General features: G+C 65.0%; 59 protein-coding genes, 1 tRNA gene and 1 riboswitch (1 of these 61 running past the window's edge). Of the genes, 43 read left to right on the top strand and 17 right to left on the bottom strand.

Features of this window, described 5'->3' with window-relative positions; all coding sequences use genetic code 11:
• Window positions 1-77: 77 nt before the first annotated feature.
• Window positions 78-2,861, bottom strand: a complete 2,784-nt coding sequence (gene fdhF / locus KVX96_RS17990; RefSeq protein WP_261196180.1) for a formate dehydrogenase subunit alpha — start codon at window positions 2,859-2,861, stop codon at window positions 78-80.
• Between the two features lie 225 nt (window positions 2,862-3,086).
• Between fdhF and KVX96_RS17985 the strand changes: the two genes are divergently transcribed.
• From KVX96_RS17985 to rpmE, 15 genes are all read left to right on the top strand, one after another.
• The gene (locus KVX96_RS17985; protein WP_261196179.1) at window positions 3,087-3,737 is read left to right on the top strand and encodes a histidine phosphatase family protein; all 651 of its coding nucleotides are present in this window, start codon (window positions 3,087-3,089) and stop codon (window positions 3,735-3,737) included.
• 12 nt (window positions 3,738-3,749) lie between these two features.
• Window positions 3,750-4,370, top strand: a complete 621-nt coding sequence (locus KVX96_RS17980; RefSeq protein ID WP_261196295.1) for a glutathione S-transferase family protein — start codon at window positions 3,750-3,752, stop codon at window positions 4,368-4,370.
• The gene (locus KVX96_RS17975) at window positions 4,367-5,422 is read left to right on the top strand and encodes a saccharopine dehydrogenase (RefSeq protein ID WP_261196177.1); all 1,056 of its coding nucleotides are present in this window, start codon (window positions 4,367-4,369) and stop codon (window positions 5,420-5,422) included. Before KVX96_RS17980 ends, KVX96_RS17975 begins: the two co-directional genes overlap by 4 nt.
• An 11-nt stretch (window positions 5,423-5,433) precedes the next feature.
• Window positions 5,434-6,573, top strand: a complete 1,140-nt coding sequence (locus KVX96_RS17970; protein WP_261196176.1) for a saccharopine dehydrogenase family protein — start codon at window positions 5,434-5,436, stop codon at window positions 6,571-6,573.
• Between the two features lie 231 nt (window positions 6,574-6,804).
• A complete protein-coding gene (ffh, locus tag KVX96_RS17965) occupies window positions 6,805-8,325 on the top strand; it encodes a signal recognition particle protein (RefSeq protein WP_261196175.1) in 1,521 nt (506 codons plus the stop codon).
• Entirely contained in the window at window positions 8,326-8,844 is a 519-nt protein-coding gene (locus KVX96_RS17960; RefSeq protein ID WP_261196174.1) for a GNAT family N-acetyltransferase, read from the top strand.
• Window positions 8,841-9,359, top strand: a complete 519-nt coding sequence (locus KVX96_RS17955; protein WP_261196173.1) for a GNAT family N-acetyltransferase — start codon at window positions 8,841-8,843, stop codon at window positions 9,357-9,359. Before KVX96_RS17960 ends, KVX96_RS17955 begins: the two co-directional genes overlap by 4 nt.
• Window positions 9,359-9,937, top strand: a complete 579-nt coding sequence (locus KVX96_RS17950; RefSeq protein ID WP_261196172.1) for a GNAT family N-acetyltransferase — start codon at window positions 9,359-9,361, stop codon at window positions 9,935-9,937. The genes KVX96_RS17955 and KVX96_RS17950 overlap by 1 nt, the downstream gene beginning before the upstream one ends.
• Before the next feature lie 26 nt (window positions 9,938-9,963).
• The gene (locus tag KVX96_RS17945) at window positions 9,964-10,260 is read left to right on the top strand and encodes a chorismate mutase (protein ID WP_261196294.1); all 297 of its coding nucleotides are present in this window, start codon (window positions 9,964-9,966) and stop codon (window positions 10,258-10,260) included.
• A gap of 48 nt (window positions 10,261-10,308) precedes the next feature.
• Window positions 10,309-10,683: a 30S ribosomal protein S16 gene (gene rpsP, locus KVX96_RS17940; RefSeq protein ID WP_261196171.1), complete on the top strand. Its 375-nt coding sequence runs from the start codon at window positions 10,309-10,311 to the stop codon at window positions 10,681-10,683.
• A 23-nt stretch (window positions 10,684-10,706) separates the two neighbouring features.
• Window positions 10,707-11,336 carry a 5,6-dimethylbenzimidazole synthase gene (gene bluB / locus KVX96_RS17935; protein WP_261196170.1) on the top strand — a complete coding sequence of 210 codons (630 nt, stop codon included), beginning with the start codon at window positions 10,707-10,709 and terminating at the stop codon, window positions 11,334-11,336.
• A gap of 24 nt (window positions 11,337-11,360) precedes the next feature.
• On the top strand, window positions 11,361-11,876 hold the full coding sequence (gene rimM / locus KVX96_RS17930) for a ribosome maturation factor RimM (RefSeq protein ID WP_261196169.1): 516 nt from the start codon (window positions 11,361-11,363) through the stop codon (window positions 11,874-11,876).
• On the top strand, window positions 11,869-12,681 hold the full coding sequence (trmD, locus tag KVX96_RS17925) for a tRNA (guanosine(37)-N1)-methyltransferase TrmD (protein WP_261196168.1): 813 nt from the start codon (window positions 11,869-11,871) through the stop codon (window positions 12,679-12,681). Before rimM ends, trmD begins: the two co-directional genes overlap by 8 nt.
• 270 nt (window positions 12,682-12,951) lie before the next feature.
• Window positions 12,952-13,344, top strand: a complete 393-nt coding sequence (rplS, locus tag KVX96_RS17920) for a 50S ribosomal protein L19 (RefSeq protein WP_261196166.1) — start codon at window positions 12,952-12,954, stop codon at window positions 13,342-13,344.
• Window positions 13,345-13,355: 11 nt separating this feature from the next.
• Window positions 13,356-13,577, top strand: coding sequence for a 50S ribosomal protein L31 (gene rpmE, locus KVX96_RS17915; protein ID WP_261196165.1), 222 nt, complete (start codon window positions 13,356-13,358; stop codon window positions 13,575-13,577).
• Between the two features lie 238 nt (window positions 13,578-13,815).
• Here rpmE and KVX96_RS17910 read toward each other — a convergent pair whose 3' ends face one another.
• The 3 genes from KVX96_RS17910 to KVX96_RS17900 form a co-directional block, all read right to left on the bottom strand.
• Window positions 13,816-14,220, bottom strand: coding sequence for a Rid family hydrolase (locus tag KVX96_RS17910; protein WP_261196164.1), 405 nt, complete (start codon window positions 14,218-14,220; stop codon window positions 13,816-13,818).
• A gap of 148 nt (window positions 14,221-14,368) precedes the next feature.
• Window positions 14,369-15,913, bottom strand: coding sequence for an alanine/glycine:cation symporter family protein (locus tag KVX96_RS17905; protein WP_409977139.1), 1,545 nt, complete (start codon window positions 15,911-15,913; stop codon window positions 14,369-14,371).
• An 8-nt stretch (window positions 15,914-15,921) separates the two neighbouring features.
• On the bottom strand, window positions 15,922-16,356 hold the full coding sequence (locus tag KVX96_RS17900) for a universal stress protein (protein WP_261196163.1): 435 nt from the start codon (window positions 16,354-16,356) through the stop codon (window positions 15,922-15,924).
• Between the two features lie 196 nt (window positions 16,357-16,552).
• Here KVX96_RS17900 and KVX96_RS17895 point away from each other — a divergent pair, with 196 nt between their 5' ends.
• Window positions 16,553-17,026 carry an Lrp/AsnC family transcriptional regulator gene (locus tag KVX96_RS17895; RefSeq protein WP_261196162.1) on the top strand — a complete coding sequence of 158 codons (474 nt, stop codon included), beginning with the start codon at window positions 16,553-16,555 and terminating at the stop codon, window positions 17,024-17,026.
• Here KVX96_RS17895 and KVX96_RS17890 read toward each other — a convergent pair.
• Window positions 17,023-17,334 (bottom strand): hypothetical protein, encoded by a 312-nt coding sequence (locus tag KVX96_RS17890; protein WP_261196161.1) that lies wholly within the window; start codon window positions 17,332-17,334, stop codon window positions 17,023-17,025. The two genes, KVX96_RS17895 and KVX96_RS17890, sit on opposite strands and share 4 nt — an antisense overlap.
• A 64-nt stretch (window positions 17,335-17,398) precedes the next feature.
• Between KVX96_RS17890 and KVX96_RS17885 the strand changes: the two genes are divergently transcribed.
• Window positions 17,399-17,890, top strand: a complete 492-nt coding sequence (locus KVX96_RS17885) for a GNAT family N-acetyltransferase (RefSeq protein WP_261196160.1) — start codon at window positions 17,399-17,401, stop codon at window positions 17,888-17,890.
• A 191-nt stretch (window positions 17,891-18,081) separates the two neighbouring features.
• Window positions 18,082-18,891: a division plane positioning ATPase MipZ gene (locus KVX96_RS17880; RefSeq protein WP_261196159.1), complete on the top strand. Its 810-nt coding sequence runs from the start codon at window positions 18,082-18,084 to the stop codon at window positions 18,889-18,891.
• A gap of 76 nt (window positions 18,892-18,967) precedes the next feature.
• Here KVX96_RS17880 and KVX96_RS17875 read toward each other — a convergent pair whose 3' ends face one another.
• On the bottom strand, window positions 18,968-19,867 hold the full coding sequence (locus tag KVX96_RS17875) for a DUF2950 domain-containing protein (protein WP_261196158.1): 900 nt from the start codon (window positions 19,865-19,867) through the stop codon (window positions 18,968-18,970).
• A gap of 2 nt (window positions 19,868-19,869) precedes the next feature.
• Window positions 19,870-21,135, bottom strand: a complete 1,266-nt coding sequence (locus tag KVX96_RS17870; protein ID WP_261196157.1) for a DUF3300 domain-containing protein — start codon at window positions 21,133-21,135, stop codon at window positions 19,870-19,872.
• 137 nt (window positions 21,136-21,272) lie between these two features.
• Window positions 21,273-21,378, top strand: a riboswitch (TPP riboswitch).
• Between the two features lie 56 nt (window positions 21,379-21,434).
• On the opposite strand from KVX96_RS17870, the gene thiD reads away from it, so the two are divergent.
• From thiD to KVX96_RS17785, 17 genes are all read left to right on the top strand, one after another.
• Window positions 21,435-22,244 (top strand): bifunctional hydroxymethylpyrimidine kinase/phosphomethylpyrimidine kinase, encoded by an 810-nt coding sequence (thiD, locus tag KVX96_RS17865; RefSeq protein WP_261196156.1) that lies wholly within the window; start codon window positions 21,435-21,437, stop codon window positions 22,242-22,244.
• Window positions 22,237-23,211: a glycine oxidase ThiO gene (gene thiO / locus KVX96_RS17860; protein ID WP_261196155.1), complete on the top strand. Its 975-nt coding sequence runs from the start codon at window positions 22,237-22,239 to the stop codon at window positions 23,209-23,211. Before thiD ends, thiO begins: the two co-directional genes overlap by 8 nt.
• On the top strand, window positions 23,195-23,392 hold the full coding sequence (gene thiS, locus KVX96_RS17855) for a sulfur carrier protein ThiS (protein ID WP_261196154.1): 198 nt from the start codon (window positions 23,195-23,197) through the stop codon (window positions 23,390-23,392). Before thiO ends, thiS begins: the two co-directional genes overlap by 17 nt.
• Window positions 23,393-23,395: 3 nt before the next feature.
• Entirely contained in the window at window positions 23,396-24,169 is a 774-nt protein-coding gene (locus tag KVX96_RS17850) for a thiazole synthase (protein WP_261196291.1), read from the top strand.
• Window positions 24,166-24,762: a thiamine phosphate synthase gene (locus tag KVX96_RS17845; RefSeq protein ID WP_261196153.1), complete on the top strand. Its 597-nt coding sequence runs from the start codon at window positions 24,166-24,168 to the stop codon at window positions 24,760-24,762. Before KVX96_RS17850 ends, KVX96_RS17845 begins: the two co-directional genes overlap by 4 nt.
• A complete protein-coding gene (locus KVX96_RS17840) occupies window positions 24,759-25,733 on the top strand; it encodes a HesA/MoeB/ThiF family protein (protein WP_261196152.1) in 975 nt (324 codons plus the stop codon). The genes KVX96_RS17845 and KVX96_RS17840 overlap by 4 nt, the downstream gene beginning before the upstream one ends.
• A gap of 11 nt (window positions 25,734-25,744) precedes the next feature.
• Window positions 25,745-26,680: an ABC transporter substrate-binding protein gene (locus KVX96_RS17835; protein ID WP_261196289.1), complete on the top strand. Its 936-nt coding sequence runs from the start codon at window positions 25,745-25,747 to the stop codon at window positions 26,678-26,680.
• Window positions 26,677-27,354: a thiaminase II gene (tenA, locus tag KVX96_RS17830; RefSeq protein ID WP_261196151.1), complete on the top strand. Its 678-nt coding sequence runs from the start codon at window positions 26,677-26,679 to the stop codon at window positions 27,352-27,354. The genes KVX96_RS17835 and tenA overlap by 4 nt, the downstream gene beginning before the upstream one ends.
• Complete coding sequence (locus KVX96_RS17825; RefSeq protein ID WP_261196149.1) at window positions 27,351-28,082, top strand: ABC transporter ATP-binding protein; 732 nt, start codon at window positions 27,351-27,353, stop codon at window positions 28,080-28,082. Before tenA ends, KVX96_RS17825 begins: the two co-directional genes overlap by 4 nt.
• On the top strand, window positions 28,079-28,819 hold the full coding sequence (locus tag KVX96_RS17820) for an ABC transporter permease (protein WP_261196147.1): 741 nt from the start codon (window positions 28,079-28,081) through the stop codon (window positions 28,817-28,819). Before KVX96_RS17825 ends, KVX96_RS17820 begins: the two co-directional genes overlap by 4 nt.
• Before the next feature lie 121 nt (window positions 28,820-28,940).
• Complete coding sequence (locus KVX96_RS17815) at window positions 28,941-29,972, top strand: LacI family DNA-binding transcriptional regulator (protein WP_261196146.1); 1,032 nt, start codon at window positions 28,941-28,943, stop codon at window positions 29,970-29,972.
• Window positions 29,973-30,067: 95 nt separating this feature from the next.
• Window positions 30,068-31,366 carry an ABC transporter substrate-binding protein gene (locus KVX96_RS17810; protein WP_261196144.1) on the top strand — a complete coding sequence of 433 codons (1,299 nt, stop codon included), beginning with the start codon at window positions 30,068-30,070 and terminating at the stop codon, window positions 31,364-31,366.
• Window positions 31,367-31,491: 125 nt separating this feature from the next.
• A complete protein-coding gene (locus KVX96_RS17805) occupies window positions 31,492-32,358 on the top strand; it encodes a carbohydrate ABC transporter permease (protein WP_261196142.1) in 867 nt (288 codons plus the stop codon).
• A 13-nt stretch (window positions 32,359-32,371) separates the two neighbouring features.
• On the top strand, window positions 32,372-33,202 hold the full coding sequence (locus KVX96_RS17800; RefSeq protein WP_261196140.1) for a carbohydrate ABC transporter permease: 831 nt from the start codon (window positions 32,372-32,374) through the stop codon (window positions 33,200-33,202).
• 12 nt (window positions 33,203-33,214) lie between these two features.
• The gene (locus KVX96_RS17795) at window positions 33,215-34,219 is read left to right on the top strand and encodes an ABC transporter ATP-binding protein (RefSeq protein ID WP_261196139.1); all 1,005 of its coding nucleotides are present in this window, start codon (window positions 33,215-33,217) and stop codon (window positions 34,217-34,219) included.
• Window positions 34,216-34,989, top strand: a complete 774-nt coding sequence (locus KVX96_RS17790) for an L-iditol 2-dehydrogenase (protein WP_261196138.1) — start codon at window positions 34,216-34,218, stop codon at window positions 34,987-34,989. Before KVX96_RS17795 ends, KVX96_RS17790 begins: the two co-directional genes overlap by 4 nt.
• Window positions 34,990-34,991: 2 nt before the next feature.
• Window positions 34,992-36,497, top strand: coding sequence for a mannitol dehydrogenase family protein (locus KVX96_RS17785; protein WP_261196137.1), 1,506 nt, complete (start codon window positions 34,992-34,994; stop codon window positions 36,495-36,497).
• A 156-nt stretch (window positions 36,498-36,653) separates the two neighbouring features.
• On the opposite strand, the gene rlmH is transcribed toward KVX96_RS17785, so the two are convergent.
• The 4 genes from rlmH to KVX96_RS17765 all read right to left on the bottom strand — a co-directional run bounded on the left by rlmH (window position 36,654) and on the right by KVX96_RS17765 (window position 39,706).
• Window positions 36,654-37,124 (bottom strand): 23S rRNA (pseudouridine(1915)-N(3))-methyltransferase RlmH, encoded by a 471-nt coding sequence (gene rlmH, locus KVX96_RS17780; RefSeq protein ID WP_261196136.1) that lies wholly within the window; start codon window positions 37,122-37,124, stop codon window positions 36,654-36,656.
• Window positions 37,125-37,490 carry a ribosome silencing factor gene (rsfS, locus tag KVX96_RS17775; protein ID WP_409977140.1) on the bottom strand — a complete coding sequence of 122 codons (366 nt, stop codon included), beginning with the start codon at window positions 37,488-37,490 and terminating at the stop codon, window positions 37,125-37,127.
• A 181-nt stretch (window positions 37,491-37,671) separates the two neighbouring features.
• The gene (locus tag KVX96_RS17770; protein ID WP_261196134.1) at window positions 37,672-38,232 is read right to left on the bottom strand and encodes a hypothetical protein; all 561 of its coding nucleotides are present in this window, start codon (window positions 38,230-38,232) and stop codon (window positions 37,672-37,674) included.
• Window positions 38,233-38,344: 112 nt separating this feature from the next.
• Complete coding sequence (locus KVX96_RS17765) at window positions 38,345-39,706, bottom strand: mechanosensitive ion channel family protein (protein ID WP_261196133.1); 1,362 nt, start codon at window positions 39,704-39,706, stop codon at window positions 38,345-38,347.
• A gap of 239 nt (window positions 39,707-39,945) precedes the next feature.
• On the opposite strand from KVX96_RS17765, the gene leuC reads away from it, so the two are divergent.
• From leuC to KVX96_RS17745, 4 genes are all read left to right on the top strand, one after another.
• Window positions 39,946-41,349 carry a 3-isopropylmalate dehydratase large subunit gene (leuC, locus tag KVX96_RS17760; RefSeq protein WP_261196132.1) on the top strand — a complete coding sequence of 468 codons (1,404 nt, stop codon included), beginning with the start codon at window positions 39,946-39,948 and terminating at the stop codon, window positions 41,347-41,349.
• Window positions 41,350-41,360: 11 nt separating this feature from the next.
• Entirely contained in the window at window positions 41,361-41,966 is a 606-nt protein-coding gene (leuD, locus tag KVX96_RS17755; RefSeq protein WP_261196131.1) for a 3-isopropylmalate dehydratase small subunit, read from the top strand.
• 301 nt (window positions 41,967-42,267) lie between these two features.
• Window positions 42,268-43,098, top strand: coding sequence for a hypothetical protein (locus KVX96_RS17750; protein WP_261196130.1), 831 nt, complete (start codon window positions 42,268-42,270; stop codon window positions 43,096-43,098).
• A 56-nt stretch (window positions 43,099-43,154) separates the two neighbouring features.
• Entirely contained in the window at window positions 43,155-44,162 is a 1,008-nt protein-coding gene (locus tag KVX96_RS17745) for an endonuclease/exonuclease/phosphatase family protein (RefSeq protein WP_261196287.1), read from the top strand.
• Here KVX96_RS17745 and KVX96_RS17740 read toward each other — a convergent pair.
• Entirely contained in the window at window positions 44,126-45,055 is a 930-nt protein-coding gene (locus KVX96_RS17740; protein ID WP_261196129.1) for an NAD-dependent epimerase/dehydratase family protein, read from the bottom strand. The genes KVX96_RS17745 and KVX96_RS17740 overlap by 37 nt on opposite strands.
• 96 nt (window positions 45,056-45,151) lie before the next feature.
• Between KVX96_RS17740 and KVX96_RS17735 the strand changes: the two genes are divergently transcribed.
• The 4 genes from KVX96_RS17735 to KVX96_RS17720 all read left to right on the top strand — a co-directional run bounded on the left by KVX96_RS17735 (window position 45,152) and on the right by KVX96_RS17720 (window position 48,716).
• Window positions 45,152-46,051, top strand: coding sequence for a LysR family transcriptional regulator (locus tag KVX96_RS17735; protein ID WP_261196128.1), 900 nt, complete (start codon window positions 45,152-45,154; stop codon window positions 46,049-46,051).
• 212 nt (window positions 46,052-46,263) lie between these two features.
• Window positions 46,264-47,370: a 3-isopropylmalate dehydrogenase gene (leuB, locus tag KVX96_RS17730; protein WP_261196127.1), complete on the top strand. Its 1,107-nt coding sequence runs from the start codon at window positions 46,264-46,266 to the stop codon at window positions 47,368-47,370.
• Window positions 47,371-47,498: 128 nt separating this feature from the next.
• Entirely contained in the window at window positions 47,499-48,557 is a 1,059-nt protein-coding gene (locus tag KVX96_RS17725) for a DMT family transporter (RefSeq protein WP_261196126.1), read from the top strand.
• Between the two features lie 82 nt (window positions 48,558-48,639).
• A tRNA-Pro gene (locus KVX96_RS17720) sits at window positions 48,640-48,716 on the top strand.
• Window positions 48,717-48,829: 113 nt separating this feature from the next.
• Here the strand turns inward: KVX96_RS17720 and KVX96_RS17715 are convergent.
• The 5 genes from KVX96_RS17715 to KVX96_RS17695 all read right to left on the bottom strand — a co-directional run.
• Window positions 48,830-50,644 carry a beta-N-acetylhexosaminidase gene (locus tag KVX96_RS17715; protein ID WP_261196125.1) on the bottom strand — a complete coding sequence of 605 codons (1,815 nt, stop codon included), beginning with the start codon at window positions 50,642-50,644 and terminating at the stop codon, window positions 48,830-48,832.
• A gap of 191 nt (window positions 50,645-50,835) precedes the next feature.
• Window positions 50,836-51,834: an ABC transporter ATP-binding protein gene (locus KVX96_RS17710; protein ID WP_261196124.1), complete on the bottom strand. Its 999-nt coding sequence runs from the start codon at window positions 51,832-51,834 to the stop codon at window positions 50,836-50,838.
• Between the two features lie 4 nt (window positions 51,835-51,838).
• Window positions 51,839-52,681 (bottom strand): carbohydrate ABC transporter permease, encoded by an 843-nt coding sequence (locus KVX96_RS17705; RefSeq protein WP_261196122.1) that lies wholly within the window; start codon window positions 52,679-52,681, stop codon window positions 51,839-51,841.
• Between the two features lie 3 nt (window positions 52,682-52,684).
• Entirely contained in the window at window positions 52,685-53,602 is a 918-nt protein-coding gene (locus tag KVX96_RS17700) for a carbohydrate ABC transporter permease (RefSeq protein WP_261196121.1), read from the bottom strand.
• Between the two features lie 71 nt (window positions 53,603-53,673).
• Window positions 53,674-54,635: the 3' portion of an extracellular solute-binding protein gene (locus KVX96_RS17695; protein WP_261196120.1), read on the bottom strand. The gene runs 289 nt beyond the window's last position; the window shows 962 of its 1,251 coding nt (coding positions 290-1,251); the start codon falls outside the window, past its right edge; its stop codon occupies window positions 53,674-53,676.

Genomic DNA, 54,635 nt, shown 5'->3' with positions numbered 1-54,635 from the left:
TGGGCCAAGCTGAAGGGGCCCCACTTTGTTCTGAAAATATCTCGGGGGGCCGCCGCAGGCGGCGGGGGCAGAGCCCCCTATTCCGCCGCCACGGTTTCCTGCCCTGCCGGTTCCACGCGAACGGCAGAAAACTTGAACTCCGGGATCTTGCCGTAAGGGTCGAGCGCCGGGTTGGTGAGGATATTGGCCGCGGCCTCCACATAGGCAAAGGGCAGGAAAACCATATCCTCGGCAACCGCGCGGTCGGCGCGGGCCATGACTTCGACGCTGCCACGCCGGGTGGTGAGCCGCACCATGGCGCCGGGCGCAAGCCCCATGCGGCGCAGGGTTTTCGGGTGCAGCGAACAGTTGGCCTCGGGCTCCACCGCATCGAGCACCTTGGAGCGGCGCGTCATGGAACCCGTGTGCCAATGCTCGAGCTGGCGGCCTGTTGTGAGGATCATCGGATACTCCGCGTCCGGCGCTTCATCGGGCGCGATGACAGCGGCCGGGGTGAAGCGGGCACGGCCTTCCGCGCGGGGGAAGCCGTCCCCAAAAACGATCGCCTGCCCCGGGTCTTCGGGCGAAAGCGAGGGATAGGTCACCGCGTTCTGGGCTTCCAGCCGCTCCCATGTGATATTGGCCAGCGAGCGCATGTTCTGTTTCATTTCGGCAAAGATCTCGCGCGGGTGGCTATAGGCCCATTGCAGGCCCAGCCGCTTGGCCAGTTCCACCTCGATCCACCAATCCTCGCGCGCCTGCCCCGGCGGCGTGACGGCGGGGCGGCCCATCTGCACCTGCCGGTTGGTGTTCGTCACCGTGCCGGTTTTCTCGGCAAAGGCGGAGGCGGGCAGGATCACGTCGGCGTAATTGGCGGTTTCGGTGAGGAAGATGTCCTGCACCACGAGATGTTCGAGCTTCGCAAGCGCATCCCGCGCGTGATCCACATCCGGATCGCTCATCGCCGGGTTCTCGCCAAGGATATACATCCCGCGCGTGTTGCCGGCGTGGATGTCGTCCATGATCTCGGTGACGGTGAGCCCTTTCTCGGAAGAGAAATCGCCGGACTGCCAGACCTCGGTGAAGGCGGCGCGCACGCCGTCGTCTGCTACCGTCTGGTAGTCGGGCAGGAACATCGGGATCAGCCCTGCATCCGAGGCCCCCTGCACGTTGTTCTGGCCGCGCAACGGGTGCAGCCCGGTGCCGGGGCGGCCCACATGGCCGCACATCAGCGCCAGCGAAATCAGGCAGCGCGAATTATCCGTGCCGTGGATATGCTGGCTCACCCCCATGCCCCAGAAGATCATCCCGGCCTTGGCGCCTGCAAAGGTGCGGGCCACGTCGCGCAGCACGTCTGCCTCGATCCCGCAGACCTCGGCCATCTTCTCGGGCGCGAAATCGGCCAGATGGGCCTTCTCGGCCTCCCAGTTCTCGGTGAAGGCCGCGATATATTGCTGATCGTAAAGTCCCTCTTCCACGATCACATGCATGATCGCGTTCAGCATCGCCACATCGGCTCCGGGGCGGAACTGCAGCATGTGGCTGGCGTGCCGCCGCAGGCCGACACCGCGCGGATCCATCACGATCAGCTTTCCGCCACGCTTGGCGAATTGCTTGAAATAGGTCGCCGCGACGGGGTGGTTTTCCACCGGGTTGCAGCCGATGGCGATGGCCACATCGGCGTGTTCGATCTCGTTGAAGGTGGCCGTCACCGCGCCTGAGCCGACATTTTCCAGCAGCGCCGCCACGGAAGACGCATGGCAAAGCCGGGTGCAGTGATCGACGTTGTTGTGGCCAAAGCCCTGCCGGATCAGCTTTTGGAAGAGATAGGCTTCCTCGTTGGTGCATTTGGCCGAACCGAAGCCAGCCACGGATTTGCCACCGTGATCGGCCTTCAGGCGCGCAAGCCCTCCGGCGGCGGCGTCCAGCGCCTCCTCCCAGCTGGCTTCGCGGAAATGGGTGAGCGGGTTGGCGGGATCGACGTTCAGCCCCTTGGCGGGCGCATCTTCACGCCGGATCAGCGGTTTGGTGAGCCTGTGCGGGTGGTGGATGTAGTCAAACCCGAAGCGCCCCTTCACGCAGAGGCGGCCTTCGTTGGCGGGGCCGTTGATGCCCTCCACGTATTTGATCGCGCCATCTTTCACCTTGAGCGAGACCTGACACCCGACCCCGCAGAAGGGGCAGACGCTTTCGACCTCGGCATCATAATCGGCGGAATCGCCCACCTGGTCGGCGTCCAGCACCGTTTTGGGCATCAGCGCGCCGGTGGGGCAGGCCTGCACGCATTCGCCGCAGGCCACGCAGGTCGAGGCGCCCATGTCGTCGCCCATGTCAAACACCGGGTAGGCATCATGGCCGCGCCCGGCCATGCCGATCACGTCGTTCACCTGAACCTCGCGACAGGCGCGCACGCAGAGGCCGCACTGGATGCAGGCATCAAGGTTCACGCTCATCGCCACATGGCTGTCGTCCAGAAGAGGGATGCGCTCGGCCTCCAGCGTCGGAAGGCGGCTTTCGGCGACGCCCTGTGCGGCGGCCATGTCCCAGAGGTGGGAGGATTTGTCATGCGCCACAGCCTGCTCGGGCTGATCGGCCAGCAGCATCTCCATCACCATCTTGCGGGCGCTATCCGCGCGCGCCGTGGCCGTGTGCACCACCATGCCATCAGAGGGCGCGCGGATGCAGGAGGCCGCCAGTGTGCGCTCGCCGTCGATTTCCACCATGCAGGCGCGGCAGTTGCCATCAGACCGGTAGCCCGGCGCATCCTTGTGGCAGAGATGCGGGATCAGCGTGCCCTCGCGCTTGGCCACCTCCCAGATGCTCTCGCCTTCCGAGGCCTGCACTTCGCGGCCATCGAGCGTGAAACGGATGGTATCGGACATGGCGTGCTTTCCTGTATCGGCGCGGCTGTTTGCCCCAAACTAGAGCATTTCGCCCCGCCGCGCAGCGCATCAACAGCGACGGCAATTGCGCTTTTTGCGCCACCGGCGTTTCCGATCGCCTCCCGCGTGGCGCGCATCGGGGCCCTTTGCGCGGCGGATCGGGGTTTACCTCCGCGCCCAAGCCACTATCACTGGCGGGCGCGCAAGACAGGCAGGGAGGGCAGTGTGGCAGAGTTGATTCTGGTCCGGCATGGGCAGGCCAACAGCACCGCACAGGATGCGGAAAGCTACGACAACCTCTCACCCCTTGGCATCGAGCAGGGCCGCTGGCTGGGCGAAGCGCTGCAGCAGGGGGCGCTACCGTTTTCCCATACCGTCTGCGGCACCCTGCGCCGCCACCACCAGACGGCGGCGGCGATGGGGCAGGATCTGCGCGCCACCGATCCGCGGCTGGATGAATTTGATTACTTCGGCCTCGCCCAGCAGATGCAGGCCGAGCACGGCATCGCCATGCCGCAGGATGGCGCGGGCTTTGCCGCCCATGTGCCGGTGCTGCTGGATCACTGGCAGCGCCGTGCGCTTTCCGATGTGGCCGAGAGCTTTAACGCGTTCGAGACCCGCGTGGCCGAGGCGCTCAACGCCCATACGGCGGACGGCGGGCGCGTGCTGCTTGTCACCTCGGGCGGTGTCATCTCCATGGCGCTGCGCCTCGTACTGGGGCTTGATCTGGCGGCGACGGGCAAGATCATGCTTCAGGTGATGAACTCGTCCCTGCACCGGATCGAGCGCATTCACGGCCAGATGATGCTGGCACAGTTCAACGCCACGCCGCATCTCGATGCGCCCGAGCGCGCCCATGCGCGCACTTTCGTATAAGGAGCAGCCATGATGCAGCTTTACTACGCCCCCGGAACCGTCGCCGTGGCCTCGGCCATCGCGATGGAGGAAGCCGGGATCGCCTACGAGCCGGTGCTGGTGGATTTCACCACCGGTGCACAGATGAAACCGGCCTACCACGCGGTGAACCCGAAAGGCCGGGTGCCGACGCTGGCCACGGATCAGGGGCTGCTCACCGAGACGGGGGCCATTCTTGAGTATATCGCCGCGCTTGCGCCCGAGGCCGGGTTGATGCCCACCGATCCGTGGCACGCCGCCCAAACACGCGCGCTGATGCATTACCTCGGCAACACGATGCATGTGGCCCATGCCCACAAGATGCGCGGCCACCGCTGGGCCGATCAGGACAGCTCCTTCGCGGACATGACGGCCAAGGTGCCGCAGACCATGGCCGAATGCTGCGCCTATCTGGAAGGCCATGTGCTGACCGGCGGCCCCTTCGCCCTGGGCGAGAGCTTCACGCTGGCCGATACCTGGCTCTACACCATCTGCCGCTGGCTTGCGGGGGACAGCGTGGACATCACCGCCTACCCCAAGCTCGCCCGCCATTTCGAAACCATCGCCGCGCGCCCCTCGGTGGCGCGGATCCGGGAACGGGGGATCATCACATGACGCATCTTTGGGTCCGGGCCGAGCAACGCCCGAATGAGGAACGCGTGGGCCTGACAGCAGACGGTGCAAAGGCGCTGATCGCGGCGGGTATTCGCGTGACGGTCGAGGAAAGCTCCGTGCGCGCGCTGCCGCTGCAGCCCTATATCGATGCGGGCTGCGAGATTGCGCCGGAAAACAGCTGGCCCGAGGCCCCGCGCGACGCGATCATCTTCGGCCTGAAGGAACTGCCCGAGGACGGCACCCCCCTGCCCCACCGCCACATCATGTTCGGCCATGCCTTCAAGGGCCAGCATTCCGGCAAGGCGCTACTGGAGCGCTTCAAGGCCGGAGGCGGCACGCTCTATGATCTGGAATACCTTGTGGACGAAGCCGGGCGGCGCGTGGCGGCCTTTGGCTACTGGGCAGGCTATGCGGGCGCGGCTGTGACCCTGAAATGCTGGGCCGCCCAGCAGCGCGGCGAGATCTGCGGCCCCGTGGGCGTCTACGCCAGCAAGGATGCCCTGCTCGCCGATCTGGGCGCGGAGCTTGCCGCCACCGGCGCAGACAAACCCACTGCCATCGTCATCGGCGCGCTGGGGCGCGTGGGCACCGGCGCGAGCGATCTGCTGGAGGCCATGGGCGTTTCCGTAACCCGCTGGGACATGGCCGAGACGGCCTCGGGTGGGCCCTTCCCGGAAATCCTTGCTCATGATCTGTTCCTGAACTGCATCTTCGCCCGCCCCGGCACGCCGGTGTTTGTCCCACGTGAGGCATTGCTGGCCGAACGCCGCCTCACCGCCGTGGGCGATGTGGCCTGCGATCCGGACAGCGATTACAACCCGATCCCCGTCTATGACCGCGCCACCAGCTGGGCCGCGCCCGCGCTGCGCGTGGCCGAGAACCCGGTGCTCGACGTGATGGCGATCGACAACCTGCCCTCGCTGCTCCCAGCCGAATCCAGCGAAGATTACGCCGCCCAGCTTCTGCCCTCCCTCCTCACGCTCGATGCGCTGGATGCAGGCGTCTGGCACCGCGCGGCGGCGGAATTTGAAACCCACATCAAAGCACTCTGAAGGAGGCAGCCATGACAATCCATTGGTGCGGCACCGGCCTTTCCGCCATCCCCGGCCTGCGCAGGCTTCTGGAAGCCGGGCAGGACGTAACCGTCTGGAACCGCACGACGGAAAAAGCGCAGGCGGCTGTGGGCGATCTGGCGCAAGACATCCGCGCCTACACGCCGGAAGCCATCGCCGATGCGGTGCAGCCGGGCGACGTCGTTGTCTCCATGCTGCCGGGCGATCAGCACGTGCCGCTCGCCACGCTCTGCCTTGAGAAAGGCGCGCATTTCGTGTCCTCAAGCTACATCGCCCCGGAGATGCGCGCGCTGGACGATGCCGCCCGCGAGAAGGGCCTGCGCTTCGTCAATGAGGTCGGCCTTGATCCCGGCATCGATCACCTCATGGCCCATTGGCTGGTGGCCGACTACCGGGCCAGCGCTGCCTTTGACGCGGGCAACACGCTCTCCTTCATCTCCTACTGCGGCGGTGTGCCGAAGGAAGCCAACGCCTTTCGCTACAAGTTCAGCTGGTCGCCCCTTGGCGTGCTGAAGGCGCTGCGCTCGCCCTCGCGCTCCATCCGCGATTTCGCGCCGCTGGACGTGGCCCGCCCGTGGGATGCGATCAGCAGCTACACCGCGCCACTGCCCACACCCGAAGTCTTCGAAGTCTACCCCAACCGCGATTCCCTGCCCTTCATGGCCGATTACGGTTTCGAGCCCGACTGGCAGGTGAAGGAATTCGTGCGCGGCACCCTGCGGCTGAACGGCTGGGCCGAGGCCTGGGGCGGCGTGTTTTCCGAGATCGAAACGCTGCAAGGCCCCGAAGGCGACGCCCGCCTGAAAGAGATGAGCGATCAGTTCTGGGCCGAGAACGCCTATGACGCAGGCGAGCCCGACCGCGTCGTGCTTTGCGTGGCGCTGAAGGCCGAGAAGGACGGCGTGCCCGTCTACCACAAGAGCTACGTGATGGACGCCTGGGGCGATGCGCGCGGCACCGCCATGGCGCGGCTTGTGAGTGTGCCCGTGGCGCTGGCCATCGAGGCCGTGCTGGCCCGCGAGATCCCCGCCGGTGTCAGCGCCGCGCCCGCCGATCCCCGGCTCGTGGCGCGCTGGATGGGGGAAATCGGCGCCCTCGCCCAGCACCTGCAGATCGTCGATCATAGCTGATATGCACCGGGAAGGGGCCACGCACCGGCCCCTTCCCTTGACTCCCCCGCCCCAAGCCCGTAAGCGAACCCGCAAACCCCGGAAGTCGGTCAAGCTTCCGGTCCCTTGAGTCGTTTCAGGGATCGCCCCCCGTCAGCGCGTCGCGCCCACGGGGGCCATTGGCATATGGAGCGTCGCACCTTAACTGGTGGGGCAAAGATCAGCGCGAAGGGCTTTTAGGAGGGCCGAGGCATGTTTGAAAATCTGAGCGAACGCCTTTCCGGCGTCTTTGACCGCCTGACCAAACAGGGCGCCCTCTCCGACGAGGACGTGAAAACCGCCCTGCGCGAAGTGCGCGTGGCGCTGCTCGAGGCCGACGTCTCCCTCCCCGTGGCGCGCGATTTCGTCAAGGCGGTGCAGGAGAAGGCCACCGGCCAGTCCGTCACCAAATCGGTGACGCCGGGCCAGCAGGTGGTGAAGATCGTCCATGACGAGCTGCGCCATGTTCTGGCCGGTGACAACGCCGAGCCGGGCGAGTTGAAGATCGACAACGCCCCCGCCCCGATCCTCATGGTCGGCTTGCAGGGCTCCGGTAAGACAACCACGACGGGCAAGCTCGCCAAGCGGCTGAAAGAGAAGAACGGCAAGCGGGTGCTGATGGCCTCGCTCGACATCTACCGCCCCGCCGCCATGGATCAGCTCGCCGTGCTCGGCACCCAGATCGGCGTGGACACGCTGCCGATCGTGAAGGGCCAGAGCGCCGTGGACATCGCCAAGCGCGCCAAGCAGCAAGCGACGATGGGCGGTTATGACGTCTACCTGCTCGACACCGCCGGCCGCCTGCACATCGACGACACGCTGATGGGCGAAGTGGAGGCCGTGCGCAACGTTGTCTCCCCGCGCGAAACGCTGCTGGTGGTCGATGGCCTGACCGGTCAGGACGCCGTGAACGTGGCCGAGAACTTCGATGAGAAGATCGGCATCTCCGGCGTTGTGCTGACCCGGATGGACGGCGACGGCCGTGGCGGTGCCGCGCTTTCGATGCGCGCCGTCACCGGCAAGCCGATCAAATTCGTCGGCCTCGGCGAGAAGATGGACGCGCTCGAAACCTTCGAGCCGGACCGGATCGCGGGCCGTATCCTCGGCATGGGCGACATCGTCGCGCTCGTTGAGAAGGCACAGGAAGTCGTGGAGGCCGAACAGGCCGAGCGCATGATGAAGCGGTTCCAGAAGGGGCGTTTCAACATGAACGACATGAAGACCCAGCTGGAGCAGATGCAGCAGATGGGCGGCATGGAAGGCGTGATGTCCATGCTTCCCGGCATGGGCAAGATGGCCAAGCAGGTGCAGGACGCGGGCTTTGACGACAAGACGATCACCCGCCAGATCGCCATGATCCAGTCCATGACGAAGGTGGAACGCGCCAACCCGCAGATCCTGCAGGCGAGCCGCAAGAAGCGCATCGCCGCCGGTTCGGGCATGGATGTCTCCGATCTGAACAAGCTTCTGAAGATGCAGCGCCAGATGGCGGACATGATGAAGAAGATGGGCAAGATGGGCAAAGGCGGCATGCTCAAACAGGCCATGAAAGGCATGATGGGCAAGGGCGGCATGCCCGATGTGGACCCCTCGCAGATGGACCCGAAGGCGCTGGAAGCGGCGGCGAAAGCCATGGGCAAAGGCGGCCTTCCTGGTGGCATGCCCGGCGGGCTTCCCGGCCTAGGTGGCGGCAGCCTGCCCCCCGGCCTCTCCGGCTTCGGGAAGAAGAAATAAGTGACCGTCGCGCCCACCATAACCTCCGAGCGGCTGACCCTGCGCCCGTTTCGGCTGTCGGATTTCTCCGACTACGCCGCGTTTCTGGCGTCGGACCGCGCGCGGCATATGGGTGGGCCCCACGGGCAGGAGAAAGCCTGGAGCTGGTTCTGCAACGACATCGCCCATTGGCCGCTTTTCGGCTTCGGCGGGCTGATCATCGAGGACAGTGTGGGCCGCCGCCTTGGGCAGGTCGCCGTGACCAAAGGCCTTGAGTTCCCCGACGCACAGCTCGGCTGGTTCCTGTTTGACGGCCATGAAGGCAAGGGCTTTGCCGGCGAGGCCGCACTGGCCCTGCGCCGCTGGATCTATGCCAACACCGGGCTGAAATCGCTCGTCTCCTATATCGACCGCGCCAACCGCGCCTCGATCGCGCTGGCCGAGCGCATGGGCGCGGAGCTGGATGAAACAGCCGCCACGCCCAAGGGCGCGCCCTGTTTCGTCTTCCGCCATCCCTGCGCGCAGGAGGTGCTCGTATGACCTCCGCCCCGATCATCGAAACAGGCTCCATCCGCCTGCGCCCCTATCGCATGAGCGATCTGGAGCCGCTGTGGGAGTTCTTCCAATCCCCCCGCGCCGCCTATGTGGATGGCCCCGCCAACCGCACGCATCTCTGGTATGGTTTCGCATCCGAGGCCGGAAGCTGGGGACTTCTGGGTCAGGGCGGCTGGTCCATCGAAACCGCCGACGGCGCGCTGGCCGGGCAGGTTGCAGTCACGCAGCCGCCGCGCTTCCCCGAACGCGAGATTGGCTGGATCCTGTTTGACGGCTTTGAAGGGCGTGGCATCGCCTATGCCGCCGCCAAGGCCGCGCGCGACTGGGCCTTTGACACCCTCGAAGGCTGCGACACGCTCGTCAGCTATATCGACCCGAAAAACACCCGCTCCATCGCGCTCGCCAATCGGCTGGGCGCGACCCATGATCCGCAGGCCGTGCTGCCCGAGGGCGAGACGGCCGCGGAGACCGTTGTCTACCGGCACCGGAGGGCTGCGTGATGGCCGCAACAATCGCCCCCGCCACGCTGCCGACGCCGGGCAAAGCTTTCGCGCAGGCCGCACAAGCCGCCCTGCCTGTGCTGCAGACGCCGCGCCTTGCGCTGCGCGCGCCGAGCCTGCCCGATTTCGCGCTGTTCGCCGAGCTTGTGGCCAGCCAGCGCTCTGTCTATTTCGGCGGCCCGATGAGCGAGGCCGAGGCCTGGGAAGATTTCGCCAACTACTGCGCCGGTTGGCTGCTGCGCGGCGATGGCGTGTTCACGATCACCCGCACGGGCGAGACCATCGGCTTCATCTTCGCTGGCTGCGAGCCGGGCGATGAGGCGCTGGAACTGGGCTTCCTGCTTTCTGCGCAAGCCGAGGGCAAGGGCTACGCCTTTGAAGCCGCACGAGCCGCTCTCGAACACCTCTTCACGCTCGGCGCCGATCCGGTGGTGAGCTACATCGAAGCCGCCAACACGCGCGCCCGCGCGCTGGCCGAACGGCTGGGCGGCGTACTGGTTGAGCAGCGCGAAAGCGGCACCTGCACCTATCGCTACAACCCCGATGATGCCGACGGCAGCCCGGAGGCCTACGCATGAGCCAGTCCCTAGAAAACGAGGCCGAAATGTCTGATCCCGTCGCCCGCGCCGCCACCCTGCTGAAAGGGCACCGCGAAAGCATCGACCGGCTCGATGCCATCCTCGTCTACACGCTGGGCGAGCGCTTCAAACACACGCAGGCCGTGGGAAAACTCAAGGCCGAACACGATCTTCCGCCCTCCGATCCGGCCCGCGAGGCCAAGCAGATCGAGCGGCTCGAAGCCCTGGCAACCGAGGCCGACCTCGACCCGGAATTCGCCAAAGCCTTCCTGAACTTCATCATCGCTGAGGTAATTCAGCACCACATGAAGCACCAGGATTAACCCTACCTGAGGCCCCCGCCTCACCCGCCATTCAAAGGAGATTGAACAATGGCAATGAAGATCCGTCTGGCCCGTGGTGGCTCCAAGAAACGCCCCTTCTACCGCGTTGTGGCTGCTGACAGCCGCATGCCGCGCGATGGCCGTTTCATCGAGAAACTCGGCGTCTACAACCCGCTGCTGCCGAAAGACAGCGAAGAGCGCGTGAAACTGGACATCGAGAAAATCCAGGCCTGGCTCGACAAAGGCGCCCAGCCGACCGACCGTGTGGCCCGCATGCTGGAAGCTGCCGGTGTTGTCGCCAAGACAGAGCGCTCCAACCCGAAGAAAGCCAAGCCGGGCAAGAAAGCCGTTGAGCGCGCTGAAGAGAAAGCCGCCAAGGCCGCTGCTGCTGCCGAAGCTTCCGAAGAAGCTGCTTCCGAGTAATCGGATCACACCGGTTGCCCCGGATGGCGCAGTTCTCTGAACGCTTCCGCGCGGAGTTCGACCAGCTCATGCGGTGGCGGCGGGATGTCCGCCGCTTCCGCACTGATCCCGTGGAGGGCGCTTTGCTCGATCGTTGCCTGGCAACCTTCGCGCTGGCGCCCTCTGTCGGTTTGAGCGAGCCGTGGCGGATCATCCGGGTGCAATCGGCCACCGCGCGCGCCGCCACGCTGGCCAATTTCGAGGCCGCCAACAGCGAAGCGCTCGCGGGATACGGGGGCGAGAAAGCGCAGCTTTACGCGGGCCTCAAGCTTTCGGGCATGCGCGATGCGCCGGTGCAGATCGCGGTCTTTTGCGACGAGGCCACCGAGAAGGGCGCAGGGCTCGGCGCGGGCACCATGCCCGAGATGCGCCGCTATTCGGTTGTGAGCGCGATCACCCAGTTCTGGCTCGCTGCGCGGGCCGAGGGGTTGGGCGTGGGCTGGGTCTCGATCCTTGACCCGGCGCAGCTGGCCCGCGATCTCGCGGTGCCTGACAGCTGGGCGCTGGTCGGCTATCTTTGCATCGGCTGGCCGGAAGACGAGGGCGAGCAGCCCGAGCTGGAGGCCGCAGGCTGGGAAAGCCGCGCGGCCACGCTGGCGATTGAAACACGATAGATCTGCAGGCAGGAAACACAGGCCATGAGCGATCAGAAAATCTGCGTAGGCGCGATTGCGGGCGCCTTTGGCGTGCAGGGCGAGGTGCGGCTAAAAAGCTTCTGCGCCGAGCCTTCGGACATCGCCGAATACGGCCCCTTGAGCACCGAGGACGGCAGCCAGCGCTTCACCGTCACCATCACCCGCCCCGTGAAGAACGGCTTTGCCGCGCGGCTGGGCGGCGTTGCCACCAAGGAAGAGGCCGATGCGCTGAAGGGCGTGCAGCTCTACGCCGATCGTGACGCCCTGCCCGATCTGCCGGACGACGAATACTACCACACCGATCTGATCGGCCTCACCGTGCTTGATACCGGCGGCACGGAGCTTGGCAAGGTGATCAACGTGCTCAACCACGGCGCGTCCGATCTGCTGGAACTCAAACCGGCGGGCGTGGCCGAGAGCGTGCTGCTGCCCTTCACGCTGGCCGTGGTGCCCACCGTGGATCTGGAAAGGGGGCGCATCATCGCCGATCCGCCCGAGGGGCTGTTTGACGATGAGTGATGCCCCCAACCGCTCCCACGGGCGGCTGTCGATCAAGGCCTCGCTCGCCACGGTGCGCAAGCCGCGCGACCTGATGGAAGAGCACCTGAACCTCAACGCCGCCTTTCGGGCCAAGATCGTGACGCTGTTTCCTGAAGCCTTCCCCGGCGTGCTCGGCCAATCACTGACGGGTCGCGCGCTGAAAGAGGGCAAATGGGCGCTCGACACGATTGCCCTGCGCGATTTCGGCACCGGCAAGCACAAGAACGTCGATGACACCCCCGCCGGCGGCGGCGCGGGCATGGTGCTGCGCCCCGATGTGGTGGGCAATGCGCTCGCCGTAGCCGCGCGCGGCACGCCGCAGGATCGCGCGCTCTGGCCGGTGGTTTACCTCAGCCCGCGCGGGCGGCGCTTTGATCAGGCAATGGCCCGCCGCTTTGCCGCCGGGGCCGGGATCACCCTGCTCTGCGGCCGCTTTGAAGGCGTGGACGAGCGCGTGCTGGAGCATTTCGAGGTGGAAGAGGTCTCGCTCGGGGATTTCGTACTCACCGGTGGTGAAATCGCCGCGCAGGCGCTGCTCGATGCCACCGTGCGCCTGCTGCCCGGCGTGCTGGGCAACGAGGAAAGCACCGAGGAAGAGAGCCATTCCAACGGCTTGCTCGAACACCCGCAATACACCCGCCCCGCCGAATGGCAGGGCCGTGCCATCCCCGAGGTGCTGATGAGCGGCCATCACGGCAAGATCGCAGACTGGCGGCGCGCCATGAGCGAGGCGCTCACCAAGGAGCGCCGCCCCGATCTCTGGGAAAAGCACAGCAAGGGCTGAGGCCGCAGCAGCCCCAGCTTTGCCCGCAAACCCCTTGCACCCAAGGCCAACCTGCCCTAAACACCGCCCGTCCGGGGCTCGCATGAGTCGTCCGGGCTCGTTGTGCATAGCACACCCGCTTTCTTCAGCCGGGCGAGGCAGCCACAGCGAGGCACCAAAGAAACGCAGACTTACCTCTGGCGGGCGCGAAAGCGGACCCGGTGAAGATACAGAGCTCTGAGGCGGCACCAACTTCGTGGAAAAACCACGAGCAGATATGGAGAAGGTCAGATGGATCTGATCGCACAGCTCGAGGCGGAACAAATCGCCTCCCTCGGGAAATCCATTCCCGATTTCAAAGCCGGTGACACCGTGCGCGTCGGCTTCAAGGTGACGGAAGGTTCCCGCACCCGTGTGCAGATGTACGAAGGCGTCTGCATTTCCCGCAAGAACGGCTCCGGCATCGCCGGTTCCTTCACCGTCCGCAAGATTTCCTTCGGCGAAGGCGTGGAACGTGTGTTCCCGCTCTACTCCACCAACATCGACAGCATCGAAGTTGTGCGTCGTGGTAAAGTGCGCCGCGCCAAGCTGTACTACCTGCGCTCCCGTCGCGGCAAATCCGCCCGTATCGCAGAAGTCACCAACTACAAGCCGAAGGCTGCGGCCACCGGCGCAGACGCGTAAGGACACAGGTCATGAAAAAAGATCTGCACCCCGATTACCACTTCATCGACGTCAAGCTGACCGACGGCTCCGTCATCCAGATGCGCTCCACCTGGGGCAAGGAAGGCGACCAGATCGCGCTGGACATCGATCCTTCCGTGCACCCGGCCTGGACCGGCGGCACCTCCAAACTGATGGACACCGGCGGCCGCGTGTCCAAGTTCAAGAAGAAATACGAAGGCCTCGGCTTCTAAGCCCTGCCCCTTCGGATTTACGGAAAACGCCGCCCTCACCGGGGCGGCGTTTTTCTTTGGTGGATACAAAGCCTCAAGGCCCCTGCACTTTTTCCGCCGCCGCGTAAGCGGTGGCGACGCGTCCGCCCGCCCCATGGCGGGCGCGTTCCGCGCCCACCCGTGCGGACGCTTGCACTCCACCACTGGCGTGGCGCCGGGCAAAAACCTCGGGGTTCGTTTCTGGTTTTCCCTGAGGCGCTCAGCCCTCCCAGCCACCAATCACAGCATCCACCTCGATCTCCACCAGCCATTCCGGGTTCACGAAGCGGGTGATTGCCATGATCGTATCCACGGGCCGCGCCTCCCGGCAGTAGGCCTTGCGCGCCTCGATGGCGGGCTTCCAGTTGTCGATGTCGGTGAGGATCACCCGCGTGCGCACGATGTCCCCCAGCCCGGCCCCGGCCTGCGCGAGCGCGGCCTCGATGATCTCGAAACAGCGCGTTGTCTGGGCGAAAACGTCTCCCACCCCTACTGTTTTGCCCTCCGCATCCACCGGCGCGGTGCCGCCCACCGCAATGTAAGGGCCCACTTTCACCGCGCGGCTGAAGCCGACGATTTCCTCCATCGGATTCCCGTTGGACACGAGTTGCCTGTCATAGCCCATGGCGCTTCTCCCTGTTGGCTGCCGTGGGGTATGGTGCCACCGGGAAAGGCGTTCGTCTCGCAAAAAAGGCGCACCCGGCCATATGACCCGGTGCGCCCCCTTTTTAGCCCTGCCGCGCGCTACGCGGCAGGGGTTTTCATTGGCGATACTACTTAGCGAACTTGCGGATTTCCCCGCTCTTCAGCCGCGCCGTATAAGAACCAAGCTCGGCCCGCACCACCTTCATCAGGAAGTAGAGCGCGATGATGTTGACCACCGCCATGGCGAAGATCGCCGCGTCGGAGAAGTCGATCACCGGGCCAAGGCTTGCGGCTGCGCCGATCACCACGAAGACGCAGAAGATCAACTTGAAGATCAGCTCCGTCGTCTTGCCTTCGCCGAAAAGGTAGGTCCAGGCCTTGAGGCCGTAGTAGGACCAGGAGATCATCGTCGAGAAGGCAAAGAGCACCACGGCCACGGCCAGCACATAGGGGAACCAGCCGATGGAGGCCCCGAAGGCTGCCGAGGTGAGCGCGACGCCGGTGTTGCCGTCCACGGTGGCGATATGCCCCCCGTCGAGCAGGAAGCGCCCGGTTTCCGCATCCATCATCAACTGCCCCGAGATCGTGATCACGAGGGCTGTCATGGTGCAGATGATCACGGTGTCGATCAGCGGCTCCAGCAGGGAAACGAAGCCTTCGGTGATCGGCTCGTTGGTACGCACCGCTGAGTGGGCGATGGCGGCAGAGCCCACGCCGGCCTCGTTGGAGAAGGCCGCCCGCTTGAAGCCCTGGATCAGCGCACCGACCATGCCGCCGGCCACGCCGAGTCCGGTGAAGGCCCCTGCAAAGATCTGGCCGAAGGCCCAGCCGATCTTGTCGTAGTTCACGATCAGGATGATCAGCGCCGCACCGACATAGAGGATGCCCATGAAGGGCACGACCTTTTCCGTCACCTTGGCGATGGATTTGATCCCGCCCACGATCACCGCAAAGACGATGGCCGCGAAGACAAGCCCCGTGATCCAGCCCGGATAATCGCCGACAATGCCGGAGATCTGCGCGTGGGCCTGGTTGGCCTGGAACATGTTGCCGCCGCCAAGCGCGCCGAGGATACAGAAAATCGAGAACAGCACCGCAAGGATCTTGCCGCCCGGCAGGCCCTGCTCCTTGAAGCCCTTGGAGATGTAGTACATCGGGCCACCGGAGACGGAACCGTCGGGGTATTCATTGCGGTATTTCACGCCGAGCGTACATTCGGTGAATTTCGACGCCATGCCCAGAAGGCCCGCGAGGATCATCCAGAAGGTCGCGCCCGGGCCGCCGATGCCCACGGCCACGGCCACGCCGGCGATGTTGCCAAGGCCGACAGTGCCCGAAAGTGCGGTGGCGAGCGCCTGGAAGTGGCTCACTTCACCGGCATCGTTCGGGTCGGCATAATCGCCCTTCACCAGTTGCACCGAGTGGCGGAAGTAGCGGAACTGCACGAAGCCGAAGTAGAGCGTGAACACGGAAGCCGCAATCACCAGCCACATCACGATCCACGGAAAGCTCGTGCCCGGAATGGGGGCGAAGATCAGGCTCACGAAGGGCCCGGTGGCGGCGGCGAAGGCCGCGTTGACCTTGGCATCGAGGCTCATTGCCTCCTGCGCGGCCAGCGGGGCCGCAAACAGGCTGCCCGCCGCGGCGGGGATCAGGTATTTCTGCATGGTCATTCCCTCCCTCAGACCACGGTGACCGGCACGTCGGCCAGCATCACGAGCTTCTGCGTGGCACTCCCGAACACGCGGGTGGCAAGGCTGCGGGCAGAGGCCCGGCCCACGATGATCTGGGTGGCGCCCTTGTCCACGGCGATGGCGTTCAGCACCTCGGCCACATCGCCATGGCGCACCACCCCCGTTGCCGCGAAGCCCGCTGCTGTCAGCGAGGCCACGGCCGGATCCACCACACGTTCCCGCGCGATCTTGATTTCCTCCTCACGGCGCTTGTGCCGCTGCGCGTTTTCCTCCGGTGTCTGGAAGGAGAACGGCGACCATTCGATCACGAAAGCCACGATCAACTCGCAGCCCTCCAGTTTCGAGGCCAGATCGCGGGCGAAGGAAAGCTCACGCTCTCCATCCGCCGTGCCATCGAGGCCGACGACCAGTTTTACTGTCATTTCTTGTCCCTCTTATCTTGGTCCAGATAGCGCGGTTCAGGGGCCACCCCCTGTAATCGTGGCCCATGCACCGCATTCGGGTGTTGCCTTCCCGTAAAGGAAACTATCAGTGATTTTCCCTAGGTAAGGGCGCTAAAATGGTGGTATTTTCGGTAAAAATTCGGGAAATGGCGCAATTTTTCAGGGAAAAAGCCTAATGGGAAGAGATCTAGACAAAATTGATCGCAGCATCCTGCGGGCGCTTTCCGAGAACGGACGGCTCTCCATCGTGGAACTCGCCCAGCGCGTCAACCTCACCAATACGCCCTGCTCCGAACGCGTCCGGCGGCTGGAAAAGAGCGGCCACATCCGGGGCTACGCGGCGCTGCTGGATCTGGAGCAATTGGGCCACGGGCATCTGACGGTGGTGCAGGTTTCGCTCTCGGCCACCGGGGACGGCTCGCTCAATGCCTTCAACCGCGCGGTGAAGAACATCCCCGAGATCGAAAGCTGCGTGATGATCGCGGGCTCATTTGACTACCTGCTCACCGTGCGCACCCGCGACATGGGGCACTTCCGCAGCGTGCTGGGCGACAAGATCAATCTGCTGCCCGGCGTGCTGCAGACGAATTCTTTCGCGGTGATGGAAGTGGTCAAGGAAGCGCTGGATCAGAGCGCCTTCGTCGGCTAGCTGGCCTGTGCCGCCAGTTCCGCGGCCACCCAGTCCCATTCGGCCTCCGCCCGATCGGACCGGCGCGCGTGGCCGGCGCGGCGGAACCAGTAATCGGCGTTGAACAGATCGCCTTCCACCAGATGCGCCACCGCATGGGCCAGATCATGGGCCGGGTCGCCCTCGTGGCTCTGGCAGATCGCGTGGGCGCGCTCCCACTCCGGCCCCACGGCAAAGCCGCCCTTGCGCAGCCACCACAGCGCCTGCAGCGGCGGCGAGAGCCCTTCGGGCAAGCTGCCCGCCATATCCCACTGCGTCGGGTCGATCATGGGTCATCCTTCCAGTTGGTGATTGCGCGGCTTTCCCCTAGGATAACACCACAACGGAGGCCCTATGTCTGCAGATCAATCCGCCCAAGCCACAACCGACGTGACAATCCGCGCTGCGCTCCCGGAAGAGGCCGCCGCCCTGCAAGCCATTGCCTGCCGCGCGATGGACGCGGGCTATCGCGGCTTTCTCGGCGACAAGGCGGTGGATTACTACCTTGAGTCCGGCGCGGCGGACCGCGAGATCGCGCGCGGCATGGGCCACGCCATGGTGGCCGTCACAGGCGGTGCCGCAACAGGCTTCTCAGTGGTGCTCGACGATCTGCTGCACTTGTTGATCGTGGATCCGCCTGCCCAGCGCAGGGGCCTCGGGGCCGCGCTTCTGGGCGCGGCGGAAACCGCCATCGCGCAGGCCGGCCACGCCACCGCGCGGCTGGAAATCCACGCCGGGAACACCGCTGCCAGCGCCTTCTATGCCGCCCACGGCTGGCAGGAGGCAGGCTATCTTGCCGACCCGGACGGCTTCGCCCGCCGCCTGCGCATGGAAAAACACCTCTGATCCGCCCCAATCAGGCCCCGAATTGGGCCGCAATGCTGCGCCATCTGCGGGGCCGGAGCGCCAAAGGCGGGCGTTAGAGCCACATTTCGGCATCCTTCTTGCCTATCGTGCTTTTCACCGCTCATCGCGCAACATATAGTGGCGATGCCGATGCCTAGAGCGGCATTGGCCAAGGATTAAAGGGGACAGACGTGGCGCATATCATCGTCGTCGGCAACGAAAAGGGCGGGTCGGGCAAATCCACGACCTCCATGCATATTGCAACCGCGCTGTGCCGGATGGGGCATTTCGTTGGCGTGCTCGATCTCGACCTGCGCCAGCGCAGCTTCGGCAGCTTTGTCGAGAACCGCCGCGCCTATGCCGCCAAGCACGGGCTGGATCTGGCCACACCGGAATACGCCGATCTGCCGGAAGTGGACCGCGACAGCCTCGCGCCGGGTGAAAACATCTACGATCACCGCCTTTCTGCCGCCGTCGCCGCGCTGGAACCGGGCAGCGATTTCATCCTGATCGACTGCCCAGGCTCGCACACCCGGCTTTCTCAGGTGGCCCATTCGCTCGCCGACACGCTCGTCACCCCGATGAACGACAGTTTCATCGATTTCGACCTGCTGGCGAAGGTCGATCCGGACAGCAACAAGATCCTCGGGCCGTCCGTCTATTCCGAGATGGTGTGGAACGCGCGCCAGCTGCGCGCGCAGGCCGGGCTGCCGCCGATCGACTGGATCGTGGTGCGCAACCGGCTCGCGGCCCAGCAGATGCACAACAAGAAGAAAGTGGGCGAAGCGCTGGAGAACCTCTCCAAGCGGATCGGCTTCCGCGTGGCTTCGGGCTTTGGCGAGCGGGTGATCTTCCGCGAGCTCTTCCCGCGCGGCCTCACGCTTCTCGATCTGCGCGACATCGGCGTGCAGCAGCTCAACATCTCCAACGTCGCCGCCCGTCAGGAAGTGCGCGACCTGATGAAAGAGCTGAACCTGCCCGGCGTCACCGTGGATTTCTGAAGCATCCTCAAAGGCGCTTAGAAAAAACCCCGGCCCAAAGGCCGGGGTTTTCGTTTTTGCCGGGATCTTCCGCGGCTTAGGGCTCAACCGGCACCCATGTCTCACCGGGGTCATAAAGTTCCAGAGCCAGCCCCTCCTCAATGGAATCGTCCCCCAGATCGGCCTCCAGCACCGCGCCGTTTTCCGAAACCATGAAGCTCATGATCCCTGTGACGCCGTAGATCGCGGGCACGGCAATCAGCGCGTGGCCGGCGAGTTGATGATCATTCACCACGTAGCTCATCGCCCCGCCGGGGGCACTCTCCCCCTGACCTGAGAGCATGTGGAAAAAGTAGCCAGAGAAAGGCACCGCATCCTGATCGCCATTGTAGGTCAGGAACCCTTGCGCACTGGCGCGCGCGAAAGCATCGCCCACCACGCTGTCTGGGCCATCCCAATACAACCCGTCCTTCGCGCCCTCCTCTGAAATCAGATGGCTGGCGAAGGCATGGATCCCATCGCCATCGGGATCACGCGCCCGGTATTCCGCCTGCGCATCCACATAGGCCCGCATCGTGTCGATGATCGCCAACTCGTTCTCGCCGACACGGCGCAACAGGATTTCCTCCGCGCCGGCGTCCAGATCAAACTGATAGCCGCCATCAACCCGACGCACGATGGGCACAGGGAAGGGCCAGTCCTCCTCACCGACAACGAGAAAGGCGAGCCCGTCCGGTTGCAGCCGGAACGCGTGTTCGGCGTCATAGGCGTCAAGAAACGCTTGCCAGTTCTCCGCGCGCTGCGCCTCATCCACGTCAAGCAGCAACGCCTCGGCGCCATCGCCAAAGACAGAGAGCACGGTTTGCACATCGCCAGAGCGCAACGCGGAGGCGAGAGCCTCGGCCGCTGCGCCATGCGAGTCAAAGCTGCGCGGGGCATCGGCCTGTGCCGCGAGTGGCATCGCAGCGGTGGCAAAGATCGTCAGAAAACCTCGCATCGTCATCTCCTCCTCTTGCCAGCGCTTTTTGCGCCCCTTGCCTTCGAGACCTTCGCCTTGCTCGCCCCACCGGCCTTCGGTTTGATCGCACCGCCAGACGGTTTCTTCACCTGTGTGGGCTTCTTGATCTGGGCCGGCTTCTGCACAGCCGCCTTCGGGCGGGAGACAGCGCCCTCTCCCGTCCGGGCCTTGATGTCGCCCGGAGCCTTGCCCTGAGCCTTCCCTGCAGCCTTGCCTGCAAGGGCTCCGGCTGCAGCCCCTGCACCAGCCGCCCCGGCAGCGGACCGCAGCTGCTCGGCAGAGGCCCCCTCGCGCTGGGTGATGTCTTTCACGCCGGCTTTTTCCGAAAGCTCCTTGCGCAGGTCGTCGCCGCGGTTGGGGCCACGATCGATGGGCAGCGTCGTCGCGCCCTCCTTGCCGCGTTTCTCGGCGATCTTGTCACGCGCCTCCTGTGCGCGGTCGTCGTCCGGCTCCCAGCCGAAATCCGGGCGATTGCCGTTTCCGATGTTCACATCGCCGTCGATATCAATGTCGATGTCCGGATCCCGGATGATCGGACCGCCACCCCAGCCGCCGCAGTTGCGGCAGCCCCAGTAGTCGTTCCAATCGTCATCATCATCGAAGATCTCGTCGATCAGGATTGCGCCGCCGAAAATGAGCGCCCCGGTCAGCAGCGCATCCCCGACAGAGGAGTCATACACCGTGTTGGCATCATATTGAGGCACATAGACAACTTCCGGATCGGCCGGGGTGATCACCACCTCGTCGTCCACCGTCTCAACCGTTTGTTCGTCGGTGCTGACAAGTGCGCCCGTCTGGATCGCCTGATCGCGCAGCCGCTGGATGGAGGCCTGAACGTCCTCCGTCTGCGCCATCATCGCAGTGCCCACGGCCTCGGTCCAATCCACATGTTCCGCCATTTTGCCCAGCACATCCGGGAAGGCTTTCGCCAGCACGCCGACGCTGGCATCCCAGCCTTCCGCGTCAATCGCTTCTTCTAGCGCCTCGCCTTCCAGCGCGCTGGCCTGCACGAACCTGTCGCCCTTCACCACATCCAGCGGATAGGTTGACGCGACAAGGATCTGGATCAGCAGCGTATCGGGATAGAGCGCCACCGGGGCCATGAGCGTGTCCAGTTCCGCGCCGCTCAAGAGCGCCTCTTCCGCCGTGGCTTCTGTAGCTTCCGTGGCCTCCGTCTGGGCGAGGGACGCTCCTGCGCTCAGCGCCAAAGCCGCCAGGAAAAGCCCCAATTTCTTCAACAAATGCATGACTCGCCTCCTCCGCTTGTCATGGCCCCACTATGCAATCCGCACCGGGTTCGGGCCAGAAGTTTGTATCGCGGCGAAATCCGCGCCCGGCTATTTCCGAATTGATTGTGCCTGATGGCTGCGCTATCTCACCGGGCAAGAAACCGTTGGGGTGCCTTCGCTGGAGGGCTGAGAGATGCGGGGCATCAACCCATAGAACCTGATCCGGGCAATGCCGGCGGAGGGAACGGAGAACGCGCAAGCCGCCCCCTTTCCATCAAACCGCAGGTGACGCCCGGGCAAGCTGAAAGGCGCGCCTGATGACACCGATTGCCCTGACGATTGCCGGCTCCGACAGCGGCGGCGGTGCCGGGATTCAGGCCGATCTGAAAGCCATGAGCGCGCTTGGGGTGTACGGGGCTTCCGTGATCACCGCCGTCACCGCCCAGAACACCCGCGCCGTGACGGCCGTGCAGGGGATCGACCTGCCGGTGATCTCCGCCCAGATCGAGGCGGTGCTCTCGGATCTCGCAGTGGATGCGGTGAAGATCGGCATGCTCGCCACGCCCGAGATCATCGCCACCGTTGCGGACGGGCTGAAGGGCTTCAAAGGCCCCATCGTGCTCGATCCGGTGATGGTGGCGAAATCCGGCGACAGCCTGCTGCAGGAGGATGCCGTGGCCGCGCTGATCGAACGGCTCCTTCCCATGGCCACCGTACTCACCCCCAACCTGCCCGAGGCCGCGCGGCTTCTGGGCCAGTCCGAGGCCGAAAGCCGCGCCGCGATGGCCGCGCAGGGCGAAGCGCTGCTGGCGCTCGGGGCGGAGGCCGTTCTGATGAAGGGCGGCCATGCGAAAGGCGCGGTCTGCGAGGATCTGCTGATCACCGAGGACGCCCCGCCGCTGGTGCTCACGGCCCCGCGCGCGGAAACCCAGAACACCCACGGCACCGGCTGCACGCTCTCCTCCTCCATCGCCGCCGAACTGGCGAAAGGGGCCGATCTTACCGCCGCCGTCGTGGCCGCCCACGGCTACCTGCAGGCCGCAATTGCTGCGGCAGACGATCTGCAGATCGGGTCCGGCCACGGCCCGGTGCATCATTTCCACGCCCAATGGCCCGTCTATGGCTGAGCTGCGCATCCTTGGCGCCGGCATCGCCGGGCTCTGCATGGCCACGGAACTGGCCGCGCGCGGGATCGATTTCGCGCTGGTGGACAAGGAGCCTAGCCCCGGCCCCCATGCCTGCAGCTGGTGGGCGGGCGGCATGCTTGCGCCGTGGTGCGAAGGCGAAAGCGCGGAAGAGCCCGTGGTGCGGCTCGGCGCGCAGTCCATCGGCTGGTGGCAGCAGCACACCGGGCTTGTGGAGACGCAAGGCTCGCTCGTGGTGGCGCTGGGGCGCGATCTGAAGGAGCTGGACCGTTTCGCCCGCCGCACGGAAAATTTCGAACGGCTGGACGCGGCCCAGATCGACGCGCTGGAACCGGACCTCGCCGGCCGCTTCCGCGCCGCGCTCTACTTCCCACAGGAAGCCCACCTGAGCCCCCGCGCCGCGCTCGAAACGCTGTCGGGCAACCTCGCCGCCAAGGGCATCGCAGTGCAGCCGCAGGCCGAGGCCGCCACCACAATAGATTGCCGGGGCCTTTCGGCGCGCGACGCGCTCACCGACCTGCGCGGCGTGAAGGGCGAGATGCTGATCCTGCGCTGCCCCGATGTGCAGCTTTCGCGCCCCGTGCGCCTGCTGCACCCGCGCATCCCACTTTACATCGTGCCGCGCGGCGATGGCGTCTACATGCTCGGCGCAACGATGATCGAGGCGGGCGAGCGTGGCCGGATCACCGCGCGCTCGCTTCTGGAAATGCTGAGTGCCGCCTACGCGCTGCACCCGGCCTTCGGCGAGGCGGAGGTATTGGAAATCGGCGTCGATGCGCGCCCCGCTTTCCCCGACAACCTGCCGCGCATCCGCCGCCGCAGCGATACGATCTATGCAAACGGGCTTTACCGCCACGGCTTCCTGCTCGCGCCTGCGCTGGCACGGATGGTGGCCGACATGCTTGAAACGGGCGCGCGCCCGGAGGTGATGGATGAAGATTACGCTTAACGGCGAACGCCGCGAGACAGAGGCCACAACGCTGGCCGAGCTGCTGGCCGAAATCGGCCTCGCCGAGGCCAAGGTGGCCACAGCCGTAAACGAGGCTTTCGTGGCAGCCCCCGCCCGTGCCGACCATGCTTTGGACGCCGGCGACCGCATCGAGGTGCTCGCCCCGATGCAGGGGGGCTGAATGATGCGCGAGTTTTACGGCACCCCGCTTGCCAACCCGCTGATGCTGGGCACGGCGCAATATCCCTCTCCGGCCATTCTGGCCGAGGCCTTCCGTTGCTCCGGCGCGGGCGTGGCCACCGTCTCGCTGCGGCGCGAAAGCGGGGCGGATCGCGCCGGGCAGGATTTCTGGGCGATGATCGCCGATCTCGGCGTGCCGGTGCTGCCCAACACCGCCGGGTGCCACTCCGCGAAAGAGGCCATCACCACCGCCCATATGGCGCGGGAGGTCTTTGACACGCCGTGGATCAAGCTCGAAGTGATCGGCCATACCGATACGCTGCAGCCCGATGTCTTCGCGCTGGTCGAGGCTGCGCGGGTGCTGAGCGAAGAGGGCTTTCAGGTCTTCCCCTACACCACAGAGGATCTGGTGGTGGCCGAAAAGCTGCTGCACGCGGGCTGCGAGGTGCTGATGCCCTGGGGCGCGCCCATCGGCTCGGGCCTCGGGCTCGCCAATGAATACGCCTTGCGCTCCATGCGCGCGCATTTTCCGGACGTGCCCCTGGTGGTGGATGCCGGGATCGGCCTGCCGTCCCATGCCGCCCGCGCGATGGAGCTGGGCTTTGACGCCGTGCTCCTGAACACCGCCGTCGCCAAGGCGGGCGATCCGGCGATGATGGCCAAGGCCTTTTCCCGCGCCGTGCTCGCCGGGCAGGCCGCCTATGAGGCCGACCCGATCGAGCCGCGCGACATGGCCGCGCCCTCCACCCCCGTGATCGGAAAGGCCTTCCTCGAATGACGCTCCCCCGCTTCTACCCGATTTTCGACTCCTCCGAATGGCTCCTGCGCGCCCTGCCCCTCGGCGTGAAACTCGTGCAACTGCGCATCAAGGATCAGATGCCCGGCTACGTGCGCGCCGAAATCCGAGCGGCCAAGGGGCTCTGCGGGGAACATGGCGCGACTCTGGTGGTGAACGATTACTGGCAGATGGCCATCGAAGAAGGCTGCGACTTCCTGCACCTCGGGCAGGAGGATCTGGACACGGCCGACATTGCCGCGATCAAGAAAGCCGGCATCCGGCTGGGCATCTCCACCCACGATGAAGAGGAACTGGAGCGCGCGCTGGCGCTGGCGCCCGATTACATCGCGCTCGGCCCCGTCTACCCGACGATCCTGAAGAAGATGAAATGGCACGAGCAGGGGTTGCCGCGCGTCACCGAATGGAAGAAGCGCATCGGCGATATCCCCCTCGTTGGCATCGGCGGCATGAGCGTGGAACGCGCGCCCGGCGTGTTTGCAGCTGGGGCCGATGTGGTCTCGGCGGTGACGGACATCACCCTGAACGATGATCCCGAAGCCCGCATCCGCGCCTGGCTGGAGGCCTGCGGATGAGCCGCTACGCCCGCCAGATGATCCTGCCCGAGGTCGGGCCCGGGGGGCAGCAGCGCCTGTCCGGGGCCCATGCCCTCGTTGTGGGTGCGGGCGGGCTCGGCGCGGCGGCGCTGCCCTATCTGGTGGGCGCGGGGCTTGGCCATATCACACTCGTTGACCCGGACCGCGTGGACGAAAGCAACCTGCACCGACAGGTGCTCTTCACCGAAGCCGACGTGGGCCGCTCCAAGGCCCGCGCCGCCGCCGCGCGGCTGGAGGCGCTGAACGGCGAGGTGACGGTTGAGCCCGTCTTCGCCGCGCTCAACCCTGACAACGTGGGCGGGCTGATCCACGGTTGCGACGTGGTGCTCGATTGCGCCGATACGTTTGCCGCCAGCTACACGCTGTCGGATGCCTGTCTGGCCGCCGGGATCCCGCTGTTCACGGCCTCCGTGCTGGGCACCGAAGGCTATGCGGCGGGCTGCTGCGGCGGCGCGCCATCTTTGCGGGCGGTTTTCCCCGATCTGCCTGCCGTAGCCGGGAGCTGCGCCACCAATGGCGTGCTGGGCCCCGTCGTCGGCACGCTGGGCACGTTGCAGGCGCAGATGGCGCTCAACCACCTCCTGGGCCTTGGCAAGCCTCTGGGCCAGATGCTGCGCTATGATGCGATTGCCTTCCGCACCGCCACCTTCCGCTTTGACGGCGCGCCGGAGCCCGATGCGGGCCAGTTCCCCTTCATCAGCCACCGCGACATCGCGGCGGAGGATTTCGTGGTCGAACTGCGCGGCGCCGATGAGGCCCCCTGCGTCACCCCCAACGCGCAGCGGCTCACGCCCGAAGATTTCGCCACAGCCCGCTTGAACCCCGCCGAGGGCCAGCGCGCTGTCATGGTCTGCCGCACCGGCCTGCGCTCCTGGCGCGCGGCCGCTGCCCTCAACGATTACTGGAGCGGCGAGATTGCCCTCGTCGCCATGGGAGACACCGCCACATGAAAGGACACCCGATGAAAAAGGCGCTCACCCTTGCCGCCATGCTGCTGGCCACTCCGGCCATGGCGCAAGACAAGATGACCCTGATCCTCGACTGGTTCATTAACCCCGACCACGGCCCGATCATCATCGCGCAGGAGAACGGCTATTTTGCCGAGCAGGGCCTCGAGGTGGAGATCATCCCGCCCGCCGATCCTTCTGATCCGCCGAAACTGGTGGCCGCCGGCAAGGCCGATCTGGCCGTCTCCTACCAGCCGCAGCTGCACCTGCAGATCCACGAGGGCTTACCGCTCACCCGCGTCGGCACACTAGTTGCCACGCCGCTGAACTGCCTGCTGGTGCTGCAAGACGGTCCGATCAAATCCATCGCCGATCTGAAGGGCGGCAAGGTTGGTTTCTCCGTGGCCGGTGTGGAAGAGGCCGTGCTGGGCGCGATCCTTCAGCCCAATGGGTTGACGCTGGACGACATCGAACTGGTGAACGTCAATTGGTCCCTTTCGCCTTCGCTGATGAGCGGGCAAGTGGATGCGGTGATTGGCGCGTTTCGCAACTTCGAGCTGAACCAGATGGAGATCGAAGGCGTGGAAGGGCGCTGCTTCTACATCGAGGAAGAGGGTCTGCCGACTTATGACGAGCTGATCTACGTCGCCAACACCGAAAGCCTCGACAAGGAAAAGATCGCCCGCTTCCTCGCGGCAACCGAGAAGGCCACGCAGTTCATCGTGAACCACCCGGAAAAGAGCTGGGAGATCTTTGCAGGCACCTCCAAGGAGTTGCAGGACGAGCTGAACGCCAAGGCCTGGGTTGATACACTGCCCCGCTTCGCCCTGCGCCCGGCCGCCTTTGACGCTGGCCGCTACGCCGCCTTCGAGACCTTCCTGCACGAGTTCGGCCTTGTGCCGTCGGTGAACCCCGTCTCCACCATCGCGATCGACGTGACGGCGCAATGAGCGACTACGGCAAAGCCTTCGCGCTTTGGCGCGCGGATTGCCCGGAGGCGTGGCGGGCCTATACCCGCCACGCTTTCGTGGAAGGGCTGAAAGACGGAACCCTGCCGCAGGCGGCCTTCCTGCATTACCTGCGGCAGGATTACGTTTTCCTCGTGCATTTCTCCCGCGCTTGGGCGCTGGCCGTGGCCAAGGCCGATACGCTTTCGGAAATGAAGGCGGCGGCGGCCACGGTGAACGGGCTGGTGAACCACGAGATGCAGCTGCATGTGGAAACCTGCGCCAAGGCCGGGATCAGCGAGGCGGAGCTGTTCGCCACCGAGGAAACCCCCGCCAACCTCGCCTACACGCGCTATGTGCTGGAGGCGGGCTATTCGGGCGACTTCCTCGATCTCGTGGCCGCTCTGGCTCCTTGTGTGATGGGCTACGGCGAGATCGGCGCGCGGCTTGGCACCGAGGCCACGAGCGAGGCCTATGCCGAATGGATCGGCACCTATGCGGGCGAGGAGTATCAGCAGATCTGCCGTGACGTGGGCGCTTTGATCGACGGCGCGCTCGTGCATCGCTTGGGCGAAGGCTACACACAAACCCCGCGCTGGACGCGGCTGTCGCAGCGCTTCGCCGTGGCCACGCGGCTTGAGGTCGATTTCTGGCAGATGGGCCTCTCCCCCGCATGAGCATGGCCCCCGGCATAAGCTTCTCTGGTGCCGCCTCGGTGGAGGGCGTTCCGCTCTTCTCAGGGCTCACGCTGGAGATGGCACCGGGGCGCTGGACCTGCCTTCTGGGGGCCTCGGGCGTTGGCAAAACCACCGTGCTGCGCCTGATCGCCGGGCTGGCGGCGCATGTGGATTTCCAAGGTACGATCACCGCCAGCGATGGCGCGCCGCTGGAGGATCGCATCGCCTATATGGCGCAGAGCGATCTGCTGCTGCCGTGGCTATCGCCGCCCGAAAACGTCGCCATCGGCGCGCGGCTCAGGGGCGACGCCCCCGATCTGGCCCGCGCGCGGGATCTGCTGACCCGCGTGGGCCTTGGCGATCACATTGAGAAACGCCCCGCCGCGCTTTCGGGCGGGCAGCGGCAGCGCGTGGCGCTGGCCCGCACGCTGATGGAGGATCGCCCCATCATCCTGCTGGATGAGCCCTTTTCCGCGCTTGATGCCCGCACCCGCGCCGACATGCAGGATCTGGCCGCCGCACAGCTCGCAGACCGGACCGTGCTGCTCGTCACCCACGATCCCGGTGAGGCCGCCCGGCTGGGTGACAGCATCCATGTGATGGCGCCGGGCAGCACCCGCAGCTTCGACGTGCCGCAAGCGCCCGTCCCGCGCCCGGTGGATCACCCGGACACGCTGGCCCTGCAGGGCCGCCTGCACGCCTTCCTGCGCGAAGGAGCCCCCGCATGAGAGTGCACCACGCGCTTGCCTCCTTCGCGTTGTTGATCGTGATCTGGCAAGCCATCGTCTGGCTGACGGGCCTGCCCCATTTCATCCTGCCCTCGCCGTTTCGCGTTTTCAAAGTGTTCTGGGACAGCCGTGCCCTGATCGGAGAGCACGCGCTGGTGACACTGGGCGAGGTGCTCTTGGGCATGGCCATCGGCACCGCTCTGGGCATTGCCACCGCGCTGCATCTGGCGCTCTCGCCCCGCGCGCGGCAGCTTCTGGGGCCGATCCTCGTGTTCTCACAGGCAATCCCGGTGTTTGCCCTTGCCCCGGTGCTCACGCTCTGGCTCGGCTACGGGCTCTGGAGCAAGATCGCCATGGCAGTGCTGATCATCTATTTCCCTGTCACCTCCTCCTTCCTTGACGGGCTGCTGACCACACCGAAGGGCTACCTCGATCTGGCCCACGCCATGCAGGCCAAGCCCCGGCAGGTGTTGCTGCGCATTCGCATTCCGGCGGCCCTGCCCAACCTCGGCACCGGGTTGAAACTCGCCGCCGTCTACGCCCCCATCGGCGCGGTGATCGGCGAATGGGTGGGGGCCTCGCGCGGGCTCGGCTACCTCATGCTGCTGGCCAATGGCCGTGCCAAAACGGACCTGATGTTCGCCGCGGTACTGGCGCTTTGTGCCATGTCCGTGGTGCTTTACCTGATCTTCGACGCGCTCTCCCGCCGCCTCGCCGCCCGCGCCGCAGGTGGCTGAAGGATTAATTCGCGGCCAAAATTTTACGTAAAGTTATTGATTTTTTCCACGCGGTAAGAAACCCTCTTTGCCGAGACCAATCGGCCATGGGCCACGGGCAAGGGCCGAAAAGCGGGGAAAGATGACACAGAAGAAGATCCGAAACATGGAGGAATTCGCGGCGGTGAGCGGCATCTCGCGGCCCACGGTGTCGAAGTATTTCCATGATCCGGAGAGCGTGCGGGCCTCCACCCGTGCGCGTATCGAAGAAGCGTTGGAGCGCTACGAGTACCGCCCCAACGTCTACGCGATGAACCAGAACCGGCGGCTGACCAAGAACATCGGCATCGTCGTGCCCTATCTGGCGGACCCGTTCTTTGCCGAGATCGCCCGCAACATCGAACAACGCTGCATCGATGCGGGCTACCGCCCCACGCTCTATTCCTCTCACGGCATCCCCGAACTGGAGGTGGAGATCCTGGACGGGCTGCGTTCGCTCAAACCGGCTGGCGTGTTGCTTGCGCCACTGGGCCGCGCGTCGATCAAAGGCGAGATCGAGCGCTTCTGCAAAGCGGTGCCCACGGTGATTTTCGACTCAAACATCGAAGGTATGGGCGCGGCCTTCATCGGCTCCGACAATGCGAGTTTCGTGGATCAGACGGTAGAATACCTGAGCCGCAGTGGCACCGCGCCGAGCTTCTTCGAGATGCGCCACCCGGCCAACCCCAACGCCAACAAACGCCGCATCGCTTACCTGACCCGGATGGAAAAACTCGGCCTCAGCCCCCATGTCATCAGCGTCGGCGGCGAAGGCTGGGCCTTTGAGGAAATCGGGCGGCAGGGCTGCCTGACCATGCTCGAACGCGACGAACTGCCCACCGACACCGTCCTGTGCAGCAACGACCGGCTGGCCATCGGTTTTCTCTCGGCCTGCTACGAAAAGAACCTGCGCGTGGGCATCGGGGCGGATTGCGATCTGCGTGTGGCTTCGATGGACGATCACCCTTTCGCGCGATTCACCTGCCCGCCTCTGACAACTGCAGCACATGACTATGAGGCCGTCTCGAATCGCTCGGTGGAGACGTTGTTCGAGCTGATTGAGGCCGGGGGCAAATTCGCGAACCGGACAGAAACCCTTTATCCAGCAAGACTTATCCTGCGCGCCTCTGCCTGATTTCTCCAAAAATTATCGCGCGTAAAATTTTTGTTGACGCGCGAAAAGAATTTTCCGATGCTTGTCGTCGGGTAAATTGTTTACGGGAGGACCCAATGAACCTTAAGAACGCACTTCGTGCGGCTACCGCACTCGCGCTCGTGTCGGGTGGTGCTGCCACCGCTGAAACGATCACCATCGCCACCGTCAACAACGGCGACATGATCCGCATGCAGGGCTACACCGACAAATTCACCGAAGCGACGGGCATCGACGTCGAGTGGGTAACGCTCGAAGAAAACGTCCTGCGCCAGCGTGTGACCACGGACATCACCACCAAGGGTGGCCAGTTCGACATCATGACCATCGGCATGTACGAAACCCCGATCTGGGGCGCCAATGGCTGGCTTGTTGCGCTGGACGATCTGTCTGACGAGTACGACGTGGGCGACATCCTGCCCGCCATGGCCGGCGGCCTGTCGCACGAGGGCACGCTCTATGCCGCGCCCTTCTACGGCGAAAGCTCCATGATCATGTATCGCACCGATCTGATGGAGAAGGCCGGGCTCGAAATGCCGGAAGCGCCGACGTGGGAGTTCATCCGCGAAGCCGCCGCCGCCATGACGGACCGCGACGCCGACATCAACGGCATCTGCCTGCGCGGCAAAGCCGGTTGGGGTGAAGGCGGCGCTTTCATCACCGCAATGTCCAACTCCTTCGGCGCGCGCTGGTTCGACGAGGACTGGAAAGCACAGTTCGACACCGAAGCCTGGGCCAACACCCTGAACTTCTACAAGGGCATGATGGATGAATCCGGCCCCGCTGGTTACGCCACCAACGGCTTCAACGAGAACCTCTCGCTGTTCAACCAAGGCAAATGCGGCATGTGGATCGACGCCACTGTTGCGGCGTCCTTCGTGACCGGCAAGGACTCGACCGTCGCCGACAGCGTGGGCTTTGCCCTTGCGCCGGACACCGGCCTTGGCAAGCGCTCCAACTGGCTCTGGGCCTGGGCACTGGCCGTTCCGGCCGGCACCCAGAAAGAAGCTGAAGCCAAGCAGTTCATCGAGTGGGCCACGTCCAAGGACTACATCGCGCTGGTTGCTGAAAACGAAGGCTGGGCGAACGTACCGCCGGGTGCTCGCACCTCGCTCTACGAAACGCCTGAATACCAGGAAGTGCCCTTCGCGAAAATGACGCTGGACTCCATCCTGTCTGCGGATCCGAACAACCCCACGGTTGATCCGGTTCCCTATGTCGGCATCCAATTCGCCGCCATCCCGGAGTTCGCCGGTATCGCCACGGAAGTAAGCCAGGAATTCTCCGCCGCCTACGCCGGTCAGCAGACCGTCGAAGAAGCGCTTGAGAAAGCTCAGGCCATCACGACCGAAGCGATGGAAGCTGCAGGCTACTAAGGCTTCCTCCCTGAAGGGGCGCGGGCCCTCCACCCCGCGCCCCACTTCACCACCCCACCTTTTCCTTGAAATTTCCGAAGGGTTTCTGGGACGCTTGACGAGCGTCAACAGAGGAGATGTCCCCAATGGCAACGCAACACTCCCGGTCAGCAGCACGGATCATGATGGCACCGGCCGTCTTCGTCCTGCTCGTCTGGATGCTCGTGCCCCTCACGATGACCTTGTATTTCTCCTTCAAGAAATACCTTCCGCTGCGCGGCGGCGATCTTGGCTGGGTGGGGTTTGACAACTACGTCCGCTTTGTCACCTCCAGCGCCTTCTGGCCTGCCGTACAGACAACGCTTGTGATCGTCGGCGGCGTGTTGCTGATCACGGTGATCCTCGGCATCCTGCTCGCAATGCTGCTGGACCAGCCGATGTGGGGGCAAGGCGTTGTCCGCATCCTCGTGATTGCCCCCTTCTTCGTCATGCCCACCGTCTCCGCGCTGGTGTGGAAGAACATGTTCATGGATCCCGTGAACGGCCTGTTTGCGCACCTCTGGCGCTTCTTCGGGGCCGAGCCGGTTTCCTGGCTCTCGGATGCCTCGCTCGGCTCGATCATCATGATCGTCTCGTGGCAGTGGCTGCCCTTCGCCACGCTGATCCTGCTCACGGCGATCCAGTCGCTGGACAGCGAACAGCTCGAAGCCGCCGAGATGGACGGCGCCCCGCCGCTCAAGCGCTTCTACCACATCGTCCTGCCGCACCTGAGCCGCGCCATCACCATCGTGATCCTGATCCAGACGATCTTCCTGCTGGCGATCTTCGCCGAGATCTTCGTCACCACCGGCGGCGCCTTCGGCACCCGGACGCTCACCTACCTGATCTTCCAGCGCGTGCTGGAAAGCCAGAACGTGGGCCTCGGCTCTGCAGGCGGCGTCTACGCCATCATCCTTGCCAATATCATCGCGCTCTTCCTGATGCGCATCGTCGGCAAGAACCTGGACGCGTGAGGAGAAACTGACCATGGCACGCTCCGTGACCCCCAACCGCAAGATCCTCAACACAGCCCTCGCCTGGGCCATCGGCTTGCTGATCTTCTTCCCGATCCTCTGGACGATCCTGACGAGCTTCAAAACCGAGGCGCAGGCCATCGCAAGCCCGCCGATCTTTCTGAACTTCGACTGGACGCTGGAAAACTACGCCATCGTGCAAGAGCGCTCCGACTACATGCGCTTCCTGTGGAACTCGGTGATCATCGCCGGCGGCTCCACCGTGCTGGGCATCATCATCGCAGTGCCTGCGGCATGGTCCATGGCCTTCGTGCCCTCCAAGCGCACCAAGGACATCCTGATGTGGATGCTCTCCACCAAGATGCTGCCCGCAGTGGGCGTGCTCTACCCGATCTACCTGCTCTGCATCCAGCTGGGCGTTCTGGACAACCGCTTCGCCATGGTGATCATCCTGATGCTGATCAACCTGCCGATCATCGTCTGGATGCTCTACACCTACTTCCGCGAAATCCCCGGCGAAATCCTTGAAGCCGCGCGGATGGACGGGGCCACGCTGAAGGAAGAGCTTCTTTACATCCTCACGCCCATGGCCGTGCCCGGCATCGCCTCCACGCTGCTGCTGAACTTCATCCTCGCGTGGAACGAAGCCTTCTGGACGCTCAATCTCACCTCGGTCAACGCCGCGCCGCTCACCGCCTTCATCGCCAGCTATTCCAGCCCCGAAGGCCTGTTCTTCGCCAAGCTGAGCGCGGCCTCCACCATGGCCATCGCGCCGATCCTCATCCTTGGCTGGTTCAGCCAGAAACAACTTGTCCGCGGCCTGACCTTCGGCGCAGTGAAATAAGGAACCCGACCCATGGGACGTATCCAACTCAAACAAGTCACCAAGAAGTTTGGCGATGTCGAGGTCATTCCCCCGCTGGATCTGACCATTCAGGATGGCGAGTTCACGGTGTTTGTCGGCCCCTCGGGCTGCGGGAAATCCACCCTGCTGCGCCTGATCGCCGGCCTTGAGGACATCACCACCGGCCATATCGAGATCGACGGCACCGATGCCACGGACGTGCCCCCGGCCAAGCGCGGGCTTGCCATGGTGTTCCAGTCCTACGCGCTCTACCCGCATATGAGCGTGCGCAAGAACATCGCCTTCCCGCTGCGGATGGCGAAGCTCGATCAGGCCGAGATCGACAAACGCGTGGAAGGGGCGGCCTCGGTGCTGAACCTCACCGATTATCTGGACCGCCGCCCGGGCCAGCTTTCGGGCGGGCAGCGCCAGCGGGTCGCCATCGGCCGTGCCATCGTGCGCGAACCGGCGGCCTTCCTCTTCGATGAGCCTCTCTCCAACCTCGACGCCGCCCTGCGCGTGGGCATGCGGCTGGAGATCAGCGAACTGCACGAACGCCTGAAAACCACTATGATCTACGTGACCCACGATCAGGTGGAAGCCATGACGATGGCCGACAAGATTGTCGTGCTGCGCGCGGGCAATATCGAGCAGGTCGGCAGCCCGCTGGAGCTCTACCGCGAACCGCGCAACCTTTTCGTGGCCGGCTTCATCGGCTCGCCCAAGATGAACTTCATCGAAGGGCCCGAGGCTGCCAAGCACGACGCCCACACCATCGGCGTGCGGCCCGAGCATATCGCCGTGAGCGCGAGCGAAGGGCCGTGGAGCGGCGTGGTTGGCGTCTCCGAGCACCTCGGCTCCGATACGTTCTTCCACATCCACCAGACCGGCCTCGCCGACACGATCACCGTGCGCGCCGATGGCGAGGTGGGCTTCCGCCACGGCGACCGCGTGCACCTGACCCCGCGCGCCGATGTGATCCACCGCTTTGACGCGCAGGGCCTGAGGATCGCATGAAACGGCTGGACGGAAAAACCGCGCTGATCACCGGTGCCGCGCGCGGCATCGGGGCGGCGTTTGCGCAGGCCTATCTGCGCGAAGGGGCGCAGGTGGCCATCGCCGACATCAACATCGCCCGCGCGCAGGAAACAGCCGCGGAGCTGGGCGAAAACGCCTTTGCGGTGGAGATGGACGTCACCCGGCAGGAGAGCATCGACGCGGCCATCGCCGCGACGGTGGCGCGCTTCGGCCAGATCGACATCCTGATCAACAACGCCGCCCTCTTCACCGCCGCGCCCGTCGTCGAGATCGAGCGCGCCGATTATGACCGCGTATTTCAGATCAACGTCGCCGGCACGCTCTTCACGATGCAGGCCGTGGCGTGCCACATGATCGAACGCGGCATCCGGGGCCGGATCATCAACATGGCCAGCCAGGCGGGCCGCCGGGGCGAGCCGCTGGTGGCCGTCTACTGCGCCACGAAAGCTGCCGTGATCAGCCTCACCCAATCGGCGGGGCTGAACCTGATCCAGCACGGAATCAACGTCAACGCCATCGCCCCCGGCGTGGTGGATGGCGAGCACTGGGACGGCGTGGACGCCTTTTTCGCCAAGCACGAAGGCAAGGCACCGGGCCAGAAGAAGAAGGAAGTCGCGGCGGGCGTGCCTTACGGGCGCATGGGCCGCGCCGAGGATCTGACGGGGATGGCCGTCTTCCTCGCCAGCGAAGAGGCCGAATACATCGTGGCACAATGCTACAACGTGGACGGCGGACAATGGATGAGCTGACGATGGCAAAGCCAGATGACACCGCGAAAGCCCCTGCCCCGCTGCCCCTGAGCAATGCCACGTTCGGCAGGCTGCCCGAGGGCATTGAACGCCCCCGCTACGACCGCAAGGCGCTCACTCCGGGCATCGTCCATATTGGGCTTGGCAATTTCCACCGCGCCCATCAGGCGTGGTATCTGCACCGGCTGATGCAGGACGGTCTGGCGCAGGATTGGGCCATCCTCGGCGCAGGCGTGCGCCCCTATGATGCGCAGATGCGCGAAAAGCTTCTGGCGCAGGATTGCCTCTCGACGCTGATCGCGCTGGACCCGGCAGGCTCCTCGGCGGAAGTCACGGGCGCGATGATCGGCTACCTGCCCATCGAGGAGGGCAACGCGCCGTTGATTGCCGCCATGGCCGATCCGGCGATCCGCATCGTCTCGCTCACGGTGACGGAAGGCGGCTATTACATCGATCCGGCCACCGGCGGCTTTGCCACCGATCACCCCGACATCCAGCATGATGCGGCGCATCCGGCCCGCCCACGCACGGCTTTCGGCGCGATGATCGCCGCGCTCAAGCTGCGCCGTGCTGCAAGCGCTGGCCCCTTCACCTGCCAAAGCTGTGACAACCTGCAGGGCAACGGCACGATCCTGAAGCAAACCGTTCTGTCGCTCGCGCAGCTGTCGGACCCGGATCTGGCCGCGTGGATCGAGGCGCACTGCAGCTTCCCGAATTCCATGGTGGATTGCATCGTGCCCGCCACTGGCCCCGGCGAACTGGCTCTGGCGCGGGAGATGGGCGTCGCCGATGCCGTGCCGGTGACCCATGAGACCTTCCGCCAGTGGGTGATCGAAGATGACTTCTGCGCCGGGCGGCCCGATTGGGGCCGCGTGGGGGCGACCTTCACCGATGATGTGCACGCCTTTGAGGCGATGAAGATCCGTCAGCTCAACGGCGGCCACCAGATCCTTGCCAATGTCGGGGAGATCCTCGGGCTCGCGACCATCGCCGACTGCATGGCCCATGCCGCCGTGCAGCCCTTCTTCCTGAAGGTTGAGCGCGAGGAAATCGCGCCCCATGTGGCGGACGTGCCGGGGATGACGCCGCAAGCCTATATCGACCTGATCGCGCGCCGCTTCGCAAACCCGCGCATCGTGGACACCACCCGCCGTGTGGCCTTTGATGGCGCCTCGCGCCATCCGGGCTTCATCCTACCCACGGTGCAGGACGCCCTTGCCAAGGGCGCGCCGGTGGAGGGGCTCGCACTGGTGGAGGCCTTCTGGGCGCGTATGTGCGAAGGCACGCGGGAGGACGGCAGCCGCATTGCCGCCAACGACCCCTTCTGGGACGAGCTGACCACTTGCGCCGCGAAAGCCCGCAGCGCGCCGCTGGTCTGGCTGAGCATGGAACGCTTCTACGGCGATCTGCATGAACACGAAGGGTTTGCCGAGGCGTTTACGCGCTGGTTGTCGCTGATCTGGGCGGAAGGAGCAGAAGCCGCAATCGCGGTCTATCTGGCCCAATGACACCAGCTTGCCGCCTGTGCCGGAGTACCTGCCTTTTGGTTTCCCCAGAGTGAGACGTGGAACCCCACATGCGGCATGCGTTCACCGGGCCGTTCCCTCGGCCCGGTGAACGCCCACTGTTCTATACAGCTCAGGTTATTTAAGTTTCTGGAGGCTTTAAACGCGGTGGTAGGGGCTGCCCGCAAGAATGGAGGCCGCCCGGTAGAGCTGCTCGGTGAGCATCACGCGGGCCAGCATATGCGGCCAGACCATCTTGCCGAAGGAAAGCTTGAAATCGGCTTGTGCCCGCAACTCGGGCGCCAGCCCGTCAGCCCCGCCGATCAGGAAGGCCACATCCCCGCGCCCCATGTCGCGCCACTGGCCTAGCTGGATGGCGAAATCGGGTGAGGTCATCACCCGGCCACGCTCATCCATCGCGCAGATCACCGCGCCCTTGGGCAGGGCGCGCTCCAAGAGCGCGGCCTCGGCAGCCATGCCGCCGCCCTTCTTGTCTTCGACTTCGGTGAGGGTGGCGGGCCCAAGGCCCAGTGCGCGCCCGGTCCTGTCGAACCGGGTCAGGTAGTCGTCGATCAACTCGCGCTCGGGACCGGCCCGTAGGCGGCCCACGGCACAGATATGAACGCGCATCTAGGCTTTCGCAGGCGTCGCGCCGGCTGTGAGCCACATCTTTTCGAGCTGGTAGAACTCGCGCACTTCCGGACGGAAGACATGCACGATCACATCGCCCGTGTCGATCAGCACCCAATCCCCCGCATCGGCACCTTCCACCTTGGAGTGGATGCCGAATTCGGTTTTCAGGCGCTCGGTCAGCTTCTCGGAGATCGAGGCAACCTGCCGCGACGAGCGGCCCGAGCAGATCACCATGTAATCCGCCATCTCGGACTTGCCGCGCAGGTTGATCTGCGTGACATCCTCGGCCTTGTCATCCTGAAGCGAAGAGAGAATGGCGTCGAGCAGCGTTTCGCTCGACCAATCCGTTTGAACCGCCGTCATCGCGGTTTCCGGTGCAATCGTGCCATCGATTGCGTCTGCAGCGTGAGACAGGACATCGTCCTCCTTGCAACGCGCCGACAAGGCCCCGGCGCTGGGCATGGCTCAAAGGTAACACTCACGGGGGCAAATCTCAATCCATGCCCCCGCCGCGCAGGCCACAATGCCGCTATGACGTTTCGTTCTAGCCTCTGCAAGGCTGCAGTTGCGCCACGTTCACCGCATCGGTGATCTCCCACAGGGGGGTGCGCGGCAGCAGGGGCAGGAAGGTTGCGCCGCTGTCGAGGCTGATGTCGATGGCGGTGGTGACGGTGGGCGAGACCGGCCCGTCGATGGCGCAGCCCTTCACATCGACCGAAAGGCTGCCCTTCGCGGTATCGGGGCTTTCGGCCTTCCACGTGCGCGCCTGCGCCTGCAATTCGCGGAAGCGCGCGGCATCTTTCTCTGTGAGCGAGAAGTCCAGTAGATCGTCGCCACGCTTCACCGTCTGCAGCTTGAAATCCTCTTTCAGCTGCGTGGTGCCATTCGTGGCCCCCACCGAAAGCACCGCGCCGCCTTTTTGCAGGCCCACGCCCTCGGGCAGGTGGATGCGCACGGCGATGGTGGCCGGATCAACGGTGAGCGGGTCCGTGTCCTCCAGCAGCTTCACCCCGGCCGGCGGCGGCGGCGTGCAGGCCACGAGGGTGGCCAGCGCAAGGCAGGCAAGCGCGGGTTTCAGGGCGGAGAAAGGGGATGCAGGCAACATGACAAAGACCTTGGATCGGGAAACAGCAATCAGTGGCGCCACCTTGGCGCAGCATGGCGCGTGAAGGAAGGCTGAATGTGTTAACGCCACCATCCGGCCCCGCCGCCGGCGGTCAATCGCCGTCCAGATCGGGCGGCATCGGCGCTCCGCGCGGGCGCTCGGGCTTCGGCGCTTCTTCGCCCAGTATCCGCACCTCGCGCTGCGGGAAGGGAATGCTGATCCCGGCCGCCTTGAAGGCATCCCAGAGCGCCAGATAGACATCGCCGCGTACGTTGGTGAGGCCGCTGGTGGCATCGGAGATCCAGAACCGCAGCACATAGTCCACGCTGCTGTCGCCAAAGCCGGTGATGTGGCAGACGGGCTGCTTGTCCGGCAGCACCCGGTTCACCGAAAGCGCGGCGTCGATGGCGGTGCGGCGCACGTGGTGCGGATCGTCGCCATAGGCGGTGCCGAAGTGGATATCGAGGCGGACAAGCTCGTTTGAGTGGCTCCAGTTCACCACCTGGTTGGTGATCAGGTCCTCGTTGGGGATCAGATATTCCCGCCCGTCCCGTGTCACCACCGAGACGTAGCGCGCGCCCAGCGAGTCGATCCAGCCGAAGGTATCGCCAAGCGAGATCACGTCACCGGGCTTCACCGATTTGTCCATTAGGATGATAACGCCCGACACGATGTTGGAGACGATCTTCTGCAAGCCAAAACCTAGGCCAAGGCCGATGGCACCGGAGAGCACGGTGAGGCCCGTCAGGTCGAACCCGATGGCGCGCAGGCCGAAGAAGACGGCAGAGACATAAAGGAACGCCTGCGTGAGCTTGGCGATCAGCACCCCGAGCGTGGGCGAGATGTTTTCGTTCTTGGCGGCCCAGCGCGTGATGAAATTGGAAAGCGAGCGGGCCAGGAATACCAGCGCCCCCGTCACCACGAGCGCCTTGAAGACGATTAGCACCGAGAGGCGGAAATCGTTGATTTCTATGGCGATGGCATCCATCACGCCCGCAACCGGTTCCAGAAGGCCGGTGAAATAGAGCGCGGTGTAGGTCCAGGCGACCCACTTCAGGATGCGGCCCATCAGCGGGTTGCGCACGAAGCGGGTGATCAGGCTCACGAAAATCCACGCCAGCCCCACCGATCCGGCAATCCGCAGGATGTAGGTGTGCGAGGGGAACATCCCCAAGAGGTTGTTCATCACGAAGACGGAGAGCCAGATCAGCGCCACATAGCTGTAGCCCCAGATCCTGCGGTGCAACTCCACGAGGTTGCGCAACTGCGCCTTGCTGCGCCCCTCAAGGCCTCGGATCCACGCATAGACGCGCGGTGCGATCACGGCCTTGGCCCCCCAAGCCGCACAGGCCAGCGCGATCAGGATCACAAGTTGGCGCAGGCGCGACGGCAGGAGCATTGAGCGCAGGAAGCCCTCGGCCTCATCCGTATAGCGCCAGAATTCCGCCGTGAGTTGCTGTAGTTCCTGCTCCATAGGGCGATCATTGGATCAAGCCGCGCCGCTTGTATAGCCCGGAGTCACTTGCCGATGCGGCGGGAAGCCTGTATCCCAACGCCGATGACTCGTATTTTCGACATAGATGACCACGCGCGCCTGCCCTGGCGCTTCCACGGTCTGGCTTTGTCCATCGTCACCGGCCTATGAGCCGGTCGCTCGCTTACGCGCAGCCGAACCATCACGCCACGACGAACCTTTAGCGGGAGAGGATAACCATGACCGCGCCCAAAACACTCTATGACAAGATCTGGGATGCCCACGTTGCCGATGAGGCCGAGGACGGCACCTGCCTTCTGTATATCGATCGCCACCTCGTGCATGAGGTGACGAGCCCGCAGGCATTCGAAGGCCTGCGCATGGCGGGCCGCCAGGTCCGCGCGCCGGAGAAAACCATCGCCGTGCCCGATCACAACGTGCCTACCACGCTGGATCGCGAAAAAGGCATCGACAACGAGGAAAGCCGCATTCAGGTCGAGGCGCTCGACAAGAACGCCAAGGATTTCGGCATCCACTACTATCCGGTCTCTGACGTGCGTCAGGGCATCGTGCACATCGTCGGCCCCGAACAGGGCTGGACGCTGCCGGGCATGACGGTGGTTTGCGGCGACAGCCACACCGCCACCCACGGCGCTTTCGGCGCGCTGGCCCACGGCATCGGCACCTCGGAAGTGGAGCACGTTCTGGCCACCCAGACGCTGATCCAGAAGAAATCCAAAAACATGAAGGTGGAGATCACCGGCAAGCTGAAGCCGGGCGTCACCGCCAAGGACATCACCCTCGCCGTGATCGGCGCAACCGGCACCGCCGGCGGCACCGGCCATGTGATCGAATATTGCGGCGAAGCGATCCGCGATCTGTCGATGGAAGGCCGGATGACGGTCTGCAACATGGCCATCGAAGGCGGCGCCCGCGCCGGCCTGATCGCGCCCGATGAGGTCACCTACGAATACGTCAAAGGCCGCCCGCACGCCCCGAAAGGCGCGCAGTGGGAAGCCGCGCTGGCGTGGTGGCAGACCCTCTTCACCGACGAAGGCGCGCATTTCGACAAGGTCGTCACCCTGCGCGGCGAGGACATCCAGCCCGTCGTCACCTGGGGCACCTCGCCCGAGGACGTGCTGCCGATCACCGGTGTCGTGCCCTCGCCTGAGGATTTCAAGGGTGGCAAGGTCGAGGCCGCGAAACGCGCGCTCGATTACATGGGCCTCACACCGGGCCAGAAGCTGACGGACATCGAGATCGACACCGTGTTCATCGGCTCCTGCACCAACGGCCGGATCGAGGATCTGCGCGCTGCGGCCGAGATCCTGAAAGGCAAGAAGATCAAGGTGAAACGCGCCATGGTCGTGCCGGGCTCGGGCCTCGTCCGGGCGCAGGCCGAGGAAGAAGGGCTCGCCCAGATCTTCCAGGACGCGGGCTTTGAATGGCGGCTCGCGGGCTGCTCCATGTGCCTTGCCATGAACCCGGATCAGCTCTCGGAAGGCGAGCGCTGCGCCGCCACCTCCAACCGCAACTTCGAAGGCCGTCAGGGCTACAAGGGGCGCACGCATCTCGTGTCCCCGGCCATGGCCGCGGCGGCTGCCCTCACCGGCAAGCTGACCGACGTCCGCGAGATGATGTAAGGAGCCAAGCGATGGAAAAATTCGAAACCTTCACCGGCATCGCGGCCCCCATGCCGCTCGTCAACATCGACACCGACATGATCATCCCGAAGGTCTTCCTGAAGACGATCAAACGCTCGGGCCTTGGTGTGCACGCCTTTGACGAGATGCGCTTTGACCGGCAGGGCAACGAGATCCCCGATTTCGTGCTCAACCAGCCGGCCTACCGCAAGAGCCAGATCCTGATCGCGGGCGACAACTTCGGCTGCGGCTCCTCGCGCGAGCACGCGCCCTGGGCGCTGGCGGATTTCGGCATCAAGGTCGTGGTCTCCACCTCCTTCGCCGACATCTTCTTCAACAACTGCTTCAAGAACGGCATGCTGCCGATCGTGCTGCCGCAGGAGCAGGTGGACATCCTGATGAAGGACGCCGAGAAGGGCGAAAATGCCCGCATGACGGTGGATCTTGAGGCGCAGGAGATCACCACGTCGGAAGGCGATGTGATCAAATTCGAGGTGGATGCCTTCAAGAAGCACTGCCTTCTGAACGGGCTCGACGACATCGGCCTGACGCTGGAGAAGGCCGCGTCCATCGACACCTTCGAGGCCGCCGCCAGCGCCCAGCGCCCCTGGGTCTGAACGCGAAAGACAAGGTTAACGACTCGCGCATGGGTCGTTTTCATTGCGGAAACAATAAGCACGGTCAGCCTTTGTTGCTGACCGTGTTTGCGTTTGAATGATGCAAACGCGCACCAGTGATGGGGCGAATATGGCAAATCCTAAAGGTGATCATTAACAACACCTTGCCCGCGGACGTGAATGCGATGCAGGATTAAGGCAAGAATGAGGCAGCCGCCGAACACCAAGAGCGGCACAGTTTGGAACAAGGGAACGGCGCCAAGATCGTCCCGTCCAGGTTGAGGGTAAAACGGCAGTGATCATGCAGCTGACAGGTGCGCTGGTGCGCGCAGCGCTTGTGGGGATCGTCATCGCGACGCCGTCCCTGCTGCTGGGCAACACCTCGGCGGACTCCAATCAGGTGGTTGCGCTCGTTGCCATTTTCGCCGCCCTTCTCACCTTCGTCGAATATGCCGTCGTCAGCCCCTCGCTGATCGAGTTCCGCGACGCTCCCCCCTTCAACCGCATCCGGATGCTCTCGCTGTTCGTCACGGTGTTCATGCTCACCATGATCGTGCGCGGGGCCTATACCGCCACGCCCATGACAGAGCTGGTGACGGCGATCGGCACGGTCGTCAGCCACGCGATGGATTTCCCCTTCAGCCCGGTGCGGCTCGTTACGCAGGCCGCGCCGCTGGACACACCCCCCGAAGCGCTGCACCTGCTGGCGGCGGCTGTGGGCATGTCCTACCTTGTGTCGCTGGTGACGCTGGCGATTTTCCTGATCATCCTGCGCCTGTGGAACTGGCCCGCGCAGGCCGGGCAGTTCAACGTCTGGATCAACCTGCCCACCTTTGACCCCACCGCCGGGGGCGATGTGGTGAAGCGGCTGCTGCGGGATGGCCGCGTTAACGTTTCCTTAGGCTTCACGTTGCCATTCTTGATCCCGGTTGCGGTGCATTATGCGGCGGGCGTTTTCGCGCCGCTCTCCTTTGAGTCGCCGCAGACGCTGATCTGGATCGTAGCGCTATGGGCCTTCCTTCCCGCTTCCCTCTTCATGCGTGGCATCGCGATGGCGCGGATCGCCTATATGATCGAAGAAAAGCGCTCCGCCCTCTCCCGCGCCGCCGAACGCGCCTTGCAGGCCGCCTAGGCGCTCTTTTCCTCGTCGTCCTTGGTGCAACCGCACAGGTCACACAGGCAGAGCCCCTGCGCATCGCAACCTATTCTTCCGAGCTGACCCGCCGCGGCCCCGGCCTGCTGCTGCGCGATATCCTCTCCCGCAAGGATCCGCAGATAGAGGCCACGCTTGCCGTGCTGCTGGCCACGCGGCCCGACGTGCTGCTGCTCACGGATTTCGATCAGGACCCGGACTCGCTGGCAGCGCAAGCCTTAGCCCAGCGGCTCGCAGAGGCCGGGCTGGCCTTGCCGCATGTCTACACCGGCCCCAGCCCGCGCGGGATGCCGTCCGGCCTCGATCTGGACGGCGATGGCCGCCTGGGCGAGCCGGAAGATTCCATCGGTTTCGGGCAGTTTCCCGGCAATGGCGGCATGGCCGTGCTCTCGCGCTTTCCTTTTCTGCCGGGTGCGCGGGATCTGTCTGGCGTGATGTGGTCCGCCCTGCCCGGCAACCTGCGGGCAGATGTGGCGCAGAAGGTGGCGGATCAGCCGCTCTCTAGCTCCGGCCACTGGATCGTGCCACTGGACCTGCCCGGAGGGCCGCTCACGCTTCTCGCCTTCCACGCCGCGCCGCCCGTGTTTGACGGCCCCGAAGATCGCAACGGGCGGCGCAACCATGATGAGATCCGGCTTTGGGGGGAGGTCTTGGACAACAGCCCGCCAGAAGCCCTCGTGCTGCTCGGCAACGCCAATGCCGATCCTTTCGATGGCGAAGGCCGCAAAGGCGGCATCGGCTGGCTACTCACCCACCCTGCCCTGCAGGATCCCGCCCCGGAAAGCGGCGGCGCGCGGCTGGATTCAAAAGCGCAAGGCGGCTTGAACGCCGCCCATCAAGGCCCGCCAGCGCAGGACACCGTGGACTGGCCCGACAGCGGGCGCGGCCCCGGCAACCTGCGGGTGGACTACGTGCTGCCCGCGCGCGGCCTCACCGTACAGGCCGCAGGCACCCATTGGCCCGCGCCCGGCACGGAAGCGGCAGAAACCGCCGCCACCGCCAGCCGTCACGCGCTGGTCTGGGTGGACATCGACTGGCCGTAGGACGCCGAAGGCGCCGCGCGTTTCACCCCCTCCGGGATCTCCGCCGCCATCACCTCGGGGAGCGGCGTCGGCTCGAAGGCTGGCAGCAGGCGGGCAAGCTTCGTGCCATCCAGCGCGTGGTCCGTTTCAAACAGGTAGCGCATTTCGCGCATCTCGCGGGCCAGCTCCCAGAACGGGCTGGCAACCGTCATGTACCACCACGGAAAGCGCGCCAATTTCAGCGGGCGATCCAACTGGCGCTCCAGTTCCGCTTTCAAGGCGAGCATCGAGAAGGCATGGCCCTCGAAAGGCACATCCTCGAACGGCGCAAGGCTTTCGCGCTTCTCCGCCAGCAGCACGGCCACCCGCGCCCAATCCGGCAGGTAGCAATAAGCGCGCGTGACGCCCGGATCGCCCAGCGTGGTGAGCCGCCCTTTCGCCAGATCCTTCATGATCACCAGCGCCATGAGCGTGCCCTCATGAGCCGGGTCGATGAAATCCCCCGCCCGCAATACGATCGTCTGCACACCCCGCGCGGCGGCGGCGCGGTAGGAGGCCTCGATGCTTTTGCGGATCTCGCCTTTGCGGGCACAGGGCTCTTGCGGCGTGGTTTCCGACCAGGGGCCGGGCTGATCTCCGAAGTTATAGACATTGCCCGGCAGGATCACCGTGGCCCCGCTCGCCTGCGCCGCTGCGATCACCTGTGCGGTGAGACGCGGCAGCAGGGTGTCCCAATCGTGGTAGGCGGGCGGGTTGAAGCCGTTGACGATCACGTCGCAGCCTTTCGCCGCTTCGATCAGATCGTCCGTCTCACGGTCGAACTGGCGCACGCACCAGCCCGCGTTCCAGAAGGCTTCAGTGGCATGGCGGCCGATCTTGCCGCGCCCGCCAAGGATAAGAACCGTTTTCGTCATGGGGTGTCTCCTGCGAATATCGCCTTGCCTCTGACATACGTTCAAGAAAGGCGTTCACCTATTGCCCGAAATCGGCGATATGCTATTCAATTGTGAATGGATAACAGCACCCCTCCCGATTGGACCCTCTGGCAGAGCTTCCTTGCCGTGGCTGACACCGGCTCGCTGTCGGCGGCCGCGCGGCAGTTGGGCCTGAGCCAGCCCACGCTGGGCCGTCACATCCGCCAGCTGGAAACCACGCTGTCGCTCACGCTCTTCGCCCGGCAGGCGCGCGGGCTGTCGCTCACCGCGGAGGCCGAGGCCCTGCTTGCGCCAGCCCGCGCCATGGCCGAGGCCGCCGCGCAGCTGGGCATGGTCGCCAGCGGGCAGGCGGCGGAGCCTGCGGGCACGGTTCGGATCACCGCCTCAGTGATGATGGCGCAACATGTGCTGCCGCCGATCCTCGCCATGATCCGCCAACAAGCGCCGGAAATCGAGCTGGAGCTGCTGGCCTCCGACAAGAGCGAGAACCTGCTGTTTCACGAGGCCGACATCGCGGTGCGGATGTATCGGCCCACGCAACTCGACATCGCCACGCGCCATCTGGGTGACATCGCCCTCGGGCTTTATGCGGCCGAAAACTACATCGCACGGCGGGGGATGCCTGCAAACCTCGATGAAGCCCTGCAGCACGATTGGGTGGGCTATGACCGCTCCGACCTGATCCTGCGTGGCATGCGCAGTTTTGGCGTCGAAGTGGACCGCAGCTTCTTCGGCATCCGCTGCGACAACCAGCCCGCTTACTGGCAACTGGTGCGCGCGGGCCTCGGCATTGGCGCCGGACAGACCTTTGTGGCGCGCCAATGCCCCGAGATCCGCGCGGTTCTGCCGGAGGTCACGATCCCACCCCTGCCCGTCTGGCTCTCGGTGCCGCAAAGTCTGCGCCACAGCCCGCGCGTGCGGCGGGTGTATGACCTGCTCAGCGAGGGCCTGACAGAGGTGGTGGAGCGCGGGTGAGAATGCATGACAGAGCCGGGCGGCCCCAGCCCGTAGGTGGGGGCTGAAAGCCCCCGCCTTGGGGGCGGGCGGGGGCTGCCCAGCGTGCCGCCGGGCGAAAGGGGCTGGTGAAATGCTTCCGAGATGCCGCAACGTCCATCGCACCGCTTGACCCCCTTTATTTCAAGGGGTAGGCCGTTTCCCGACATTTACTTGCGAGACGAGGCCTCCTGATGAGCAATCCTTCCCTTCTGATCCTTCCCGGCGACGGTATCGGCCCCGAGGTCATGGCCGAGGTCCGCAAGGTCATCGACTGGTTCGGCGCCAACCGCGGCCTCGCCTTCGACGTCTCCGAGGATCTGGTGGGCGGTGCGGCCTACGACGCCCACGGCACCCCGCTGACCGACGAAACCATGGAGAAGGCGCAGGAAGTGGACGCTGTCCTGCTCGGCGCCGTGGGTGGCCCGAAATACGACGTTCTGGATTTCTCGGTGAAACCCGAGCGCGGCCTGCTGCGCCTGCGCAAGGAGATGGACCTCTTCTCCAACCTGCGCCCCGCCCAGTGTTTCGACGCACTCGCCGATTTCTCCTCGCTCAAGCGCGACGTGGTGGCCGGACTCGACATCGTCATCGTGCGTGAACTGACGAGCGGCATCTACTTCGGTGAGCCGCGCGGCATCATCAACGAAGGCAACGAGCGCGTCGGCATCAACACCCAGCGCTACACCGAGAGCGAGATCGCCCGGGTGGCGCGCTCCGCCTTTGAACTGGCCCGCCGCCGCGGCAACAAGGTCTGCTCCATGGAGAAGGCCAACGTGATGGAAAGCGGCATCCTGTGGCGCGACGTGGTCACCGAGATCCATCAGGCCGAATACGCCGACGTGGAGCTGTCCCACATGTACGCCGACGCTGGCGCCATGCAGCTCTGCCGCTGGCCCAAGCAGTTCGACGTGATCGTGACCGATAACCTCTTCGGCGATCTGCTGTCGGATGCCGCTGCGATGCTCACCGGTTCGCTCGGCATGCTGCCCTCGGCCTCGCTCGGCGCACCGATGGCCAATGGCCGCCCGAAAGCGCTTTACGAGCCGGTGCATGGCTCCGCCCCCGACATTGCGGGCCAAGGCAAGGCCAACCCGATCGCCTGCGTTCTGAGCTTCGCCATGGCGCTGCGCTACTCCTTCGATCAGGGTGATGAGGCCACCCGCCTTGAAGCTGCCGTAGAGAAGGTGCTGGCCGATGGCGTGCGCACCGCCGATCTGCTGCAAGCCGACGGCGAGCAGCCCGTCTCCACCTCCGAAATGGGCGACGCGATCATCAAGGCGCTGGACGCCAGCCTGTAAGGCGGCACCTGCCTGTAAAAGCTTGAAAGCGGGCCCTCAGCGGCCCGCTTTTTGCGTCAGCCTGTCTTTACGGCCCGGCCACAACCTTTATGGTCGGCCCAACTCCGACCCTTTTTCGAGATCACGTCATGACAAAAGCCCTGCCCGGCGGGAATGTCACCGGGGCGCTTTTCGCCCTCGCCGCCTACGGAATATTCTCCACCCACGACGTGATCGTGAAGTTTCTCGGCGGCACCTATACGCCGTTCCAGATCCTGTTCTTTTCGGGCCTTCTGGGCTTTCCGCTGCTGGTGCTGATGCTGATCGGCGATCCCGACAAGGGCACGCTGCGCCCGGTGCACCCGTGGTGGATGCTCACGCGCACCGTGGCCTCGATGGCCTCAGGGCTTGGGGCTTTCTACGCCTTCTCGGTGCTGCCGCTGGCACAGGTCTATGCCATCATCTTCGCCGCTCCGCTGCTGATCACGGTGCTGGCGATCCCGATCCTTGGCGAAAGCGTGGGCATCCATCGCTGGGGCGCGGTGATCGTCGGGCTGTGCGGCGTGTTGATCGTGCTGCGTCCGGGCTCCACCGCGCTGGAGCTTGGCCACCTCGGCGCGCTTATGTGCGCCGTGGGCGGCGCGCTGAACTCGGTGATCGTGCGCAAGATCGGGCAGGAGGAACGCAGCGCGGTGCTGCTGCTCTATCCGATGCTGGCGAACTTCATCGTGCTCGGCTGCGTCCTGCCCTTCGTCTACGTGCCGATGCCGCTGCAGGATTTCGGTGGCGTGGCGCTGATCTCGGCCATGGCGCTGCTAGCGACCTTCTGCCTGATCATGGCCTATCGCCACAGCGAGGCGGTGATCGTCGCGCCGATGCAATATTCCCAGATCATCTGGGCCACCGTCTACGGGCTGATCTTCTTCAACGAAACTCTCGACGGCCCCACCGCCCTTGGCGCGGGCGTGATCATCCTGTCGGGCCTCTACATCCTGTTCCGTGAAAGCCGGGGCAAAACCTCGAAAACCACGCCGGTGCTGCGCTCGCGCTCCCGCACGGGCACAGGCAACCCGCTGCGCGTCGGGGCCTATCTCCCGGCCAGCCTGCGCGGCGCGAGGCGGCCTGCTGAGGCGTCTCAAGACGCCCCCACAGCAGCGCCCGAAACCGAGGCCCCGAAGGCAAAGGACACCCCCGGCGGCACCCCCTGACTTTTTTCATCCCCGCGCCAAGAATCTGCGCGACTCGGGGTTGCCAAAGCCCAAGCTTGGCTATAATTCCCGCCCTCACGGTCGGAGTGTAGCTCAGCCTGGTAGAGCACTGTCTTCGGGAGGCAGGGGTCGGAGGTTCGAATCCTCTCACTCCGACCAATACAAACAAGGCGCCGCGCGGCGCCTTTTTTGTTGCCCAAACATTCCCCATGGAAAACGCCGCTTCGTGTAGGAGGCGGCGCGCATGAGGGCCTGCATTTGGGTCGTCAGGCCTAGGCCTGCAGGGCCATGAAGCGGGTGAAATCCTTATGTGCGGCTTGCGTCCAGCCGGTTTCGGCCACGGCGGCAAGACGCGGGAAGGTGAGGGCTTCCAGATCGGCCCAGCTGCGGACCTGCTCCGTCCAGAGGCAGGCCTGAACGCCTTCGATCAGCCTCAAGTGATGCGCGGGAACGGCGGATTCCGGGGCGAAGGCATAGCTGTCGGCGAGGCTCGCGTGGCCTGCCCAGCCGCTGCCCGCCGCCTCCCAATGAGGGCTTTCGGCGATGTCCAGATAGGTGGCCTGCGCCGGACAGAGCACGAGCCGATAGCCGCGCTCCGCGAGCAGCGAGGCGACCTCCACATCCTGCCAGCAGAAAATCAGCGCCCCCTCCGGTGCAGCACTCTGCACGCGGCCCTGCTCATCCCAGAGCGCGATGCGGCGGCCCTGTTGGGCTAGCTTGCCTTGCAGGTGGGGGAAGAAGCTTTTCTGCAGATCCAGCACTGGAGCCTCCCCGGCGGCGGCTTGCGCCACGGGCGAGGTGGCCCAGGCGGCAGAGGGCAGTTCGTCGCCGCCAAGGTGGATCTCAGCCGCCGGGAAGATGGCGAGCAGGTCTGCGAGGATTGTCTCCACCGTTTCCACCGCGCCGGGCATGGCCGGGTTGAGGCTGTTGTTGGCAAAGTTCTGCACCGAACTGTAGCTGCGCGGGGCTTCCTGTGCGTCCACCAGTTCCGGCATGGCGCGCAGGAGCGCGGTGTTGTGGCCGGGCAGATCGATCTCCGGCATCACCTCGATGCGGAGCCCCGCCGCCGTGGCCACAACGCGGGCCATATCCGCCGTGCTGTAGTGCCCGCTGTGGCCGTCCGGCCCATCGCCAAGCTGCGCGGTGAGCGGCAGGCCGAAGCCGCGCTGCGCCCCGATCCCGGTGAGCTGCGGAAGCGAGCGGATCTCGGGCCGCCAGGCTTCATCATCGGTCAAGTGCCAGTGAAAACGGTTGAGCTTGAGCCAGGCCATATGGGCCAGCAGGCGCTCGACATCTTCGACGGCGAAGAAATGCCGTGCGCAATCCAGATGCATCCCGCGCCACGGGTAGGCCGGGGCGTCCTCGATCACGGAGCCCGTGGCCGGGAAGCCGAAGCCATGGCCGCAGCCCTCCAGCATCTGCGCCAGCGTGATGAGCGCCGGGAACAGGCCATCTTTGCCATGAGACAGCGTGATCGCCTCCGCGCCGATCTCAAGGCGGTAGGCTTCAGGCGGCAGGGCCTCATCGAGGCGCGGCAGGAGGGGAAGGCCGTCGGCCTCATTCAGCGGTCCGGCGTCCTTGCCGATTGTCTTGAGCACCCAGTTCAGCCGATCAAGCGCCGCACCGGCGGCAGATAGGTTGACCTTGGGCCGGGCCTGCAGGCCCGCCAGTTGCATCCCGTTGGGCCAGGGCGTGCAGCGGGGGCCGTCAAAAGCTTGCGGTTCGGGCTTGGGCAACGGGGCCACGCCCAGCTCCGGGTCGCGGCGCATGGGCTGGCAGGTGAGCGGTTGAACCGTGCCGTCAGGCAGCGCCAGCCACGCGCTGGCCGGGCCCTCGCCCGCGTGGCGCGGGATGAAGAAGAGATCGCCCACCGAAACGCATGTCGCGCCCGGATCCAGCGTGACCTCAAGGTAGGAGCCATCGGCCACAGTGAGTGTGCCACCCCGGATGTCGTCGCCGGAGAGCGGATAGAGTTGCGAAGTAAGGCAGAGCCGCGTGCCCTCGGGCAGGGCGTTCGTGCCGAGATCCAGATCGAGCCGCCCGTTGCCGGCGCCCGCGCGCCATTTGGGGATGAGGGTAAGTGTCACGCGCCTTGCTCCAGCCAACAAAGAAAACCTGCCGGATCGCTTGCGATCCGGAGCGCGCCCGGCCCCGCCCCCCAGGGCGGGCGCGCTTTTGCCCATCCGTTGCGCGCGCGGCTGCGTATCCTGAGGCACAGCCGCCCCGGTTGCGAAGACGCGCCCACCCTCGGGGCCGGGCGCGCTCCTGACCCTTTCGCCTAGATCCGCTGCCCCTCGGCATCAAAACGGTGCAGCGCGTCTTCCGTCCAGCCGATCTTCACAGCCTCTCCCAAAGCAAAACCGTGGGCGGGTGGCAGTTGCACCGTCACCCGCGCGCCCTTCACATCCACATAGGCGTAGGAGACCGGGCCGAGATCCTCGATCGCGGCGATGCTGCCTTCCAGCGCACCTTCCGCACCGATGCTCAGATGCTCCGGCCGCACGCCCAGCGTGGCGGCGCTTTCGCCCGCAAGCCCCAGATCGGCAACCGACAGCAGGTTCATCTTGGGCGAGCCGATGAAGCTCGCCACGAAGCTGTTGGCCGGATTGTGGTACAGCTCCATCGGGCTGCCGACCTGCTCGATCCGCCCGGCGCGCAGCACCACGATCTGATCGGCCAGAGTCATGGCTTCCACCTGATCGTGGGTCACGTAGATGAAGGTGGCCGACATCTGCCGGCGCAGCTCGGCGATCTGCAGGCGCATGTCCACCCGCAGTTCGGCGTCGAGGTTGGAAAGCGGCTCGTCAAAGAGGAAAGCCTTGGGGCTGCGCAAGATCGCACGGCCGATGGCCACCCGCTGGCGCTGCCCACCCGACAGATCCGCCGGTTTGCGGTCCAGATATTCGGTGAGCCGCAGCATCTGCGCCACCTCGTCCACCTTCTGGTGGATCTCGGCCTTGGGCCGCCCGGCCACCGAAAGCGCGAAGCCGATGTTGTCGCGTACGCTCATCTGCGGGTAAAGCGCGTAGGACTGGAACACCATGGCGAAATCGCGGTCCACCGGCGCTTCCTTGGCCACGTCGCGCCCCTCAAGGATGATCTCGCCGCTGTCGATCTCTTCCAGCCCGGCGATGGAGCGCAGCAAGGTGGACTTGCCGCAGCCCGAGGGGCCGACGAACACAACGAAGGCGTTTTCCGGGATCGACAGATTGATGTCGTGCAGCACCTGCACAGGGCCGTAGGATTTGCTGAGGTGTTTGATGTCGAGCGAAGACATGGGGCTACTCCTTGACACCGCCCTGCGTCAGCCCCTCGATGAATTGGCGGGAGGCGAGCAGGAAGGCGATAACGGTGGGGGCCAGCATGATGAGGATGCCGGCGAACATCAGGTGCCATTGCACGGAAAACTGGGCGCGGAATTCGGCGATGCCGAGGGTGAGCGGGTAAAGCTCGCGGCTCTGCAGGAAAATCAGCGGCAGGAAGTATTCGTTCCATGCCTGCACGAAACTCAGAAGCGCCACAGTGGCGAGCGCGGGCCGGATCAGGGGCAGCACAACGCGCCAGTAAATCTGGAACGGCAGCGCGCCGTCCATGCGGGCGGCGTCTTCCAACTCGCTGGGCACGGCTTTCAGGAAAGCCGTCAGGATGAAGACAGCCACGGGCATCATCGAGGCCGATTGCACGAGGATCAGCCCGGTGAGCGTATCAAGCAGGCCAAGCCCCTTCACGATGGTAAAGAGCGGTGCGAGCGCGAGGCGGATCGGGATGATGACGCCGATCATGAAGCAGGCAAACAGCAGCGCCGAGCCCTTGAACGGCATCCGCACCAGCACGAAAGCCGTGGTGGAGGCACAGAAGCAGACGATGATCACCACGCTCACCGAGATGATCGCGGAGTTCAGGAAGTAGCCGCCGAAATTCGCGCCCACCCAGGCCTCGGCATAGTTGGACCACGTCCATTCGGAAGGCAGCGAGAGCGGCGCGCGGTAGACTTCGCCGAGGTTGGGTTTGAGCGAGTTGATCACTGCCACGCCGAGCGGGATCAGCACCACGCAGGCCCAGGCGATCAGGATGAACTGAACGGCGAGCTGTTCCTTGCGCGACAGGCTGAAAATCTTGTGCATCGGTCAGTCCTTCCGCAGGTTCTTGAGCGCGAGGAAGAGCGCGGCGGGCAGGATCAGCAGCGCGGTGACAAGGCCGATGGCGGCGGCCATGCCGAAATTCACGTTCACGCTGGTGGCGGAACCGCCGAAGGAGGTGCGGAAGAGGAAGGTGCCCAGCACATCGGTGGAGCGCAGCGGCCCGGCCTCAGGCCCCATCAGCAGCAGCGTGTAATCGGCGTTGTTGAACACATCCACCATGACGATCACGGTGATCAGCACGAAGGCGGGCGCAAGCACGGGGAAAACAACCGCCTTCAGCATCCGCCAGCGCGAAGCGCCGTCGAGCATGGCGGCCTCGAGCAGGATCACCCGCACGCCGACGATAGCCGAGAGGATCAGCACGATGGCAAAGCTCATCCGGTGCCAGGCGTAGAACATCGCCAGCGTAGGCAGCGCGAGATCGGTATCGCCCAGAAAGCCGATGGGGGCGTCCCACCAACCCATGGTTTTCACGAAGAAGGTGTTGATCGCCCCGCGCGGCTGCACCATCAGGTCGAGCAGGAAGGCCACGGCAGCGCCTGCCAGCGGATAGGGCAGGAAGTAGATCGCGCGGTAGGCCCCGCGCCCCGTGGTGCCAAAGGACAGCAGCAGCGCCAGCGCCGAGCCGAGCAGAAGCATCGCGCCGATGATGAGCACGAACATCCAGACGTTCTGCACCAGCGCATTGACGAATTGATCGCGGTAATAGGGCTCCCGCGCGAGCTTGCGGAAGTTCTCAAACCCGACGAAATCCGCGTCCCCGATGCCCGGCCAGTTTACAAGGCTCAAGCCCAGAAGCGCCACGAGGGGCAGGAAGTTGAAGATCCCGAACAGCAGCAGGCCCGGCGTCAGAAGGGCGATCCTCTGCAGGTTGGCCTTCCGGTTGTAGCTCATCTTCGCCATGTGATCCCCATCACCCTTTAAAGATCGGGCGGGCCAATGAGGCCCGCCCGTTTCACATCACAGCTCAGCGCTTACTGGCAGTTTGCCGCGCCGACATAGCCCCAGGAGTTCAGGCCTGCCTGGATCTTGGCAGCCAGATCTTCCGGCGAGATGGAGCCGTTCAGCAGCTCTTGGTAGCCATCGGCCACCAGCTGGCCGTAGCTCGGCTCACCGGAGTTCAGCGCGTAGGCGAAGAAGGGCGTGGCGGAGGCGGAGTTGTTGGCCACGAGGCCCGCGATCTCGGCGAGGCGTGGATCTTCGATGGCGTAGTCGCCGCCGTAGACGGGCAGCTCACCCACCATGCCGGCAAAGAGCTCGGCGAACTCCTTGGTGGTGGTGAAGGCCAGAACCTTGTTCACCGCTTCGGCGTGCTCGGAGTTCGCGTTGGCGAGGTAGGAGCCGTCACCGAAGGCGTAGACCTTGCCGTTCTTGCCCGGCACCGGCATGAAGCCGATTTCGAGGGTCGGGTCGATCTCATACATCGGCGAGGAGGGGCCCGAGGACCATGCGCCGTCGATCATCATCGCGGCTTCGCCCAGCGCAACGGCCGTGCGCATCGCGCCATAGTCGTCGGCCAGCGGTGCGGCGTTCATCAGGCCAGCGTCCATCCAGCCCTTCACGGTGGCCAGCGTTTCCACGAAGGCCTCATCGGTGAAACAGACGGAGCCGTCGATCAGGCCTTGGGCGGTGGCGTCGTCCATCAGGCCGGCGGTCATCACTTCGCCCACCACCTGGTTCAGCCACCAGCCGGAGCGGCCGCCGAAGCTGAAGGGGGTGACGCCAGCGGCCTTGAGCGTGTCGGCTGCGGCTTTCAGCTCGTCCAGCGTTTTGGGCTCTTCGATCCCGTTGGCAGCAAAAACGCCCTTGTTGTAGAGGATGCTTTCCATCTGCACCGCGAAAGGCACGCCGTACTGGGTGCCATCAGCGCCCTGACCGGCCGAGAGTGTGGCCGCAGCCAGACCGGAGAGATCGATCGAGCCGTCCAGCGGCGCAA

It is taken from the genome of Pseudoruegeria sp. SHC-113 (genome assembly GCF_025376885.1).
GTDB lineage: Bacteria > Pseudomonadota > Alphaproteobacteria > Rhodobacterales > Rhodobacteraceae > Pseudoruegeria.
Note: the sequence above shows the minus strand (reverse complement) of the source record. Positions and strands in the feature narration are given on the sequence as shown.

Excerpts from the sequence above, each read along its gene's own strand:
- fdhF (WP_261196180.1), bottom strand. The coding sequence starts at position 2,861 with ATGTCCGATACCATCCGTTTCACGCTCGATGGCCGCGAAGTGCAGGCC.
- KVX96_RS17980 (WP_261196295.1), top strand. The coding sequence starts at position 3,750 with ATGCAGCTTTACTACGCCCCCGGAACCGTCGCCGTGGCCTCGGCCATC.
- KVX96_RS17975 (WP_261196177.1), top strand. The coding sequence starts at position 4,367 with ATGACGCATCTTTGGGTCCGGGCCGAGCAACGCCCGAATGAGGAACGC.
- KVX96_RS17970 (WP_261196176.1), top strand. The coding sequence starts at position 5,434 with ATGACAATCCATTGGTGCGGCACCGGCCTTTCCGCCATCCCCGGCCTG.
- ffh (WP_261196175.1), top strand. The coding sequence starts at position 6,805 with ATGTTTGAAAATCTGAGCGAACGCCTTTCCGGCGTCTTTGACCGCCTG.
- KVX96_RS17955 (WP_261196173.1), top strand. The coding sequence starts at position 8,841 with ATGACCTCCGCCCCGATCATCGAAACAGGCTCCATCCGCCTGCGCCCC.
- KVX96_RS17950 (WP_261196172.1), top strand. The coding sequence starts at position 9,359 with ATGGCCGCAACAATCGCCCCCGCCACGCTGCCGACGCCGGGCAAAGCT.
- KVX96_RS17945 (WP_261196294.1), top strand. The coding sequence starts at position 9,964 with ATGTCTGATCCCGTCGCCCGCGCCGCCACCCTGCTGAAAGGGCACCGC.
- rpsP (WP_261196171.1), top strand. The coding sequence starts at position 10,309 with ATGGCAATGAAGATCCGTCTGGCCCGTGGTGGCTCCAAGAAACGCCCC.
- bluB (WP_261196170.1), top strand. The coding sequence starts at position 10,707 with ATGGCGCAGTTCTCTGAACGCTTCCGCGCGGAGTTCGACCAGCTCATG.
- rimM (WP_261196169.1), top strand. The coding sequence starts at position 11,361 with ATGAGCGATCAGAAAATCTGCGTAGGCGCGATTGCGGGCGCCTTTGGC.
- trmD (WP_261196168.1), top strand. The coding sequence starts at position 11,869 with ATGAGTGATGCCCCCAACCGCTCCCACGGGCGGCTGTCGATCAAGGCC.
- rplS (WP_261196166.1), top strand. The coding sequence starts at position 12,952 with ATGGATCTGATCGCACAGCTCGAGGCGGAACAAATCGCCTCCCTCGGG.
- rpmE (WP_261196165.1), top strand. The coding sequence starts at position 13,356 with ATGAAAAAAGATCTGCACCCCGATTACCACTTCATCGACGTCAAGCTG.
- KVX96_RS17910 (WP_261196164.1), bottom strand. The coding sequence starts at position 14,220 with ATGGGCTATGACAGGCAACTCGTGTCCAACGGGAATCCGATGGAGGAA.
- KVX96_RS17905 (WP_409977139.1), bottom strand. The coding sequence starts at position 15,913 with ATGACCATGCAGAAATACCTGATCCCCGCCGCGGCGGGCAGCCTGTTT.
- KVX96_RS17900 (WP_261196163.1), bottom strand. The coding sequence starts at position 16,356 with ATGACAGTAAAACTGGTCGTCGGCCTCGATGGCACGGCGGATGGAGAG.
- KVX96_RS17895 (WP_261196162.1), top strand. The coding sequence starts at position 16,553 with ATGGGAAGAGATCTAGACAAAATTGATCGCAGCATCCTGCGGGCGCTT.
- KVX96_RS17890 (WP_261196161.1), bottom strand. The coding sequence starts at position 17,334 with ATGATCGACCCGACGCAGTGGGATATGGCGGGCAGCTTGCCCGAAGGG.
- KVX96_RS17885 (WP_261196160.1), top strand. The coding sequence starts at position 17,399 with ATGTCTGCAGATCAATCCGCCCAAGCCACAACCGACGTGACAATCCGC.
- KVX96_RS17875 (WP_261196158.1), bottom strand. The coding sequence starts at position 19,867 with ATGCGAGGTTTTCTGACGATCTTTGCCACCGCTGCGATGCCACTCGCG.
- KVX96_RS17870 (WP_261196157.1), bottom strand. The coding sequence starts at position 21,135 with ATGCATTTGTTGAAGAAATTGGGGCTTTTCCTGGCGGCTTTGGCGCTG.
- thiD (WP_261196156.1), top strand. The coding sequence starts at position 21,435 with ATGACACCGATTGCCCTGACGATTGCCGGCTCCGACAGCGGCGGCGGT.
- thiO (WP_261196155.1), top strand. The coding sequence starts at position 22,237 with ATGGCTGAGCTGCGCATCCTTGGCGCCGGCATCGCCGGGCTCTGCATG.
- thiS (WP_261196154.1), top strand. The coding sequence starts at position 23,195 with ATGAAGATTACGCTTAACGGCGAACGCCGCGAGACAGAGGCCACAACG.
- KVX96_RS17850 (WP_261196291.1), top strand. The coding sequence starts at position 23,396 with ATGCGCGAGTTTTACGGCACCCCGCTTGCCAACCCGCTGATGCTGGGC.
- KVX96_RS17845 (WP_261196153.1), top strand. The coding sequence starts at position 24,166 with ATGACGCTCCCCCGCTTCTACCCGATTTTCGACTCCTCCGAATGGCTC.
- KVX96_RS17840 (WP_261196152.1), top strand. The coding sequence starts at position 24,759 with ATGAGCCGCTACGCCCGCCAGATGATCCTGCCCGAGGTCGGGCCCGGG.
- KVX96_RS17835 (WP_261196289.1), top strand. The coding sequence starts at position 25,745 with ATGAAAAAGGCGCTCACCCTTGCCGCCATGCTGCTGGCCACTCCGGCC.
- tenA (WP_261196151.1), top strand. The coding sequence starts at position 26,677 with ATGAGCGACTACGGCAAAGCCTTCGCGCTTTGGCGCGCGGATTGCCCG.
- KVX96_RS17825 (WP_261196149.1), top strand. The coding sequence starts at position 27,351 with ATGAGCATGGCCCCCGGCATAAGCTTCTCTGGTGCCGCCTCGGTGGAG.
- KVX96_RS17820 (WP_261196147.1), top strand. The coding sequence starts at position 28,079 with ATGAGAGTGCACCACGCGCTTGCCTCCTTCGCGTTGTTGATCGTGATC.
- KVX96_RS17815 (WP_261196146.1), top strand. The coding sequence starts at position 28,941 with ATGACACAGAAGAAGATCCGAAACATGGAGGAATTCGCGGCGGTGAGC.
- KVX96_RS17810 (WP_261196144.1), top strand. The coding sequence starts at position 30,068 with ATGAACCTTAAGAACGCACTTCGTGCGGCTACCGCACTCGCGCTCGTG.
- KVX96_RS17805 (WP_261196142.1), top strand. The coding sequence starts at position 31,492 with ATGGCAACGCAACACTCCCGGTCAGCAGCACGGATCATGATGGCACCG.
- KVX96_RS17800 (WP_261196140.1), top strand. The coding sequence starts at position 32,372 with ATGGCACGCTCCGTGACCCCCAACCGCAAGATCCTCAACACAGCCCTC.
- KVX96_RS17795 (WP_261196139.1), top strand. The coding sequence starts at position 33,215 with ATGGGACGTATCCAACTCAAACAAGTCACCAAGAAGTTTGGCGATGTC.
- KVX96_RS17790 (WP_261196138.1), top strand. The coding sequence starts at position 34,216 with ATGAAACGGCTGGACGGAAAAACCGCGCTGATCACCGGTGCCGCGCGC.
- KVX96_RS17785 (WP_261196137.1), top strand. The coding sequence starts at position 34,992 with ATGGCAAAGCCAGATGACACCGCGAAAGCCCCTGCCCCGCTGCCCCTG.
- rlmH (WP_261196136.1), bottom strand. The coding sequence starts at position 37,124 with ATGCGCGTTCATATCTGTGCCGTGGGCCGCCTACGGGCCGGTCCCGAG.
- rsfS (WP_409977140.1), bottom strand. The coding sequence starts at position 37,490 with ATGACGGCGGTTCAAACGGATTGGTCGAGCGAAACGCTGCTCGACGCC.
- KVX96_RS17770 (WP_261196134.1), bottom strand. The coding sequence starts at position 38,232 with ATGTTGCCTGCATCCCCTTTCTCCGCCCTGAAACCCGCGCTTGCCTGC.
- KVX96_RS17765 (WP_261196133.1), bottom strand. The coding sequence starts at position 39,706 with ATGGAGCAGGAACTACAGCAACTCACGGCGGAATTCTGGCGCTATACG.
- leuC (WP_261196132.1), top strand. The coding sequence starts at position 39,946 with ATGACCGCGCCCAAAACACTCTATGACAAGATCTGGGATGCCCACGTT.
- leuD (WP_261196131.1), top strand. The coding sequence starts at position 41,361 with ATGGAAAAATTCGAAACCTTCACCGGCATCGCGGCCCCCATGCCGCTC.
- KVX96_RS17750 (WP_261196130.1), top strand. The coding sequence starts at position 42,268 with ATGCAGCTGACAGGTGCGCTGGTGCGCGCAGCGCTTGTGGGGATCGTC.
- KVX96_RS17740 (WP_261196129.1), bottom strand. The coding sequence starts at position 45,055 with ATGACGAAAACGGTTCTTATCCTTGGCGGGCGCGGCAAGATCGGCCGC.
- KVX96_RS17735 (WP_261196128.1), top strand. The coding sequence starts at position 45,152 with ATGGATAACAGCACCCCTCCCGATTGGACCCTCTGGCAGAGCTTCCTT.
- leuB (WP_261196127.1), top strand. The coding sequence starts at position 46,264 with ATGAGCAATCCTTCCCTTCTGATCCTTCCCGGCGACGGTATCGGCCCC.
- KVX96_RS17725 (WP_261196126.1), top strand. The coding sequence starts at position 47,499 with ATGACAAAAGCCCTGCCCGGCGGGAATGTCACCGGGGCGCTTTTCGCC.
- KVX96_RS17710 (WP_261196124.1), bottom strand. The coding sequence starts at position 51,834 with ATGTCTTCGCTCGACATCAAACACCTCAGCAAATCCTACGGCCCTGTG.
- KVX96_RS17705 (WP_261196122.1), bottom strand. The coding sequence starts at position 52,681 with ATGCACAAGATTTTCAGCCTGTCGCGCAAGGAACAGCTCGCCGTTCAG.
- KVX96_RS17700 (WP_261196121.1), bottom strand. The coding sequence starts at position 53,602 with ATGGCGAAGATGAGCTACAACCGGAAGGCCAACCTGCAGAGGATCGCC.